General features: G+C 70.4%; 55 protein-coding genes (1 of these 55 only partly in view). 27 read left to right on the forward strand and 28 right to left on the reverse strand.

Annotated elements, in window-relative coordinates; genetic code table 11:
- Positions 1 to 342: 342 nt before the first annotated feature.
- Entirely contained in the window at positions 343 to 870 is a 528-nt protein-coding gene (locus ACVCAG_RS29150; RefSeq protein ID WP_447190644.1) for a GNAT family N-acetyltransferase, read from the reverse strand.
- Positions 871 to 1,151: 281 nt separating this feature from the next.
- Here ACVCAG_RS29150 and ACVCAG_RS29155 point away from each other — a divergent pair, with 281 nt between their 5' ends.
- Positions 1,152 to 3,413, forward strand: coding sequence for a DEAD/DEAH box helicase (locus tag ACVCAG_RS29155; RefSeq protein ID WP_447190645.1), 2,262 nt, complete (start codon positions 1,152 to 1,154; stop codon positions 3,411 to 3,413).
- Between the two features lie 231 nt (positions 3,414 to 3,644).
- Here ACVCAG_RS29155 and ACVCAG_RS29160 read toward each other — a convergent pair whose 3' ends face one another.
- The 5 genes from ACVCAG_RS29160 to ACVCAG_RS29180 form a co-directional block, all read right to left on the reverse strand.
- A complete protein-coding gene (locus ACVCAG_RS29160) occupies positions 3,645 to 4,466 on the reverse strand; it encodes an alpha/beta fold hydrolase (protein WP_440089430.1) in 822 nt (273 codons plus the stop codon).
- 333 nt (positions 4,467 to 4,799) lie between these two features.
- Entirely contained in the window at positions 4,800 to 5,372 is a 573-nt protein-coding gene (locus tag ACVCAG_RS29165) for a dihydrofolate reductase family protein (protein ID WP_440089431.1), read from the reverse strand.
- A gap of 130 nt (positions 5,373 to 5,502) precedes the next feature.
- A complete protein-coding gene (locus tag ACVCAG_RS29170; protein ID WP_447190646.1) occupies positions 5,503 to 6,642 on the reverse strand; it encodes an acyltransferase family protein in 1,140 nt (379 codons plus the stop codon).
- 174 nt (positions 6,643 to 6,816) lie between these two features.
- Entirely contained in the window at positions 6,817 to 7,857 is a 1,041-nt protein-coding gene (locus tag ACVCAG_RS29175) for a cupin domain-containing protein (protein ID WP_440089434.1), read from the reverse strand.
- 189 nt (positions 7,858 to 8,046) lie between these two features.
- A complete protein-coding gene (locus tag ACVCAG_RS29180; protein WP_447190647.1) occupies positions 8,047 to 9,072 on the reverse strand; it encodes a helix-turn-helix transcriptional regulator in 1,026 nt (341 codons plus the stop codon).
- Positions 9,073 to 9,133: 61 nt separating this feature from the next.
- Here ACVCAG_RS29180 and ACVCAG_RS29185 point away from each other — a divergent pair, with 61 nt between their 5' ends.
- Entirely contained in the window at positions 9,134 to 10,324 is a 1,191-nt protein-coding gene (locus ACVCAG_RS29185; RefSeq protein ID WP_447190648.1) for an epoxide hydrolase family protein, read from the forward strand.
- 48 nt (positions 10,325 to 10,372) lie between these two features.
- Positions 10,373 to 10,954: a putative glycolipid-binding domain-containing protein gene (locus ACVCAG_RS29190; protein ID WP_440089437.1), complete on the forward strand. Its 582-nt coding sequence runs from the start codon at positions 10,373 to 10,375 to the stop codon at positions 10,952 to 10,954.
- Between the two features lie 69 nt (positions 10,955 to 11,023).
- Here the strand turns inward: ACVCAG_RS29190 and ACVCAG_RS29195 are convergent, their stop codons facing one another.
- The 4 genes from ACVCAG_RS29195 to ACVCAG_RS29210 all read right to left on the reverse strand — a co-directional run bounded on the left by ACVCAG_RS29195 (position 11,024) and on the right by ACVCAG_RS29210 (position 14,826).
- A complete protein-coding gene (locus ACVCAG_RS29195) occupies positions 11,024 to 11,305 on the reverse strand; it encodes a hypothetical protein (protein ID WP_447190649.1) in 282 nt (93 codons plus the stop codon).
- An 85-nt stretch (positions 11,306 to 11,390) separates the two neighbouring features.
- Positions 11,391 to 11,987 (reverse strand): DUF6461 domain-containing protein, encoded by a 597-nt coding sequence (locus tag ACVCAG_RS29200; RefSeq protein ID WP_447190650.1) that lies wholly within the window; start codon positions 11,985 to 11,987, stop codon positions 11,391 to 11,393.
- Between the two features lie 199 nt (positions 11,988 to 12,186).
- Positions 12,187 to 12,777, reverse strand: coding sequence for a YdeI/OmpD-associated family protein (locus ACVCAG_RS29205; protein ID WP_440089441.1), 591 nt, complete (start codon positions 12,775 to 12,777; stop codon positions 12,187 to 12,189).
- A gap of 159 nt (positions 12,778 to 12,936) precedes the next feature.
- Positions 12,937 to 14,826: an NAD(P)-binding domain-containing protein gene (locus tag ACVCAG_RS29210; RefSeq protein WP_447190651.1), complete on the reverse strand. Its 1,890-nt coding sequence runs from the start codon at positions 14,824 to 14,826 to the stop codon at positions 12,937 to 12,939.
- 409 nt (positions 14,827 to 15,235) lie between these two features.
- Here ACVCAG_RS29210 and ACVCAG_RS29215 point away from each other — a divergent pair, with 409 nt between their 5' ends.
- Complete coding sequence (locus tag ACVCAG_RS29215) at positions 15,236 to 15,769, forward strand: pyridoxamine 5'-phosphate oxidase family protein (RefSeq protein ID WP_447190652.1); 534 nt, start codon at positions 15,236 to 15,238, stop codon at positions 15,767 to 15,769.
- Between the two features lie 106 nt (positions 15,770 to 15,875).
- On the opposite strand, the gene ACVCAG_RS29220 is transcribed toward ACVCAG_RS29215, so the two are convergent.
- Positions 15,876 to 16,778 (reverse strand): TIGR01777 family oxidoreductase, encoded by a 903-nt coding sequence (locus tag ACVCAG_RS29220; protein ID WP_440089444.1) that lies wholly within the window; start codon positions 16,776 to 16,778, stop codon positions 15,876 to 15,878.
- Between the two features lie 157 nt (positions 16,779 to 16,935).
- Between ACVCAG_RS29220 and ACVCAG_RS29225 the strand changes: the two genes are divergently transcribed.
- On the forward strand, positions 16,936 to 17,514 hold the full coding sequence (locus ACVCAG_RS29225; protein ID WP_447190653.1) for a YdeI/OmpD-associated family protein: 579 nt from the start codon (positions 16,936 to 16,938) through the stop codon (positions 17,512 to 17,514).
- Here the strand turns inward: ACVCAG_RS29225 and ACVCAG_RS29230 are convergent.
- A complete protein-coding gene (locus ACVCAG_RS29230; protein ID WP_440089447.1) occupies positions 17,479 to 17,727 on the reverse strand; it encodes an HTH domain-containing protein in 249 nt (82 codons plus the stop codon). The genes ACVCAG_RS29225 and ACVCAG_RS29230 overlap by 36 nt on opposite strands.
- A gap of 92 nt (positions 17,728 to 17,819) precedes the next feature.
- On the opposite strand from ACVCAG_RS29230, the gene ACVCAG_RS29235 reads away from it, so the two are divergent.
- The 8 genes from ACVCAG_RS29235 (at position 17,820) to ACVCAG_RS29270 (ending at position 27,856) form a co-directional block, all read left to right on the forward strand.
- Entirely contained in the window at positions 17,820 to 18,140 is a 321-nt protein-coding gene (locus ACVCAG_RS29235) for a hypothetical protein (RefSeq protein ID WP_447190654.1), read from the forward strand.
- Entirely contained in the window at positions 18,137 to 19,237 is a 1,101-nt protein-coding gene (locus tag ACVCAG_RS29240; RefSeq protein ID WP_440089450.1) for a DNA glycosylase AlkZ-like family protein, read from the forward strand. The genes ACVCAG_RS29235 and ACVCAG_RS29240 overlap by 4 nt, the downstream gene beginning before the upstream one ends.
- Before the next feature lie 171 nt (positions 19,238 to 19,408).
- Entirely contained in the window at positions 19,409 to 19,909 is a 501-nt protein-coding gene (locus tag ACVCAG_RS29245) for a DnaJ family domain-containing protein (RefSeq protein WP_447190655.1), read from the forward strand.
- A gap of 624 nt (positions 19,910 to 20,533) precedes the next feature.
- Positions 20,534 to 20,932 (forward strand): hypothetical protein, encoded by a 399-nt coding sequence (locus tag ACVCAG_RS29250; RefSeq protein ID WP_447190656.1) that lies wholly within the window; start codon positions 20,534 to 20,536, stop codon positions 20,930 to 20,932.
- A gap of 1 nt (position 20,933) precedes the next feature.
- Entirely contained in the window at positions 20,934 to 23,408 is a 2,475-nt protein-coding gene (locus ACVCAG_RS29255) for a DUF4132 domain-containing protein (RefSeq protein WP_447190657.1), read from the forward strand.
- A gap of 260 nt (positions 23,409 to 23,668) precedes the next feature.
- Positions 23,669 to 25,708: a cellulose binding domain-containing protein gene (locus ACVCAG_RS29260; protein ID WP_447190658.1), complete on the forward strand. Its 2,040-nt coding sequence runs from the start codon at positions 23,669 to 23,671 to the stop codon at positions 25,706 to 25,708.
- A 148-nt stretch (positions 25,709 to 25,856) separates the two neighbouring features.
- Positions 25,857 to 26,756 (forward strand): helix-turn-helix domain-containing protein, encoded by a 900-nt coding sequence (locus tag ACVCAG_RS29265; RefSeq protein WP_447190659.1) that lies wholly within the window; start codon positions 25,857 to 25,859, stop codon positions 26,754 to 26,756.
- Between the two features lie 119 nt (positions 26,757 to 26,875).
- Positions 26,876 to 27,856: a hypothetical protein gene (locus ACVCAG_RS29270; RefSeq protein ID WP_447190660.1), complete on the forward strand. Its 981-nt coding sequence runs from the start codon at positions 26,876 to 26,878 to the stop codon at positions 27,854 to 27,856.
- Positions 27,857 to 27,982: 126 nt separating this feature from the next.
- On the opposite strand, the gene ACVCAG_RS29275 is transcribed toward ACVCAG_RS29270, so the two are convergent.
- Together ACVCAG_RS29275 and ACVCAG_RS29280 are read right to left on the reverse strand one after the other, a co-directional pair.
- Positions 27,983 to 28,651, reverse strand: a complete 669-nt coding sequence (locus ACVCAG_RS29275) for a phosphotransferase (RefSeq protein ID WP_447190661.1) — start codon at positions 28,649 to 28,651, stop codon at positions 27,983 to 27,985.
- 167 nt (positions 28,652 to 28,818) lie between these two features.
- Positions 28,819 to 29,568 carry an SDR family NAD(P)-dependent oxidoreductase gene (locus tag ACVCAG_RS29280; protein ID WP_447190662.1) on the reverse strand — a complete coding sequence of 250 codons (750 nt, stop codon included), beginning with the start codon at positions 29,566 to 29,568 and terminating at the stop codon, positions 28,819 to 28,821.
- 130 nt (positions 29,569 to 29,698) lie between these two features.
- Here ACVCAG_RS29280 and ACVCAG_RS29285 point away from each other — a divergent pair, with 130 nt between their 5' ends.
- Positions 29,699 to 30,133 carry an Rrf2 family transcriptional regulator gene (locus tag ACVCAG_RS29285; protein WP_440089461.1) on the forward strand — a complete coding sequence of 145 codons (435 nt, stop codon included), beginning with the start codon at positions 29,699 to 29,701 and terminating at the stop codon, positions 30,131 to 30,133.
- Positions 30,134 to 30,321: 188 nt separating this feature from the next.
- On the opposite strand, the gene ACVCAG_RS29290 is transcribed toward ACVCAG_RS29285, so the two are convergent.
- The 3 genes from ACVCAG_RS29290 to ACVCAG_RS29300 are packed head-to-tail and all read right to left on the reverse strand — an operon-like array spanning position 30,322 to position 33,348.
- Positions 30,322 to 31,827, reverse strand: coding sequence for a tripartite tricarboxylate transporter permease (locus tag ACVCAG_RS29290; protein WP_447190663.1), 1,506 nt, complete (start codon positions 31,825 to 31,827; stop codon positions 30,322 to 30,324).
- 20 nt (positions 31,828 to 31,847) lie between these two features.
- Positions 31,848 to 32,309 carry a tripartite tricarboxylate transporter TctB family protein gene (locus tag ACVCAG_RS29295; protein WP_440089464.1) on the reverse strand — a complete coding sequence of 154 codons (462 nt, stop codon included), beginning with the start codon at positions 32,307 to 32,309 and terminating at the stop codon, positions 31,848 to 31,850.
- 1 nt (position 32,310) lies between these two features.
- Positions 32,311 to 33,348: a tripartite tricarboxylate transporter substrate-binding protein gene (locus ACVCAG_RS29300; protein ID WP_440089465.1), complete on the reverse strand. Its 1,038-nt coding sequence runs from the start codon at positions 33,346 to 33,348 to the stop codon at positions 32,311 to 32,313.
- Between the two features lie 174 nt (positions 33,349 to 33,522).
- On the opposite strand from ACVCAG_RS29300, the gene ACVCAG_RS29305 reads away from it, so the two are divergent.
- Both ACVCAG_RS29305 and ACVCAG_RS29310 read left to right on the forward strand, forming a co-directional pair.
- A complete protein-coding gene (locus ACVCAG_RS29305) occupies positions 33,523 to 34,206 on the forward strand; it encodes a response regulator (RefSeq protein ID WP_440089467.1) in 684 nt (227 codons plus the stop codon).
- A 6-nt stretch (positions 34,207 to 34,212) separates the two neighbouring features.
- Positions 34,213 to 35,814 (forward strand): ATP-binding protein, encoded by a 1,602-nt coding sequence (locus ACVCAG_RS29310; RefSeq protein WP_447190664.1) that lies wholly within the window; start codon positions 34,213 to 34,215, stop codon positions 35,812 to 35,814.
- Positions 35,815 to 35,946: 132 nt separating this feature from the next.
- On the opposite strand, the gene ACVCAG_RS29315 is transcribed toward ACVCAG_RS29310, so the two are convergent.
- Positions 35,947 to 36,981: a TAXI family TRAP transporter solute-binding subunit gene (locus ACVCAG_RS29315; protein WP_447190665.1), complete on the reverse strand. Its 1,035-nt coding sequence runs from the start codon at positions 36,979 to 36,981 to the stop codon at positions 35,947 to 35,949.
- On the reverse strand, positions 36,968 to 38,062 hold the full coding sequence (locus tag ACVCAG_RS29320; RefSeq protein ID WP_447190666.1) for an RDD family protein: 1,095 nt from the start codon (positions 38,060 to 38,062) through the stop codon (positions 36,968 to 36,970). The genes ACVCAG_RS29315 and ACVCAG_RS29320 overlap by 14 nt, the downstream gene beginning before the upstream one ends.
- Positions 38,063 to 38,077: 15 nt before the next feature.
- On the opposite strand from ACVCAG_RS29320, the gene ACVCAG_RS29325 reads away from it, so the two are divergent.
- Entirely contained in the window at positions 38,078 to 38,302 is a 225-nt protein-coding gene (locus ACVCAG_RS29325) for an aldehyde dehydrogenase family protein (protein WP_447190869.1), read from the forward strand.
- Between the two features lie 31 nt (positions 38,303 to 38,333).
- On the opposite strand, the gene ACVCAG_RS29330 is transcribed toward ACVCAG_RS29325, so the two are convergent.
- The gene (locus ACVCAG_RS29330; RefSeq protein WP_447190667.1) at positions 38,334 to 38,726 is read right to left on the reverse strand and encodes a VOC family protein; all 393 of its coding nucleotides are present in this window, start codon (positions 38,724 to 38,726) and stop codon (positions 38,334 to 38,336) included.
- On the opposite strand from ACVCAG_RS29330, the gene ACVCAG_RS29335 reads away from it, so the two are divergent.
- Positions 38,694 to 38,861 carry a LuxR C-terminal-related transcriptional regulator gene (locus ACVCAG_RS29335; RefSeq protein WP_440089473.1) on the forward strand — a complete coding sequence of 56 codons (168 nt, stop codon included), beginning with the start codon at positions 38,694 to 38,696 and terminating at the stop codon, positions 38,859 to 38,861. The genes ACVCAG_RS29330 and ACVCAG_RS29335 overlap by 33 nt on opposite strands.
- A 153-nt stretch (positions 38,862 to 39,014) precedes the next feature.
- Here the strand turns inward: ACVCAG_RS29335 and ACVCAG_RS29340 are convergent, their stop codons facing one another.
- Complete coding sequence (locus ACVCAG_RS29340; protein WP_447190668.1) at positions 39,015 to 39,848, reverse strand: oxidoreductase; 834 nt, start codon at positions 39,846 to 39,848, stop codon at positions 39,015 to 39,017.
- A 204-nt stretch (positions 39,849 to 40,052) separates the two neighbouring features.
- Between ACVCAG_RS29340 and ACVCAG_RS29345 the strand changes: the two genes are divergently transcribed.
- Entirely contained in the window at positions 40,053 to 40,655 is a 603-nt protein-coding gene (locus ACVCAG_RS29345; RefSeq protein ID WP_447190669.1) for a hypothetical protein, read from the forward strand.
- The gene (locus ACVCAG_RS29350; protein WP_440089477.1) at positions 40,642 to 41,508 is read left to right on the forward strand and encodes an MmyB family transcriptional regulator; all 867 of its coding nucleotides are present in this window, start codon (positions 40,642 to 40,644) and stop codon (positions 41,506 to 41,508) included. Before ACVCAG_RS29345 ends, ACVCAG_RS29350 begins: the two co-directional genes overlap by 14 nt.
- 91 nt (positions 41,509 to 41,599) lie before the next feature.
- On the opposite strand, the gene ACVCAG_RS29355 is transcribed toward ACVCAG_RS29350, so the two are convergent.
- A complete protein-coding gene (locus tag ACVCAG_RS29355; RefSeq protein WP_447190670.1) occupies positions 41,600 to 42,229 on the reverse strand; it encodes a TetR/AcrR family transcriptional regulator in 630 nt (209 codons plus the stop codon).
- A 71-nt stretch (positions 42,230 to 42,300) separates the two neighbouring features.
- On the opposite strand from ACVCAG_RS29355, the gene ACVCAG_RS29360 reads away from it, so the two are divergent.
- Positions 42,301 to 42,984 (forward strand): hemerythrin domain-containing protein, encoded by a 684-nt coding sequence (locus tag ACVCAG_RS29360; protein ID WP_447190671.1) that lies wholly within the window; start codon positions 42,301 to 42,303, stop codon positions 42,982 to 42,984.
- A 189-nt stretch (positions 42,985 to 43,173) separates the two neighbouring features.
- On the forward strand, positions 43,174 to 43,779 hold the full coding sequence (locus ACVCAG_RS29365; RefSeq protein ID WP_440089480.1) for a DsbA family protein: 606 nt from the start codon (positions 43,174 to 43,176) through the stop codon (positions 43,777 to 43,779).
- Between the two features lie 298 nt (positions 43,780 to 44,077).
- Here ACVCAG_RS29365 and ACVCAG_RS29370 read toward each other — a convergent pair whose 3' ends face one another.
- The 6 genes from ACVCAG_RS29370 to ACVCAG_RS29395 all read right to left on the reverse strand — a co-directional run bounded on the left by ACVCAG_RS29370 (position 44,078) and on the right by ACVCAG_RS29395 (position 51,369).
- Positions 44,078 to 45,064 (reverse strand): NAD-dependent epimerase/dehydratase family protein, encoded by a 987-nt coding sequence (locus ACVCAG_RS29370; protein ID WP_447190672.1) that lies wholly within the window; start codon positions 45,062 to 45,064, stop codon positions 44,078 to 44,080.
- 218 nt (positions 45,065 to 45,282) lie between these two features.
- Complete coding sequence (locus ACVCAG_RS29375) at positions 45,283 to 46,233, reverse strand: SpoIID/LytB domain-containing protein (RefSeq protein WP_447190673.1); 951 nt, start codon at positions 46,231 to 46,233, stop codon at positions 45,283 to 45,285.
- A 35-nt stretch (positions 46,234 to 46,268) separates the two neighbouring features.
- On the reverse strand, positions 46,269 to 47,171 hold the full coding sequence (locus tag ACVCAG_RS29380; RefSeq protein ID WP_447190674.1) for a peptidase inhibitor family I36 protein: 903 nt from the start codon (positions 47,169 to 47,171) through the stop codon (positions 46,269 to 46,271).
- 51 nt (positions 47,172 to 47,222) lie between these two features.
- Complete coding sequence (locus tag ACVCAG_RS29385; RefSeq protein WP_440089361.1) at positions 47,223 to 48,068, reverse strand: peptidoglycan-binding domain-containing protein; 846 nt, start codon at positions 48,066 to 48,068, stop codon at positions 47,223 to 47,225.
- A gap of 590 nt (positions 48,069 to 48,658) precedes the next feature.
- Complete coding sequence (locus ACVCAG_RS29390) at positions 48,659 to 49,885, reverse strand: cellulose binding domain-containing protein (protein WP_447190675.1); 1,227 nt, start codon at positions 49,883 to 49,885, stop codon at positions 48,659 to 48,661.
- 536 nt (positions 49,886 to 50,421) lie between these two features.
- Positions 50,422 to 51,369 carry a PaaX family transcriptional regulator gene (locus tag ACVCAG_RS29395; RefSeq protein ID WP_447190676.1) on the reverse strand — a complete coding sequence of 316 codons (948 nt, stop codon included), beginning with the start codon at positions 51,367 to 51,369 and terminating at the stop codon, positions 50,422 to 50,424.
- A 610-nt stretch (positions 51,370 to 51,979) separates the two neighbouring features.
- Here ACVCAG_RS29395 and ACVCAG_RS29400 point away from each other — a divergent pair.
- From ACVCAG_RS29400 to ACVCAG_RS29420, 5 genes are all read left to right on the forward strand, one after another.
- On the forward strand, positions 51,980 to 52,291 hold the full coding sequence (locus tag ACVCAG_RS29400; RefSeq protein ID WP_447190677.1) for a hypothetical protein: 312 nt from the start codon (positions 51,980 to 51,982) through the stop codon (positions 52,289 to 52,291).
- Positions 52,292 to 52,755: 464 nt separating this feature from the next.
- Entirely contained in the window at positions 52,756 to 53,712 is a 957-nt protein-coding gene (locus ACVCAG_RS29405; RefSeq protein WP_447190678.1) for a hypothetical protein, read from the forward strand.
- Positions 53,713 to 54,051: 339 nt separating this feature from the next.
- Complete coding sequence (locus tag ACVCAG_RS29410; protein ID WP_447190679.1) at positions 54,052 to 54,516, forward strand: hypothetical protein; 465 nt, start codon at positions 54,052 to 54,054, stop codon at positions 54,514 to 54,516.
- Between the two features lie 388 nt (positions 54,517 to 54,904).
- Complete coding sequence (locus ACVCAG_RS29415) at positions 54,905 to 55,438, forward strand: RNA polymerase sigma factor (protein WP_447190680.1); 534 nt, start codon at positions 54,905 to 54,907, stop codon at positions 55,436 to 55,438.
- 2 nt (positions 55,439 to 55,440) lie between these two features.
- Positions 55,441 to 55,587: the start of a CU044_5270 family protein gene (locus ACVCAG_RS29420; protein ID WP_447190870.1), read on the forward strand. Its footprint extends 1,014 nt past the window's final position; only the first 147 of its 1,161 coding nucleotides appear in the window; its start codon is at positions 55,441 to 55,443; its stop codon lies beyond the right edge, outside the window.

Here is a 55,587-nt window from a genome sequence, read left to right on the forward strand (position 1 = left end):
GCGACCGTGGCCGCGGCGGCGGTGCCGGTGGAGGTGTCGGCGGAGGCGGCGGGGGCCGCGGCGATGCCGGCCAGCAGAGAACCGGCCAGGGCCGCTCCGGCGAGAAGGGTGCGCGTGGTGCTCATCGTCATGCTCCTGTGCGGGTGGTGGAGGGGTCGTGCCGTTCGGACACCACGGACACTAGAAACAGTCGACGCTTCCTTCTGCGCAGGAATGCACACTCAGCTCCCAAAGTGCACTATTACGGACTCGCACCTGCGGGAGGGGCGACTCACCGTACGGCCAGGAGAGACGCCCGCGTCCCCTTCCGCGCGGCGTCCGGCCCCGCCCGAGCGGAACGTCTCACGTCTCCGCGGCGAGGTCCAGGCGCCAGTCGTTGCACCGCATGGCGTTTCCCGGCGGGTACTCGAAGTCGCACTCGGCGACGAACCGGAACCCGGCCTTCCGGCAGATCGCGTTCGACGCGGGATGGTCGACGGAGGGGTACGCGTGGATGTGGCGGTGCCTGCGCTCCGCCCTCGCCCTGGCGACAACGGCCAGGGCCGCCGCGACCGCGATGCCCCTGCCCTGGAACTCCGGCAGGACGCTCCAGCCGGTCTCGTACACGGTCTCGCCCCGCCAGGCGCGTTCCCAGTATCCGATGCTGCCGACCCGCTGGAGCCCGGGGAGCAGGACGACGCTGAACATCCGGCCGGTCTCCTTCCCCTCGATGTCGACATACCGTCTGTGCCGGTCGAGGAGTTTCTCCTCGGTCTCCGGGCCTCCCAGGTGATCGGTCATCTCCGGCGCGTTGATGCGCCGCAGCAGGTCGAGATCGGCCTCCGCCCACGGGTCGAGCCGTATCAACGGTGCGTTCCCTCGATCTGACATCCGTCTCACTCCACCTTCGGCCGCGCACGTTCAGAACACGCGGATTCTGCCAGGAGGCACCGACAGTCGGTCCCGGCGTGTGCCCGGCCGGCGGCGGGATCGCGGTGGGATCGGGGCCCCGGCCCGGCCGGGCCGTTCATCGGATTCTCCCCGGAACCCATGAACGGCTCATTAGCGGGCAAAGGGCTGTGACGCCGTGTCCGGCCTGGCCGATCGTTGACAACCGGCCGGGTGGTTGGCGACGGTGAACTACCGCGAGCCGTGACGGGAGGGACGAGAGCTTGGGCGACGTCGAGCGAGAGGATCCGGCCTCCACCCCCAGGCAGGTCAGGGCCCTCTTCCAGAGGGCGGGTCGCCTCCGGTCCCACGCGCGCACGCTGCTCGCCGATGACGCGCGGGCGCGCGCCGACGCCCAGCGGGCGCTGGCCTCCGTGCGTACGCGCCTGGCACGCGAGGAGCTGGGGTCGATTCCCCTGACGCGCCTGAAGGACGTCACCGTGGGGCGGCTTCGGATCAGGGCCCTCGAACAGGCCGGCTACCAGACGATCCTCGACATCCTGGACACCACGCCGTACGCGCTCCAACTGCTCCCCGGGGTCGGGGCGTGGAACGCGAGACAGGCGCACGCCGCCGCCGAGCAGATCGCCAAGGCGGTGGAGGAGACGGTGGCGCTGCGGATCGACGTCGACCGGCAGGACGACGAGACCACGGACCTGCTGATCGCGCTGAACCGGCTGGTGAACGCCGGCCCCGACCTGCCGCGCGCGGGCGGTGCCGCGCGGAGAATCGAGCGGAGGCTGGCCTCGCTCCTGCCCGACGCGCAACCCGCTCGCGGGTGGTTGCGGATGCTGCTCGCGGGCCGGGGAGGTCGTCGCCGTGCGCAGGAGGCCGTCGCGCGGATCGAGGACGTGATCGCGGAGGCGAACGCGTCCGACACGGCGCTGCTCTTCGGCCAGGCCTCCGTGGACCTGCTGCGCCCGCCGGTCTCCGGCATCGAGGCGTGGGTCGACTTCGAGCTCCGCGCGTCCGAGTACTACAACCTGCTCGCCGAGATCGCGGCCACGGAACCCGACCGTGTCGCCTCGGAGGGTTTCCTGCCCGACGACATCTCCGCGCGGGTCAAGGCCCAGGACCTCGACGACACCCACCGCCGGGTCTCCCTGCGCGGTTACCAGTCGTTCGGCGCCCGCTTCGCCCTCGCCCAGCGGCGGGTGATCCTGGGTGACGAGATGGGCCTGGGCAAGACCATCGAGGCCGTCGCCGCCCTCGCGCACCTCTGGGCGCGCGGCGAGAGGCACTTCCTGGTGGCCTGCCCGGCCAGCGTCCTGATCAACTGGGTGCGCGAGATCGAGGCCCGCAGCACGCTGCGGGCCTACTCCCTGCGCGGCGGCGACCGGACCGCCGCCCTGGCGGAATGGATCCGCACCGGCGGCGTCGCCGTGACCACCATCGACACCCTGCACCGACTGGAGGTCCCCGACGACGTCGCGCTCGGGATGCTCGTGGTCGACGAGGCGCACTACGTCAAGAACCCGGCCGCCCGGCGTTCCCAGGCCGTCGCCCGGTGGTGCGGCCGTACCGACCGGGTGCTCTTCATGACCGGGACCCCGATGGAGAACCGCGTCGAGGAGTTCCGCAACCTGATCGGCTACCTCAGGCCCGATCTGCTCCCGGGCATCCGGAACGGCGACACCGCGGCGCTGGCGACGGTGGCGGGGACGGGAGCCGCGAGAGGGCAGTCCTTCCGCAGGGCCGTGGCACCGGTCTACCTGCGCCGCAATCAGGAGGACGTGCTCACCGAGCTGCCCGACCTCGTGCACGTGGACGAGTGGGAGGAGTTCAGCCCGGCGGACCTCACCGCCTACCGGAAGGCCGTGGCCGACGGGAACTTCATGGCGATGCGCCGTGCCGCCTACGCCGTGCCGGAGACGTCGGCCAAGCTCCAGAGGCTGCTGGAACTCGTCGACGAGGCGGCGGGCAACGATCTCAAGGTCGTGGTCTTCTCCTACTTCCGCGACGTCATGACCGCCGTCCACGGAGCTCTCGGGGGCACCGGCGCCCCGGGATCCCCGGGTGACCCCGGCGGCCGGGTCCACGGGCCGATCTCGGGCGACCTCGGCACCGCCCGCCGCCAGCAGGTCATCGACGAGTTCACGGCGGCCCCCGGCCATGCCGTGCTGCTCAGCCAGATCCAGGCGGGTGGGATCGGCGTCAACCTGCAGGCCGCCTCGGTGGTGATCATCTGTGAGCCCCAGGTCAAGCCGACCATGGAGAGCCAGGCCGTGGCCCGCGCCCACCGCATGGGGCAGGTCCGCAAGGTCCAGGTGCACCGCATCCTGACGGCCGACAGCGTCGACCAGCGCATGCTCGACATCCTCCGCGGCAAGGTCGGGCTCTTCGACACCTACGCCCGCCGCAGCGACCTGGCCGAGTCCACCCCTGACGCGGTCGACATCTCGGAACAGACCCTGGCCCGCCAGATCGTCGAGGAGGAACAGCGACGCCTCGCGACGTCGCGGCCCTCGCGGTCCTCGCACGCCTGAGGGGATCGCGGCCCCGCCGGACACCGGGCATCGGAGCGGCCGGCCCCTGTGGCGCGGAACGGGAATCGTACGGCGCGAAAAGAGAACCATACGGCATGGAACGCGAACCGTACGGCGTGAAAAGAGAATCGTGCGCTCCCGAACGATTTCGAACCTCGAACGTTCGCGATCGTGGTGAGGCAGATGTCGCGCCTGTCCGGGGCGTCGAACCGTCCTGGGAGCCGGGCCGTCTCAAGACCTGGCGAAGGCCAGCAGGTCGGCGTTGAACTCGTCCCTGTAGGCGCCGACCAGGCCGTGCGGCCTGCCCGGGTAGACCTTCAGGGTGGCGCCCTTGACCAGTTCGGCCGACTTCGGGCCGGCGGCGACGATGGGCACGATCTGGTCGGCGTCGCCGTGCGCGATGAGGGTCGGGATGTCGAAGCGCCGGAGGTCCTCGGTGAAGTCGGTCTCGGAGAAGGCCTTGACGCAGTCGTACGCCCCCTTGAGGCCCACCTGCATGCTCCACATCCAGAAGGCGTCCCTCGCCCCCTCCGAGACCTCCGCGCCGGGCCGGTTGAAGCCGTAGAAGGGCATGCTGAGGTCCCTGTAGAACTGCGAGCGGTCGCCCTCGACCCCCGCGCGGATACCGTCGAACACCTCGATCGGCAGGCCCTCGGGATTGGCGTCGGTCTTCAGCATGAGCGGCGGGACCGCGCCCAGCAGGACGGCCTTGGCGACGCGGGAGGTGCCGTGCCGGCCGATGTAGCGGGTCACCTCGCCACCGCCGGTGGAGTGCCCGACCAGGATCACCTCGCGCAGGTCGAGGGTTTCGATCAGCCGGGCCAGGTCGTCGGCGTAGGTGTCCATGTCGTTGCCGTTCCAGGGCTGGCCGGAACGGCCGTGCCCCCGGCGGTCGTGCGCGACGGCCCGGAAACCGTTGTCCGCGACCAGCTTCAGCTGGTCGTCCCAGACGTCGGCGTTGAGCGGCCAGCCGTGGCTGAAGACGACCGGCTGCCCGCTGCCCCAGTCCTTGTAGAAGATCTCGGTACCGTCAGCGGTGGTGACGAAGGCCATGTCGGTTCCCCATCGAGGTGGTGTGCGAGCTGGACATACCTCGACGTTAGGTCAGCGGGTGGCACCCGCCATCGGCCAGATGAGCGCATCGCGCGAACTTCATGCTGCATTGACGAAACCATGGCTTCATGAGGGATTCGGTGGTTTCCGAGAGCTTTTGAGCGCGTCGCGCAGGGCCGAGCGCGAGGTGACGCCCGGCTGGGGAGGCACCCGGCAGAGCCGACCGCGGACCCGGCCGCCGTCCGAAACCGTCCCGGCGGCGTGATGACGGGCCCGCCAGGATCGCAGGCCGTCGCGCGGGCGGATCCCTCCGATCTCGGCCCCGCACGGGCCCTAAGGCTTCGCGACGCCGTAGCGCAGATGGGTGACGGTTCCGGTGACGGGTTTCCCCACCGGGATCAGTTCGGCCCGATCCTCGGCGAACAGCGGCGTGCCCTCGCCCATCAGCAGGGGAACGAGGTGGATGCTCACCTCGTCGAGCAGGCCCGCCTTCAGCGCCTGCCGAGCGACGTCCGCGCCCAGCACCAGGACGTCCCTGTCCCCCGCGGCCTCCCGCGCGCGCCGGACCGCGGCCTCCAACCCATCGAAGGCGAACGTCCCGCCGTTGTCGCCGAGGAGATCCTGCCTGGTCCTGTGGGTGACGACGAAGCTCGGGACGCCGGGCCACGGGGTGCCGCCCCACGGGCCCACGCCGAGGTCGAACGTACGCCGTCCGATGACGGTGGCCCCCACCGCCGCGTCCACCTGCCGGCGGATGCCGAGGTCGATCTCGCCGTCCGGTCCCTCCCCTGTCATCCACTCGTGCAGCCGTTCGCCGCCGTCCCCCATGCCCGCCTCCATCCTGACGTTCGGACCGGCGACGAACCCGTCCAGGGACATCGACACATCCAGCACGACCTTGCTCATCGCGAGCCTCCTCCGCTCCGTCGACGCCGCGATCGGCGCCGTCACAAAGAAGTCGGAGCCGGCCCGGCCGTCTCGACAGGAAGCTCGACGGAAAGTACGCGGCCCCCTGATCCGCGCCACCGGGCGGGTCCTAGGATCCGTCCGGCGCCGGTTCCCTCACCGAAGACCTGGCCGGCCGCCTGCCGAGACGTTGAGCGGGGGCCTCGATCAGGCGGTGGGTCAGGTAGCAGAGCGGCACCAGGGCGAGGAAGAACAGCGGGAGGTTCGGGCTGATCCGCAGCAGGAGCGGGTGCAGCAGATAGAGGGAGAAGCTGATCACCCCGAGGTGGGCGAGCCACCGGGGAAACGACCTGCGCCGCAGCGCGAACCCGGCCGCGAAGAAACCCGCGGCCAGCAGGAGCGCCGGCGCCCAGCCGGGATCGTCCTTGGCGAGGACCCCGCAGGCCAGGACCGTCAGTACGGTGGCGACGGCGGTACGCCACCGGATGGTCCCCCGCTCGGCGCGGTACACGGCCGTACCGGCGAACATCATGGCCAGGATGATCAGACCCTGCCACGCGCCGATCCGGCTGCCCAGGACCACCAGCGCCAGCCCGAGGAGACCGCCCGCCACCGCGGCGGCCGTACGCGTCCCGCCCCCCGCCCGCGCCGACACCACGATGACCGCGACCACCGCGATCCCGAGAAGCGCCGCGACCAGGTCGGCGCGGCCGCCGATGACCGGCCCCGGCAGCAGGAGGCCCAGGAGTACGGCCGACAGCGCCAGGACGATCGCGGCCGCGGCCGACCGGTGCGCCCGCCCCGTGGCGAACAGCCCGACCGCCAGCAGGTAGAACGCCATCTCGTACGAGAGCGTCCACATCACGTCGATGACGGCGGGCACGCCGAGCAGCTCCTGCAGCATCGTCACGTTCCCGAGGACGACCAGGGGCAGGGGGCGCACGCTCAGGCCCGGGTGGAGGACGAACGCCCCGGCGTACGCGAGAAGGAGCGCCAGGCCGAGCGCGGCGAACAGGAGGGGGAGCAGGCGGAAGGCGCGGCCGATCCAGAAGGCCCGCAGGTCACCGCGCCGCTCCAGGGAGGCGGGGATGATGTAGCCGCTGACCAGGAAGAACACGAAGACGCCCCAGGTGCCGACGTCGATCCTGCGGTCCACCTCCGCCCAGAGGCCCGGGATGAAGGTCCAGCCGGAGTGGTGCAGCGCGACGGCCAGCGCGGCGGGTCCGCGCAGGGCGTCCAACCAGGCCAGCCGCGAGGGGATCGGGGCCATTCGCCCGACTTTAGACGATAGGCATGGTTGCCCGGCTATCACCTGGCCTGCGACATCGCCGCGGCCCCAGGCCCGCCCGGCGCCCGGCCCGCGACCTCACCACAACCCCGGGTCCACCCGCCACCTGGCCCGCGACCTCGTCGGAACCGGGAAAGGACCAGCCGGGCGACGTCCTCAGCGCACCGGGTCGCGAGGGTTGGCGCGGGCGACGAAGAGCGGGTCGACCGGCGTGAAGGGGAACCGGGGGAGGTCGCGCTCGGGCATGCCGAAGCTCGCGGCGAGAACCTCGCGGGAGAACGCCGACGCGCTCGCCCGGTAGCCGATGTCGGCGGGCATGGCCTGGTCGAAGAAGATGAGGAAGTGGATGTCGTCCTCGCCGAGGACCTCGATGTGGTGCGGGAAGGCGCGTGGCACGAAGTACACGTCACCGGGGCCGAGCACGTACTCGTCGAGGGTGCCGTCGGGGTCCAGGACACGCATGCGGGCGTGCCCCTTCTCCACGTATCCCATCTCGGCGGTGACGGGATGCCAGTGCGGTTCGCGCATCCCGCTCTCCTTGATGCGCAGGGAGTACATGGAGATGTCCTCCAGGGCGGCCCAGTACTGGCTACGGGCGAGGCGGGCGCTGCCGTAGGCGTAGGACAGCGGCGGGTGCTGGCCCTCGAGGTCGAACAGGTGGGCGTTGGGCAGGCCGGCCGTGGCCGGGATGTCGGCGGCACCGGTACAGCGGACGATCTGCTGGGCCGGAGACCGGTCGAGGGCGGCGAACGCCGAGGCGGGCAGGTCGTAGGTGTTGCCGAGCACCGCGTCGGTCATGGCGTTGAAACTGTCGTGCAGCGAGAAGTGCCGAGGACGTTCGTCGCGCAGCGCGAGAACGAACTCGGCACGGTCGTCGCCGACGTTCTCGATGTGGTAGATCGCGCCTGACTCGACGTGGTACATCTGACCCGCGGCGACGATGAACGAGGAGAAGGCGTCGGCGTTCCCCAGGATCGACACCAGCGCCGTGCCGGAAAGGCAGTAGCCGATCTGGTTGGCGTTGACGTTCCACTGCGGCTCGCGGATCGCACCGGGTTCCAGGGTGACGTGCTTGATCGAGAGCCCGCTGAGGATGGGCATCGCGCCGGCGTCGACCAGGGTGACCGATCCGAGCTCGCTCTCGAACGCGGGGGACGCGGTCGCCAGGGATGTGACGTGGCGTGAGGTGCTGGTCATGACGTCCCCTTCGTTGTCGCGACCCCCGTGGTCGCGGTCGAAGAACGTACGCCGCCCTCGAACTCCAGCCTGGGTCACATGGTCACGTCCACACTGATGGTGTACGCCTGTTTCTGCAGGTTAAGCAGCAGGTACCCGCTGTGTCGGGTCCTGCTGCGGCGTGTCGCCGACATCACTCACATGTGACTTTTACATGTGGCGGCTGACGTCGGGCGGCTCGCTGCCGGGCACGCCGCACGGCGACGTGCCGCGAGATGTCTCCGCCGGAACCGCCCGCCGATAGCGGTCGGCCAGCACGCGGATCCGCGCGACGAGTTCGGGCGGCTCGGTGACCTGGAAGTCGGCATCGAGCATGCCGAGGTATCCGGCCAGCATCTGCGGTGTGTCCGAGCCGACCTCGGCCACGCAGGCGTCCTCGCCCAGAGGTTCCACCGGAACGCCGGGCGGCAGCCGGGCGCGCACGTGCTCGGCCGGTGCGCGCACCGTCACCCGCGCCCGGTAGCGCCAGGGCGCGGTGGCCAGGCCGGCGGCGACGTGGCCGACGAGGTCACCGCCGGGATCCTCGCGCGGGGCGAACCGCGGGCCGTTCGGGGTCCGCAACCGCATCCGGTCCACCCGGAACGTGCGCCAGTCGGACCTCGCGACGTCCCACCCGACCAGGTACCAACGGCCTCGGCTGTGCGCGAGCCGGTGCGGCTCGACCTCGCGGCGGCCGGCCGACCCGTCGTGGCCGGTGTAGTCGAACCGGAGCCGCTCGTGGTCGCGGGAGGCCGCCGCGATCGCGGTGAGCGTGGCGGCGTCCACGCTGGGGCCGGCGTGCGGAAGCGGGACGAGGTACGCGCGCAGGCCGTTGACACGACGGCGGAGCCGCGACGGCAGCACCTGTTCGAGCTTGGTCAGGGCACGCAGCGCCGCCTCCTCGATGCCGGTGACCGCGCCCTGTGTGGCGCCCACGCGCAGCCCGACGGCGACGGCGACCGCCTCTTCGTCGTCGAGCAGCAGCGGCGGCAACGTCGCCCCGGCCCCGAGCCGGTAACCGCCGGTGACGCCCCTGATCCCGTGCACCGGATAGCCGAGGTCGCGCAGGCGCTCCACGTCGTTGCGCACGGTGCGTGTGGTGACGTCGAGGCGCTCGGCCAGCTCCGGCCCGGTCCAGTCGCGCGGCGCCTGCAACAGGGAGAGCAACCGCAGTAGTCGTTGTGCCGTGTCCAGCATGTTTCAAGTCTGCCCGAATACAGGAACGGAGCTTTCCTGTATCGCTCCTACGTTTCTCGCCATGGACAACAACACCGGCATCCGCCCGTTCCGCGTCGACATCCCGCAGGCCGAGCTGGACGACCTGCGCGATCGCCTCACCCGCGCCCGCTGGCCCCGGCAGATCTCCGGAACCGGCTGGGAGCGCGGCGTTCCCGTCGATTACCTCAGGGAACTGGCCGACTATTGGACGAACGGCTTCGACTGGCGCGAGCAGGAGAAGACGCTGAACGAGCACCCGCAGTTCGTGACGACGATCGACGGCCAGGACATCCACTTCCTGCACGTCCGCTCGCCCGAGCCGGACGCGCTGCCGCTGATCCTGTGCCACGGCTGGCCGGGCTCGTTCGTGGACTTCCTGGACGTGATCGGGCCGCTGACCGATCCCCGCGCGCACGGCGGTGACCCGGCGGACGCCTTCCACGTCGTGATCCCTTCGCTGCCCGGCTTCGGGTTCTCCAACCCGGTGCGGGAACCGGGCTGGGGCAACCTGTTCCGGGTGGCCGCCGCGTTCGGGGAGCTGATGAGCCGGCTCGGCTACCAGCGGTTCGCCGCGCAGGGCGGGGACGTCGGCGGCGGCGTGACCACGCTACTGCCCATGGCCGCCCCCGGCCGTGTGGTCGCCACCCACCTCAACGGTCCGTCGCCGTACCCGTTCGGCCCGCCCATCGAACTGGACGGCCTGTCCGACGCGGACCGGGCGCGCGCCGAGCGATTCAACGCCGCCCGCCAGGACGGCCTCGGCTATCTGCACCTGCAGTCCACCCGGCCGCAGACCCTCGCCTACTCGCTGACCGACTCGCCGATCGGACAGTTGGCGTGGATCGCGGAGAAGTTCAAGGAGTGGACCGACCCGGCCGCCGGACTGCCCGAGCACGCGGTGGACCGCGACCGGCTGCTCACCAATGTGAGCCTGTACTGGTTCACCGGCTCCGGCGCGTCCTCGGCCGACATCCTCTACGAAGGTATGCGCGCCTACCGCGAGATCGCCGCCGCGCAGTCCGGCGACGACCAGGGCGGGTGGCCGTCCGCGCCGGCGCCGCCGCAGGGGATCGCGGTGTTCGCGGCGGACATGACGATCCGCGCACTCGCCGACCCGGCGAACACCGTCGGCCACTGGTCGGAGTTCGACCGAGGTGGCCACTTCCCGGCGATGGAGACCCCCGACCTGCTCGTCGGCGACCTGCGTGAGTTCTTCCGCGTCGCACGGTGATCCCGGCGGCGGGCCCATCGTCCGGCGGGAAGCGGGAAGAATCGCGTCATGACCTTCACGACACCGCCAAGGACCGCCGCCTGGCGACATCTCGACGCGCGGGACGGTTTCGAGGTGGCGTACTTCCAGCCTTCGGACGACGGCCTTCGCATCGAGGGATGCACGACGGCGGTCGAGGAGGGCGAGACCTGGATCGTCGGCTATGCCATCGAGCTTGACGCCTCCTGGACCACGCGAAGCGCACGGATCACGGGACGTTCGGCCTCGGGATCCCGGCACACCGTGCTGGAGGCCGACGGCGCGGGCCGCTGGCGCGTCGACGGCACACCGGCTCCCCACCTGGACGGCTGCCTGGACGTCGACCTGGAGTCCTCGGCGATGACCAACGCCTTCCCCGTGCATCGGATGGGACTCCGTGTCGGCGACCGGTCGGCCGCCCCCGCCGCCTACGTACGCGCCACCGATCTCGCCGTCGAACGGCTCGAACAGGACTACGTCCGCGTCGCCGACGAGGACTCCCGGCCGCGCTACGACTACAGCGCCCCGGTCTTCGACTTCGCGTGCCGCCTGGTCTACGACGAGTCCGGCCTCGTGCTCGACTACCCCGAGATCGCCGTACGCGCCGCATGAGGGCTTCTCGCACGAACCGAAGTGGCGCGGCGGCCCGGGAGGGTGACGCTCTCGTGCCGCCGCGCCGTTTCAGCCGCCGGGCGGGTGACCGGCGCTCAGGCTGAGTGCGATCTGCGCTTGGCGGACCAACACCGTGACCAGCCGTTCGGGTGAGGCACGGATGAGCATGCGTCTGATGCCCGCCTTCACCTCCTGATCGGTGAGCGGTCGACGCCGGAGGGCGGTCCAGCGGCGCAGAAGAGGGTCGTGGACGATGTGCCATTCGGGAAAGGTCTGCTCAAGCGCGGCGCGCCGGCGCTCCTCGGGTGCGCTCACGATGACGGCGACCCGGGCAGCTCTCATGGCGATCATCCCGGCACGCTCCGGTACGGATGAGATGAGCGACGAAGGACGTCCGCTGCGGCCGGCCCGCGGGATCACGGAGGATGGGTCCCGCTCACCCCGCCTCGGGGATGGATCCGCACAGGTAGGTGGAACCCTCCAGCAGTTCCGGTGTCAGCCTGATTCCGGTGAGATGCTCGACCAGGAGGAACGCCGGCCCCTCGGAAGGGTAGGTGTGCCCGTCCTCGGGGACGATCCGCCGTATGACCTCCACGATCTCGTCCGGCACTTCTTCCGGTACCTCTTCCGAGTACCCTTCGTCGGCGATGAAGCAGAACCGGATCTCTCCGTCATCAATCCAGTAGAAGCACTCGACGCCTTCGACGTCGCGGAAGTGGGAGACAAGGCGGGTCCCCGCCGACAACGACGTGATGATTTTCTCATCGATGCCGAGCCCGCCGTTGGGTTCGACGACGAACACCCAGTCGCCGATGGCCGTGACGCCGAGGAACACGGTGTCATAGCTCTTCCTGTAGCGAGTCTCGACCAGTTCATCAAGCGTCATGGGCGTGAAATCCTCCGGCCGGCCACCGAACCGGGACACCAGTTGCCCGGGTGTCAGGCCCCGGATGTAGGTGAAGCAGTAGGCCTCGGCCAGCTCGGGGAAGCGCTCGTAGGAGAACCAGGCGTAGTCGTCGGGGGTCGCGATCATTTCGTCATGCTCGCAGCACCGGCCGACAAGATGAGTCCGTTCCGACCTGGTGACGCGGGCCGCGTGCCTGTCATGGATCGCCGGACGTGGTGCCGGAACGGGGAAGCCTCTGGCAGGAGGGGTGCCGACCAGGATCAGCCGTCACGCCAAAGGCTCGCGTGCTGTTCGTGCCGTGCCGCCGTTGAAGGAGGAAGAGGCGTCAGGGCTTTCTCCGGGGGCCGTGGGGCGGCTCCCCGGCCTCCAGGCGTTCGATGTAGCCGGCGATCCTGCGCGCCCGCGTCTCGGGCTTCTTCGCCTTCTGGATGGTGAGCAGGATCTGGTAGCCGCTGCTCTTGCTGAGGGCGGCGAAGGCTGCCGCCGCGACGGGAGAGGCGTCGAGCGCCGCCCGCAGGTCAGGGGGGACCTCCGCGGTGCTCGGCGGGGCGTAGGCCGCGTCCCAGCGGCCGTCGGCCTTGGCCAGCTCGATCTGTTCGAGCCCGGCCGGCCGCATCCGGCCGTTGGCGATGAGCTTCTCGACCTTGGCGCAATTGATCTTCGACCATGAGCTGCGGGCCCTGCGCGGCGAGAAGCGCTGGGCCCACCAGCCGTCCGGCGCGTTTCCCGAGAAGGCCTTGCCGTCGATCCAGCCGTAGCACAGGGCGACGTCCAGGGCCTGGGACCTGGTGACCGAGGGCACCTCCGTCCCCTTCTTCGGCAGGGCGACCCAGACCTCGCCGGCGGTCCGGTGGTTCGCCTCCAGCCAGGTGTCGAACTCGTCGACCGAGGTGAAGTGCAGATTCTCGTCCGTCATCGAATACCTCCAGCGTGGAGACCTCCGGCCCCGGCCGTGGGGATGTCGACGTCTTACCGCCGGGGCCGCTCATCCGAGGTCACGTGTCGCGTTTCGCCCGTTCGTCCGTACAGCACCGATGACCGTCCGGTACGTCACCGATGATCATCACGGTTCCCTTCACACCTCCAGAGACGCGTGCTGCGGCACCTTCCCCTCCTCGTCCGCGGTAGGCCGGGCAATCTGTTCGGCGGCGGCCTTGACGCGCTCCAAGGTCTTGTGGATGCCGTCGCGCAGCTCCTCGGTGTGCCCCTCGTGGCCGCCGAGCGCCAGGTTGGCGAAGGACGCGGTGCGCTTGCGCTGCCCGGCGCTCTGCCCGGAGACGTCCCACCGCTCGGTGAGAAGGGTGCCCCCGCCCTCCTGCTCCAGCCGGTAGCTCCAGCGCACGCCGTTGGTCCTGGTGCGGAACGCGAAGGACTTGCCCGGCTCCGCCCGCTCGACCTCGTTGGTGGTGACCCACACGACCCAGCCACGGCGGTTGACCCCGACGAAGCGCGCCCCGACCCCGCGCCTGCCACCGATCCAGATGCATCGACGGCATTCGGGACTCCACTGCCCCATCCGCGTCACGTCGCTGACGAGCTCCCACACCACGTGGGGATCGGCGTCGATCCAGACCGAGACCTCCTCCGGCCGGTAGCCGTCGGGGTGCCGGTCCGCGGCGGCCTTGGCCTCGGCCTTGGACGTCGCCAGCGCGAGCCGGGCTCCGTCGCGCCGCGCACGGTCCAGCTCGGCCAGGTAGGGGTAGTGGTCCACCTGCATGGTGTGGCGCTTGGAGGCCACGTAGCGTTTGGAAAGCTTCGCCTTGTAGCGGGCGATCTCCCGGTGCATCTGCTCCGGCGAGGGCAGCGCGGCACTGCCGTCCAGCAGGTCGGCCACCCAGTGGGACTGGGCCTCGGACAGCACCGTGGTCGCCCCCAGCGGCTGGAAGAGCCCGACGAAGTACAGGCCGGGGTGGTTGGGATCGACCACGCGGTGGAACAGGGAGACGTCGTTGTCGGTGGGTGCGATCACGGTCTCGTCCAGGAACGGGAAACTGATCTTGTAGCCGGTGCTGTAGATGACCGCGTCGATGGCCTCGCTGCTGCCGTCGGTGAAGTGCACCGTGTCACCGTCGAAGCGGGCGATGTTCGGCTTGACGGTGATGTCGCCGTGGCCGAGGCGGGCCAGCAGGGACTCGGAGACGGTCGGGTGGGCGTTGAACAGCTTGTGGCCCGGCTCCGGCAGCCCGTAGTCGGTGACCTTGCCGACCGTCAGGCGCAGCAGGCCCGCCATGACCCACCGCTGCGCCTCCCGCGGCAGCACCCTGGTCAGAAAAGGGCTGATGAGGTCGTCGCTGGGCTTGCCGAACATGAACTTGGGAAAGACGTATCCCCCGCGGCGCACGGCCATGAACGTGCGGTCGGAGACGGTGGAGGTCTCCACCGCGATGTCGGACGCCGAGTTGCCGAGGCCGAGCACGAGCACCCGCTTGCCGGCGTACTCGTCGGGGACCTTGTAGTAGTGCGAGTGGGTCTGGGTGCCGGTGAAGGTGTCCACTCCGGGGAAGGGCGGCTCCGGGTAGCGGGGGACCGAGTGGTGTCCGTTGGCCACCACCACCGCCCGGTAGCGACGGCTGGTCTCGACTCCGGTGTCGCGGTGGCGCACGGTCACGTTCCAGCCCCCGCCGTCGGCGGGCTCCACGTGGGTGACCTCCGTACGGAAGACGATCGCGTCACGAAATCCGAAGTGGTCGACGAAGTCGTCGAAATACCGTGCCATCTGGAAGTGGGTGGGGTAGGCCGGATAGTCGTCAGGCATGGGATAACTGCGGTATTCCGTCAGATGCCGAGAAGTGTTGATGTGCAGCGACCGGTAACCCGAGGACAGGCCGTTGTCGTTGAGATAACGCCAGTTTCCACCGACGTGGGAGCCGGCCTCATAACAGTCGAAGGCGATACCGCGCTCGTGCAGGACCTGGCAGGCGGCAATCCCCGACGAGCCCGCTCCGATAATGCAGACGTCCTCCATAATTACTTCCTCCTCGTGATCGGTTTCCCGACGCCGGTGGACCGGAAGGTGCGGTGGCGTGCCTCGGACCTTCCGTTTCCCCTTCTTTCCATCCGACTACGTTTACCTGCCATCAAGTTATGCCGGTAACACCTTTAAGGACAACGAGCACGCCATAAGGATTACTTATTGAGCCGGGCGATAATTTCTTATTGAATCCGCAGAAACCCCCGCTCGTCCCGGGTGGCGAATCCGGATCACCACCGGGATTGATCGGTACGAAAGACACCCCTTATTGCGACGTCATTGCCCGCCCGTCGTCACGGTCGTAGCCTCGTGATCGGAACATCATTTCCCGTCACCGCGGTCATGGTTTCGCGAGATCGAGATCGTCCCTGTCCGCCCCCCGCACGGCAGAAAGGAAGAACCGATGTCCACCACTCACCCCGAGGCCGAACTGGAAGTGCGTTACAGCGAACCGGGAGTGGAGCCCACCTCGTGGCGGGAGACCCTGGACATGCTGGAGACGGCCGAGCTGTTCTGGCTGACGACCGTCCGCGCCGACGGCCGCCCCCACGTGACACCGGTGGTCGCGGTGTGGCACGACGACGCCGTGTACTTCACCACCGCCTCGATCGAGCAGAAGATGCGCAACCTGGAGCACAGCGGGAAGGTCGCGGTGACGACGGGGAACAACCTCTGGACCAAGGGACTCGACGTCGTCGTCGAGGGCACGGCCACCGAGATCACCGCCCCCGAGGCCCTGCCGGCGATCGTCGGCGCGTTCGACGCGAAGTACGGCGCCCACAACAGCTGGAGCCTGGAGCTCGTCGACGGCGTCGCCCAGGTCGCGGGCCACCCCGCGGTCGTGTTCCGCATCGAGCCGGCCAAGGTGTTCGCGTTCGGTAAGGAGCCGCCCGCGCAGACCCGCTACCGCTTCGCCGGGACCTCGTCCTCGTCCTAGCCGCGCTCGCCGGGCGCCGGCACGCGAGCCGCCCGGCGACGGTGTCCACGTCCTGGCGGCGGTCTCCGGGCGCCGGCGCGTGATCCGCCCGGCGACGGTGTCCCCGTCACCGGTCCGGCGTCGATGGGCGCAGGACGTCGGCGAGCGCGGTGTCGAAGTCAACGTGCCGGAACGTGAACCCCGCGTCGCACAGCACCCGGGGAACCACGCGCAGGCTGATGAGCGCCAGCTCGTCGGCCGCCTCGCCGAGCACGGCCCTGACCACCGCCTTCGGCACGGGCAGGAGCACGGGCCGGCGGAGTGCCCGGCCGAGCGCCTTGGTGAACTCGCCGTTGGTCACGGGGTCCGGCGCGCACAGGTTGACCGGCCCCGAGATATCCGGATTATCCAGGAGGAACCGGATGGCGGCGATCTCGTCCAGCATGCTGATCCACGCCACGTACTGCCTGCCGTCGCCGAGCCGCCCGCCCAGTCCCCACTGGACCGGCGGTCTGAGCAGGCTGAGCAGGCCACCGTCGGGCGACAGCACGAGACCGGTGCGCAGCAGCACGACCCGGCTGCCCGCGTCACGCGCCACCACGGTCGCGGCCTCCCAGTCGACGACCATCTCGGCGAGGAAGCCGGAGCCCTCGCCCGATGTCTCGTCGGCGGCGACGTCGCCGGTGTTCCCGTAGAAGCTCAGGCTGGACGCGTTGAGCAGGGTGGGGATGCCGTGCTTGGCGACGGCTTCGGCCAGCGTCCTGGCCGGCTCGATGCGGCTGGCACGGATGCGCCGCTTACGCGTCGCGTTCCACCGGCCCTGGAACGACGAGCCGCACAGGTTTATCACGGCGTCGACCCCGTCGAGCGCGTCCCGCGCGATCGTGCCGGAGGCGGGATCCCACTCGTGCTCGTCCTCCGCCTCCGGTTCGCGCCGGACGAGCCTGCGCACCTCGTGACCCGCCTCGCGGAGCTCGGAGACCACTGTTCTGCCGATAAGACCGGTCGATCCCGCGACGACGATCAGCATGTGATTCACGTTACTTCGCTCGCGTCGTCCCGCGTCAAGCCGACGAGAGGTTTTCCCGGCGGGAAAGATCGGGAATCGCCTGGCCGGCTCGCCACCGGTTCGAGGGCCCGGCATCCGACGATCTCCACCGGCGCGACGGGCGGATAGCCTGATCCGTATGGATGAGCGCGACGGAGTGGAGATCATCGCCTTCGTGGACGCCGAGGCGTTCGAGAGCTGGCTCGCCGAGAACCACACGCGCCACGAGGGCTTGTGGATCAAACTGGCCAAGAAGAAGTCCGGCATCCCGACGGTCACCTCCGACGAGCTGGTCGACGTCGGGCTGTGCTACGGCTGGATCTCCGGCCAGCGGCTTCCTCTCGACGAGCAGTACTACCTGCAGAAATACGTGCCGCGCCGGCCCAGGAGCCTGTGGTCGCAGGTGAACGTCGACAAGGTCGCGATGCTGACCGCCGCCGGGCGGATGCGCGAACCCGGGCTGGCCGAGGTGCGCAAGGCGCAGGAGGACGGGCGCTGGGGGGTGGCCTACGAGTCGCAGAAGACGGCGACGGTGCCCCCCGATCTCGCGGCGGCGCTCGACGCGAACCCGAAGGCGGGGAAGGCGTTCGAGGCGCTCGACAAGACCGGGCGTTACCTGGTGATGCTGCCGTTGCTCCAGGCGCTCACGCCGGAGAACAGGAAGGCCCGGCTCGACAAAGTCCTAGAAATGCTGTCCGAGAGCGAAAAATCGGGATAAGGGTCGAGTGGTTCGACGGTGCCCCACTGATCGGCCGCCTGCCGTACCCCGGGTCGCGCTGACCGGGTAGCCGAGCTCGCGCGGCCGGCCGACGTCGCGGCGGAGGGTCCGTCCGGACACTTCGAGCCGGTCGGCCGATTCCGCGCCGGGCCAGTGGCGATGGGTATGCAGCAGCGAGGGCAGCCTGAGGGTCCGTGAGCCGGTGTTCGCCATACCGACATCCTCGCCCGAATTCCGGTCAGAAAGTGACCGGAAGCCTCCTTAGAGTCGGTCTCGAAGGCCGTACCGACGCAAGGAACCTAAAAATGATCACTGTGGTGTTCGTCTCCGGCGCGGCGGGCGGAGTCGGCTCGCTGTCCAGCCGGCTCGGCGACGCGGCGAAGCGCTTCCCCGAGCCCGATCACGTCGCGGCCCGGGCCCGAGGCGTCGAGCTGACGCCGTTCTCCCGCCACCACACCCCCGGCAAGATCGCCGCCTGGTGGGAACACTTCGGCGCCTGGCCGGGCGAGGGCCGCTTCGTCTACCCGCAGACGGTCGTCAAGGGCGGGATCGAGGACGTGCCGCAGGCGTTCCCGTCCCTGCTCCAGGGGTCCTACCGGGACGATGTCTCGGTGCGGCTGTCGTGACGACCCTCTCGGACAGGGCCCTGAACCGGGCCCTGCTGGGCCGCCAGTTCCTGCTGGCCCGCACCGATCACACCCCGCTGGAGGTGATCGGGCGCCTGGTCGCGCTGCAGGCGCAGGAGCCCAACTGGCCCTACGTCGGGCTGTGGAGCAGGATCCGCGACTTCACCCACTCCCAGCTCGCCACGCTGCTGCAGGACCGGAAGGTGGTCCGTTCCGGCCTGCTCCGCAGCACCCAGCACCTCGCCGCGGCCGACGACTTCCGCCGGCTGCGGCCGCTGCTGCAGCCCGTGCTCGACCGCACCGCCCGCTCGGCGTACTTCGCCCGCAACAGCGCGGGCCTGGACACCGCCTCCCTGGTCTCCACCGGGCTCGAACTGCTGGCGGGCGGAACGACACCGCGAAAGGAGCTGGCCCGGCGGCTGGCCGAACGCCACCCGGGCCGCGACGGGCGCGTCCTCGCCGGAGAGGTCGAACTCAGGGCCCCCCTCGTCCACAGCCCGGCCACCGGCGCATGGGGCTCCTGGGGCACCCGGCCGGCCGTCTCCGTCACGCCCGCCGAGACCTGGCTCGGCCGGCCCATGGCCCCCGCGACCGCCAAGGACCTGATCCGCCGCTACCTGGCGGCGTTCGGCCCGGCCGGGACCATGGACGTACAGGCCTGGTCCGGGCTGACCCGCCTCGGTGAGATCGTCTCCGACATGCGCGCCGAACTGCGCCACTACCGCGGTCCCGACGGCAGGGAACTGATCGACCTGGCCGACGCGGAACTGCCCGATCCCGACACGCCCGCGCCCGTACGGCTGCTGCCCGCCTTCGACAACGTCCTGCTCGGCCACGCCGACCGGACCCGCGTCATCAGCCACGAGGACAGAAAGCGCGTGATGCCCGGCCATGCACAGGTACGGCCCACCTTCCTCGTGGACGGCCACGTGCACGGAAGCTGGTCCCTCGAAGGCGGCACCCTGCGCCTGGCTCCGTTCCGCCCGCTGTCCGCGACCGATCGGGCGGCCTTGGAGCAGGAGGCGGAGCACCTGCTGCCGTTCGTGGGAGGCGAGAAGGTGTCCTGCGGCAGCCCGATCGCGATCGGGCCGTTCTGAGCGTCCGCCCCGGGTGCCTGCTCCGCTGCCGGGGCGCTCCCGCGCCCGTCCACGCGACCTCCGGGTCGGCCCGGGTGACCTTGGTCGCCGCCTGGACCTGTCCGTCCCCTCGCCGCGCCCTCCTCGTTACCCTCGAAGGTGATGCCGTCCGCGGTATGAGAGGTGAGATTCGTGACGGAACGCAAGCCACCGGGAGTCAGTTTCGAGACGTGGATCGACAGGCAGATTCGTGAGGCCACCGAGCGCGGGGAGTTCGACAACCTGCCGGGCGCGGGCAAGCCCCTCCCCGGCGAGGGGAAGCCGCAGGACGAGATGTGGTGGATCAAGCAGAAGATGCTCGAGGAGAACCTGGCCTTCCCGCTGCCGGGAACGCTCGCGCTGCGCAAGGAGGCCGAGGAGTCCCGGGCGGCGGCGGTGGGAGCGCGTACGGAGGCCGAGGCTCGCGGGATCATCGACGGCATGAACGACAGGATCCGCGAGAGCTACGGAAAGCCTCTGTCCGGCCCGCCGCTCTTCCAGCCGCTCATCGACGTGGAGGAGGTCGTCGCCGGATGGCGGGCCCGCCATCCGGCCGAGGAGAAACCCGTCCCCGCCCCCGAACCGCCACGTGAACGGCGCTCGTTCCTCTCGTTCCTCTCGTTCCTCCGCCGGAACCGGAAAAGGCACGGCTGATCGCCATCGGCCCGGCACGCTCCGGACCTTGCCCGAGTCGATCCTTCGCCGGCCGGAAAGGCCGGAAAGGCTCTGGAGGGAGAGATCCGCGGCCGAATCGGGTTCTCCACGGAACGCGCGACCACCTCGGTTCGTCGTTCTCTTGAAGACGCGGTTTCGAGAGCACCGCGCGTTCGAGAGCGTTACGGTTTTCGAGAGCACCTCGTCCCGAACGGCGGCGAGGCTTCCCGTGTCGTCGTTGGGGTGAGGCCGTGTCGATCGGCAGACCACCGGGGCGATGGTTCTTCGCCGCCGTCGGGGTCGCGGCGTTGTCCGGCTCGATCTGGTCGACTGGCCCTTCGCCTTGACGAGGTGCTTCATCTGGATGCCCGAGGGCCGGCCGCGGCCCGAGGACCACGAGTACGGCCTCAGACACCTCACCGGCCCCTGGTGGGGTTGCCGGGGCTGGGACGGCTGGTGACCGGTCCTCCCGAACCGGACCGCGCGATCTTCGCTCGCTGAGCGGACAAGTAGCCATTCTCCGGCGCGATCACCGGCCGTGAGACCGGTCACGGGATGAGATCTGTCGGTTCTAGCTGATATCGATTGCCCTGCACTGTTTCCACCGATCCATGGAGCTGCGGGATGGCGACGGTTACCTTTCGCGACGAGACGGCAATGGGGAAACCGCTGCACGAGTTCGCTCTTCCCGATCTTCCGGAGAGCATCTCGGCGCGTGAGCTCGTACGGTTGCGTGTCCGCGAGGAGGTCGCCCGGTTCAACGCCGATCCCTCCGCCCGGTTCGACGGCCTGGTCCGTCCCGTGGACGCCGAGGTGGAGCTGAACGGCTACCGGACGGGCGCCGGTGCCAGGCGGCGCGTCGGCTGGGAGAGGCAGGCGGACATCGCCGAACGGGCCTTCCAGCGCAACGGGTTCGTGCTGCTGGTCGGGGAGCGGCAGATCGACGACCTGTCCGAGACGATCGACCTGACCGCCGATCCGGTGGTGTCGTTCATCAAGCTCGTCCCGCTGGTCGGCGGCTGACATGATCGGAATCGACGACACCGATCGCGCCTACATCCACCTGACCGGATACCTGGACGAGGAGACCGGGGAGAGGTACCGCCGCTTCGAAGCGCTCTTCGCGCAGGGCCTGCAGCCCGGTCCGGACGTCGACTGGCGGGAGTACGGGCACTGGGCGCAACTGAAGCTGAGCCTGGGACGGGACGGAGGCCACGATCACGACGAGCGCGTCCTGCGGTTGATCCGTACGGTGGCCGAACGCGACATCGACTGGACCCCCGGAGACGCGCGCCTTCTCGTGCACAGGGCCCAGGAGATGGTCAACGGGGGCCACACCCGCTACGAGGAGATCTTCCGGATTCCGTTCGCGGCGGCACGCCGTTTCGGCTTCCAGGAGCGTCGCGAGATCATCGGATGGCTGCGGGTGCCGCCCCTGCGTCCTCCGTTCCGGATGGCGGTGTGGGACGCACGGGCCGGGCAGGTGCGAGAGGCGCTGTCCGAGCAGCTCGACGAGCTGCTGGTCGAACCGGCCGAGCACGGCCCCACCGGCGTGGTGCGGAACATCATCTGGGAGGGTGACCCCTTCGCCCGGCTGCTGGCCGAGGAGTACGGCCCGCGCCTGGCGGACCCCGCGGTCCTGCCGCTGCTGCACCACTGGAACACCGCCCGGTCCACCAGACCGAGCGCGAAGTGGCTCAGGACCGCCAAGGCGCTGCTCACCCCCGGCACGGTCGACCTGGTCCGGGAGATCCTCACCCGGCTGGCGGCCCACCGGGAGCGGAAGATCACCCGGAGCAGCGATGATCACGAGTGGAGGGAGACCGTCTTCCTGCACGAGCGCACCATCCTGCCGATGCGCGGCGTGATCTGGACGTGCGAGATGATCGAGGAACGGTGGGTGACCTCGCTCCTCGGTGACGTCGCGCTGAACTGCGGCACCGGGAGCAACGGGATGGGCTCCACCTGCCGCAGCGAGAGGCTCACCAACACCGCCGTCGGCGCGCTGGCCCGCCGCGGCGGGATGGCGGCGATCGTGCCGCTGGCCCGCGTCCAGGCCAAGGTCCGCGCCAGATCCGTGCTGAAGAATGTGGCGCGCACCCTGGACGAGGTGGCCGCGCAGGCGGGGCTGACCCGCGAACAGCTGATGGACCGCACCGTGCCGGCCTTCGGCCTCGGCCCGGACGGGGTCAGGGAGGAGAGGATCGGCGACTACCTCGTACGGCTGTGTGCCGACGGCCCCGCGCTGCGGTTCGTCAATCCCTCGGGCAGGACCGTCAAGTCGGCCCCGCAGGCCATCCGCAAGGACCCGGCGCTGGCCGAGCTCAGGATCACCCTGAAGGAGCTCAGGCAGGCGCTCGCGGCCGAGCGGTTCCGGCTGGAGCAGGCGCTGATCAAGGAACGCGGGTGGAGCTGGCAGGAGGTGACCGAGTTCTTCCTCGACCACCCGGTCACCGGCCGGTACGCCCGCGCCCTGGTCTGGCAGGTCTCGCCGGACTCGGCTGGGCTGCCGGTCAGGACCGAGGCGGGCTGGGAGCTGTCCGACCCGCAGGGACACCGCGTCCGGCCGGATCCCGACACCCCGGTCGGGCTCTGGCATCCGATCCACGCGACCGCCGATGAGGTGCGGACCTGGCGCGACCACCTGCTGGAGCACATGATCCGCCAGCCGTACAAGCAGGTGTTCCGCGAGGTCTATCTGCTGACCCCGGCCGAGGAACGCGCCCGCACCCATTCGGCCCGCTTCTCCGGGCACGTGCTCCGCTACGGCCAGGCCAAGACACTGCTGAACCAGCGCGGCTGGACGGGCCTGTCCATCGGCCACTGGGACTACGAGTGCGGCGGCGACCAGGGCGAGGCTGTCAGGGAGCTGTCCGGCTGGCGGGCCCGCTGGGGCATGCACGTGGTCGGCGACCCGGCCGCCGACGGGTGGGACACCGCCTCCTTCTGCGCCACCGAGGAGATCACCTTCCACCGGGCCGGGCCGGGAGAGCTCTCCGGCCACGACTCGGCAAGCGACCGGGTCGCGCTGGTCGAGGTGCCACCGCTGGTGCTGTCGGAGGTGCTGCGCGACGCCGACCTGGCCGTGGGGGTCGCCTCCCTGGGCCTCGACCAGCGGGCGGTGGCCGGGCACGAGGACTACTGGCGCTCCTCCGGGTTCGGTGAGCTCACCGAGACCGCCAGGACTCGGCGCGACGCGCTGGCCCGGCTGCTGCCCCGGCTGAGAATCACCGATCGCGCGGAGCTGACCGACCGGTTCCTGCGCGTACGCGGCGACCTGCGGACCTACAAGATCCACCTGGGGTCGGGCAACATCCTCATGGAGCCCAACGACGCCTACCTGTGTGTCGTCCCCGGGCACGACCGCGACGCCGCGTCCGTCTTCCTGCCCTTCGAGGAGGAAAGCGGCATGCTCTCGGTCATCCTGTCCAAGGCCTTCCTGCTCGCCGCCGACACCGCCATCACCGACCCGTCGATCACCCGGCAGCTCGGCGGCTGAACGCGCCACGGCGGCCTCCCCGCGTGCTCGCCGCCGCACGTCGCCCCCCGACGGGGCCGGCCGGCGACGTGGTGCATCCATGACAAAAGGCCGGAGGGAATGCGGGTTCACCTCGGCGGGGTACCCCCGGTCGGCCGACCGGCCGGCGTGAAAGTTTCACCGCCGGTTGACGGATACGAGGCGACCGCTGACGATCATGTTGCCTCCGGGTCAGGGAGGGGGTGTCGAGTGAACGCCACTATCCGTTGCGAGGTACACCGATGCCGAGAACTCCGTTACGGGCAGCGTCCGCCCTTCTGCTGACGCTGGCCGTCCTCACCGTCCCCACGGCGCACGCCGACGAGGTCGCGCCGGTCGCGGTGACCGTCAACGCCCGCGCCGCGCTCGCCACCGCCCCCGAGACCGGTATCGGTACCAACCACGCGATCTGGGACAGCCGTCTGGGCACCGACGAGACCGCCGACCTGCTCAAGGACGCGGGCATGAAGGTGCTGCGCTACCCCGGCGGCTCGTACTCCGACATCTACCACTGGGCCGACCACACCGCCCCCGGCGGCTACGTCGCTCCCGACACCGACTTCGACACCTTCATGCGCGGCGTGCGGCGCACCGGCGCGCAGCCGATGGTGACCGCCAACTACGGCACCGGTACGGCGGCGGAGGCCGCGGCCTGGGTGCGGCACGCCAACGTCGTCAAGGGCTACGGCGTCAAGTACTGGGAGATCGGCAACGAGAACTACGGCAACGGCCACTACGGTGCCGCCTGGGAGGCCGACGACCACGCCGACAAAAGCCCTGCCGAGTACGCGCGCCATGTCGTGGCCTACTCCGACGCGATGAAGGCCGTCGACCCGACCATCAAGATCGGCGCGGTGCTGACCACGCCCGCCAACTGGCCCGACGGGATAGTCGCCGAGGGCGACGCCGGGACCTGGAACGACGTCGTCCTGTCGACCGCCGGGTCGAAGATCGATTTCGTGATCCTGCACTGGTACCCCGGTGCCTTCGACAGGACCGCGCACGTTCCCGACATGATCCACCTCACCCGCCGGCAGATCGCGGAGCACGTGGGAACCGGTTCCGAACGGATCGGCATCGCGATGACCGAGTTCAACACCGGGTCGAACACCGGCGGCACGACGACCCAGCCCGGCGCGCTGGCCGCCGCCGACGCCTACGCGACGCTGCTGGCCAACGGGGTCTTCACGGTCGACTGGTGGAACGTCCACAACGGCATCGGCAGCGTCACGCAGGTCGAGGGACACACCGACTACGGCGACTTCGGCCTGCTGTCGAGCGGGACGTGCACCTCCGACGGCAGCGTCTGCGAACCGTCGGCGAACACGCCCTTCGCGCCGTACTACGCGCTCCAGATGGTGAGCAGGTTCGCCCGCCCCGGCGACCGGTTCATCCGGGCCGCGACCGACCAGGAGAAGGTCGTCGCGCACGCCGTGCGCCGCCCCGACGGCGATCTGGCCGTCCTGCTGATCAACACCTCGTCCGACACCTCCTACCCCGTCACGATCGGCTACTCGGGCTTCAGCCCGGCGTCCGGGGCTCCCACCGTGCTGACCCACACCAACGGCGCCACGAGCATCGCCACGTCGACCGCGGGCAGCGCGACCGGCCAGACGCTGCCGCCGCTCTCGCTGACCACGGTCATCCTGCGTCCCGCCTCCGCCCCGGCCGGCCTGCCGGGCGCGCCGGGGCAGCCGACGGCCTCGGACGTGACGGACGAGGCCGCCACCGTCTCCTGGCCCGCCGCCTCCGCCGGCGCGCGCCCGATCGTGAAGTACGAGGTCCACCGCCAGAACGGGGCCGTCAGCGAGCAGCTCGGCGAGACCACCGGCACCTCGTTGAGCGTGGGCAACCTGAAACCGGGCACGCGCCACACGGTCAACGTGATCGCCCGGGACAGCGGCGGCGGCGTCTCGTCGCCCTCCGCGCCGCTGACGTTCACGACCGGCACGCCCGCCTCCAGCTCGTGCTCGGTACGCCTGACCAACCAGTCCGACTGGGCCAGCGGCTACGTCGGCGCCATCGACATCACCAACCACGGCGCGCCGATCGACGGCTGGACCCTGAACTTCAGCTGGCCGAGGACGTGGCAGAGCCTGGGCAGCGGCTGGGGCGCCGTCTGGACGCAGAACGGGCGGGACGTCAGGGTCGTCAACGACTCCGGCAACGGCTCGCTGCCCACGGGCGCGTCGGCCACGATCGGCTTCGTCGGCAACTACAGCGGCCCGAACACGCTGCCCGCGGTCTTCACCCTCAACGGGACCGTCTGCACGACCAGGTGACGGTTACGGCCGACGAACCGGGCGACGGCCCACGGACCGTCGCCCGGCGCGCAGGTCCCGGAGACCGGGGTTCGGGGAGCCGGACCCCGCGGATCCCTACCCCGGCGGGGTGAGGCGCGGTTCGCCCGCGGTACGCATACTTGGCTCCATGACCGAGCACGGGCACCTCGCCGACTTCCTCCAGGCACGCCGTGGCCTGCTGCGACCCGAAGACGTCGGGTTGCGGACCTACGGCGAGCGACGCAGGGTGCCCGGGCTGCGGCGGGAGGAGCTCGCGATGCTCGCGGGCATCAGCGCGCCCTATTACACCCGCCTGGAGCAGGGCCAGTCACGCAACGCCTCGCGCGAGGTGCTCGACGCCATAGCGAACGCCCTGCGCTTGGACGAGCCCGAGCGTGCCCATCTGCACGCCCTGGCCGGCGCGCCGAGACGCGGCCGGCCCGCGAGCCGGCCGCGTCCCGAACGCGTCACCCCGGCGACCAGCGCCTTGCTGGCGGCCTTCGAGAACACGCCCGCCATCGTGGTCGGCCGCCGCAGCGACGTCCTGGCCTGGAACCGTCAGGGTCACGGCCTGTTCGCCGGCCATCTCGACCCGGACGGCCCCGGCGTCCCGGAGCGACGGCCGAACATGGCCAGGCTGGTGTTCCTGGACGCGCACACCCGCGACCTGTACACCGACTGGCCCGCCAAGGCCAGGGCCGTGGTGGGCAACCTGCGCCTCACGGCCGGGCGGCACCCGGACGATCCGCTGCTGGCCGGGCTGATCGGCGAGCTGACCATGCGCAGTCCGGAGTTCGCCTCGATGTGGGCCGATCACCGGGTCCTGGCCTGCGATGTCGCCGACTACGAGATGCGCCACCCCCTGGTCGGGACGCTGACGGTCACCCAGCAGACGCTGCAGAGCCCGCGGGGGAACGGCCCGGCCCTGGTGGTGGCCACGGCCGATCCCGGCTCCCCCTCCGCGACGGCCCTGACCCTGCTCTCCCACGTCACCGCGCCGCGGGAGGCGACCCGGCCGCGCCACGACGCCGGAACCCGCACCACCTGACCCGAGGGGATCGCGACCTCTCCTCGACACCCCCGACGCCCCCACGGCACTCCCCCGACACCCCTCACCCCACGGCGCCGAACCGCGGCTGCCGCATGCCGGAAAACAGTGAAGGAATCATGCCCAAGCGAAGCATCAAGATCACTATGTCGGCCGCCCTGCTGGCCGCCGCCGCCCTGACGCCGACCGCGCCGACCGCGATGGCCAGCGCGACGGCCGCCGGGGGACCGCTGACAGATGTGCGGATCGCCACCCACTTCGACCTGTCCGCGGGCCAGATGCCGGAGAACATCTCCCTGCTGCCCGACGGCACGGCGAACGTCACCTTCGCCGCCGGCCGCCAGGTGGCCCAGGTCACGCCCCAGGGCAGGACGCGCGTCCTGGCGACGCTGCCCGCGCCCGCCGACGGCGGGGTCGACACGCCGGTCCTCGGTTTCCCCCTGGCCACCGGTATCGCCCACACCTCGGACGGCACCGTGTACATGCTGTACGCGACGGGCACGGCCGATCTGACGGGGCTGTGGCGGCTGCGCCCGGGGAAGGCCCCGCGGCGCATCGCCGCGCTGCCCGCGAACGGCCTGCCCAACGGGCTGGCACTGGACGGGCGCGGCGAACGGCTCTACATCACCGACTCGGTGCTCGGCACCGTGTGGACCGTCCCCGTCACCGGCGGCGCACCCGTCGCGTGGTCCACGGCTCCCGAACTCGCCCCGGCCGGTTTCCTCGGAGCCAACGGCGCGAAGGTACACCGGGGCGCGCTGTGGGTGACCAACCTCGACCGGGGCACCCTTCTGCGCATCCCGATCCGCTCCGGAAACCGCGCGGGAGCACCGCAGGTCAGGGCGTCGGGCATGGTCGGTATCGACGATTTCGCCTTCACCGGACGCGGTGACGAGATCCTCGCCGCCCTCAACGCCCCCAACAAGGTCGTACGCATCCGGTCCGACGGCACCGGCACCACCGTGCTGGACGCCGCCGACGGCCTGCAGAACCCCACCTCCGTCGCGCTGCGCGGCGACGACGTGTACGTGCTCAGCGCCGCCTACACCACGGCCACCGACCCCAACCTGCTGCGCGCGCGCCTGCGCGACCACCCGTAGGTGAGGAGCGCCGGGACCGGCCGGGACCGATGGAGGCCGATGCGCTCATCCTCGGTGCCGGCCTTCTCGGTCCGATCCTGGACGCGGCGATGATCGGAGGGTGTCGTCGACGCGACCGTCGCGGGTTCACGCGCCGGGCCGGGACGCGGGATGCAGGGAGCCCACCAGCGCCACGGCCTCGCCGAGGAGTCGTTTCTCGGCCTGGCTCAGCGTCGGGTTGGCGGCCCGGATGGCCAGAGCCCTTTCGAGGTCGATCGCATGGTCGACCTCGCTGAGCAGGGAGGCCAGGACCGTGCGGGCCATGGACGCCTCGGCCAGCGGACCCACCACGACCTCCGCCAGGATGAGGGCGGACATCCCCCAGTCCAGCGCGGGCGGGCCGTCCTCGGCGTTGGCCCAGTCGATCACCACCGGCCCCTCGGGCGTGAGCATCACGTTCTCCGGATGCAGGTCGAGGTGGAGGACGCGATCCGCCGGGTCGGCCGAGACCCGCGCCGGGAAAGCGTGCAGACGACGCAGCAACCCCGCCAGGACCGTGCCGGCCTCCTCCAGAGTGATCGCGCCCTGCGTGAGCGCCTCGACCATGGTCGGGCCGGACAGCCGCTCCATGATCAGATCCCCGCCCACGGCCGGTCCGACCCGCGGCGCCGGATATCCCCGGCCGGAGACGTAGGACATCACGGCCACCTCGGTGGACGCGTCACCGCCGTCCCGGTATCGGCGCAGCACCCACGCGTCGTCGATCGCGAACACATCCGCGGTACGGCCGGAGCCGAGCATAGGACCGATGCGCATACCAAGAGCGTCGCGTACGACCGCCCGAACGGCAACCGCCTCTCCGCTCCGCCGTGCCGCCTCGATCACGTTCCGGTTGCCCTCACTCCACGATTCGGCGGTCAGCCCGGATGCCGACACTCACAGGGTCACGCGGGCCCCTCCGAGGTAGGCGGCAGGGGTCCGGTTCAGGCGTTGTAGCCGCCGTGGGCGTCCAGCACCGCGCCCGTGACGTACGAGGCGGCGGGGCTCGCCAGGAAGGCGATCGCCTCGGCGATCTCCTCGGGACGGCCCATGCGCTGCAGGGACAGCGAGCTGACCAGGGCCTTGAGAGTCTCGGGGTCCGGCGGTTCCATCCCGCCGTCCATCAGTCCGGCCTCCACGACGTTGGCCGTGATGCCCCGGTGCCCGAGGTCCCGCGCGACGCCCATGGTGTACCTCTCGACCCCCGACTTGGTCGCCGAGTAGTCGGCGAGGCCCGGGAGGCCGACCCGGGAGCCCAGCCCGGAACTCACCGTGATGATGCGGCCGTCCGCGCGCAGCACCCGGGAGGCGGCCCGGATGACGGCGATCACGCCGAGGTAGTTGGTGGCGTGCATCCGGTCCAGCGCGGCGGTGTCGGCCTCCGGGTCGTCCACCCTGCGGCCCACCGAGACCGCCGCGTTGTTGACGAGGATGTCCAGGCCGCCGAAGGACGCGACCACCTCGTCGATCAGCGCCGGAGCCCCGCTCGTGTCCGCCTGGTCGGACTTGATGGCGACGGCCTTCGCTCCCTTGGCGCGTACCTCCTCGACGACGGCCCGCGCCCGCTCGTCGGAGCTGACGTAGGTGAACGCGACGTCGGCGCCCTGCTCGGCCAGCAGCCGTACGGTCGCGGCTCCCAGCCCGCGGGAACCTCCGGTGACCAGGGCGACCTTGCCCGTGAGCGGCTTGTTCATTCTTCTCACCTCACTGATCGATCCGTCCGAACTGTCGTAACACTAATGGTTACGACGGAGTGGTCGCAACATTTGTTGTTACGACTGGGCGGTCGTACCATACGGTGTCGCGGCCGAGAGATGAGGGTTCATGAGCGCCAACAGCAAGTTGACCATCGCCGCCCACGCGCTGGCCTGGATCAGCCTCTACCAGCGCCAGGGCCACGAGGTCGCCACGTCCGAGCAGATCGCGAGCAGCGCGAACACCAATCCCGTGGTGATCAGGCGGCTGCTCGGCGAGCTGCGCAGGGCGGGGCTCGTGGAGTCCCGGCGGGGCGTGGGCGCGGGCTGGTCGCTGGCGCGCGAGCTGGAGTCGATGACCCTGCTCGACGTGTACGAGGCGGTGGAACCCGGCCCGCTGTTCGCGATGCACCGCGCCACCCCGGACCAGGGGTGCGTGGTGGGTTACGGCATCCAGCCGGCGATGCAGGGCATCTACGAGGGCATCGAGGAGACCCTGAGGCGCGAGCTGGCCCGTGTCACGCTGGAGGACGTCCTCCGGGACGTCCTCGCGGCACCTCGCTAGCCCCGTACCTCACGGACGGCCGGTTCCGGGGAGTCCTCGGTGTGCCGGCACCCGATCGGGGACGGCCGCGTCGAGTGACCGCACCGGGTTCGGCGAAGGCCCCGGTCCGGCGAGGAGAGCCGGGCCGGAGCCTTCGCCGAACGTGCGCCGCCGGGGACTCGGCCCCCGGGCCCGCGGACCGGGAGCCCTCACTCCTCCTCGGTGAACACGACCTCGCGGCGCCTGCGGATCGCCGGGAGGACGGCGACGACGAGCGCCGCCACGGCCAGGGCGAGGAGCACCGCGGAGATCGGCCGGGTCAGGAAGACCGACGCGTCGCCACGGGAGATGATGAGCGCCCGCCGCATGTTCTCCTCGAGCAGGGGGCCGAGGACGAAGCCGAGCAGCAGCGGCGCCGGCTCGCAGCCGCACTTGATCAGGACGTAGCCCAGGACCCCGAAGAACACGATCGCGTAGACGTCGTACGCGTTGAACTCCAGGGAGTACGTGCCGATCGCGGCGAACAGGATGATCATCGGGAACAGCACCTGGTACGGGATGCGCAGCATGCGCACCCAGAGGCCGATCAGCGGCAGGTTCAGCAGCACGAGCAGCACGTTGCCGATCCACATCGACGCGATCAGTCCCCAGAACAGCGCCGGTTCGTCGACGATGACGTTCGGGCCGGGGGTGATGCCGTGGACGATGAACGCGCCGACCATCAGCGCCATCACCGGGTGGGCGGGCAGCCCCAGGGTGAGCAGCGGGATGAACGACGTCTGCGCGGCGGCGTTGTTCGCCGACTCGGGGCCGGCGACGCCCTCGATCGCGCCGCGCCCGAACTCCTGCCGCCGCTTCGAGATCCGCTTCTCGACGGCGTACGAGGTGAACGAGGCCAGCACGTGGCCACCGCCGGGCAGGACGCCGAGCGCGGCGCCGAGACCGGTACCCCGCAGGATCGGGCCGACGATCCGGCGCCGGTCCTCACGGGTCGGCCAGAGGTTCCTCACCTTGCCGACGATCGCCGCGCGGGTCTGCTCGTTCTCCAGGTTGCGCAGGATCTCGGCCAGCCCGAACATGCCGACGGCGACCGACACGAAGTCGATGCCGCCGTACAGCTCGCGCTGGCCGAACACGAACCGGGGCGTGCCGGTGTAGAGGTCCTGGCCGACCGTGCCGAACAGGACGCCGAGCGCGATCATCGCCAGCGCCTTGAGCGCCGTGCCGCGCGCCAGCGCGATCGACACGATCAGGCCGAGCAGCACCAGCGAGAAGTACTCGGCCGGGCCGAACCGCAGCGCGACGCGGGCCAGCGGCGGGGCCGCGACGGCCAGCACGACGGTGGCCACCGTACCCGCGACGAAGGACCCGATCGCGGCGGCGGCCAGGGCCGGGCCGGCCCGGCCCTGGCGGGCCATCTCGTGCCCGTCCAGCGCGGTGACCGCCGCCGACGACTCACCGGGCAGGTTGATCAGGATGGCGGTCGTCGAGCCGCCGTACTGCGCGCCGTAGTAGATGCCGGCCAGCATGATCAGCGCCGTCACCGGCTCGAAGCTGAAGGTGATCGGCAGCAGCATCGCCACCGTCGCCGTCGGCCCGATGCCGGGCAGCACGCCGACCGCCGTCCCGAGCAGCACCCCCACGAAGCAGTAGAGGACGTTCTGGACCATGAGGGCGGTCGAGAAACCCAGCGCGAGGTTGTCGAGAAGTTCCATGCCTCAATCCGGATGCCGCGTCAGAACCCCAGCCACGGGCCCAATAGCGGGATCCGCAACTGAAGTCCGACGACGAAGATGAGCGTGCCGGCCACGGTGAGCCCGGCGGCCACGGCGACGGCCGTGAGCAGCCGTACGCGCGTGCTGGCCAGCGCGGTGAGCAGGGCGGTCACCGCCGACGTCGGTACGAACCCGAGGCCCCGGACGGTGAGTCCGAAGAACAGGACCGCGAGCACGATGAGGGCGACCGCGCGCCAGGGGATCGGCCCGAACTCGATCACCTCGCCCGCGACGAGCCCCTTGACGACGATCGCCAGGCCCAGGGCGGCCACGATCGCGCCGACCAGCAGCGGGAAGGCGCCGGGGCCCATCCGCAGCGGGGTGCCCAGCTCGTAGCCGAGCGCCCCCACCACGAACGCGCCACCGATCAGGACGAAGACTCCCCCGGCGAGGACGTCCGGGAGGGACCGGCGGCGCTCCACCTCAGGAGGCCTTGACGCCGGCGTCGGCGATGACCTTCGCCCAGGTGCCGAGCTGCTCCTCGAGCTTGGCCCGGTGCGCCTGCGGGGTCGCGTCCTCGGCCGCGACCGGCGCGGTGCCGAGCTTGGCCATCTGGTCGACGACCCCCTTGTCGGCGAGTGCCACCTTCAGCGCCTCGGACAGCTTCTGGACGACGTCCTGCGGCGTGCCCTTCGGGACGTAGAGACCGTGCCACACGCTGACCTGGAGCTGGGGCAGCCCGGCCTCGGTCGTGGTGGGCAGGTCGGGCAGGCTCTTCACCCGCTCCGGCGTGGTGACCGCGTACGCCTTCACCTCGCCCGCGGAGATCTGGCCGCTGGTGTTGGTCGTCTGGTCGCACATGAAGTCGACCTGGCCGCCGACGAGGTCGGTCAGCGCGGGGCCGGTGCCCTCGTACGGGACCTCCTGGAGCTTGACCCCGGCGGCGGACTGGAACAGCAGGCCGCACAGGTGGGACGCGGCGCCGATGCCGGCGTTGGCCAGCGTGACCTTGCCGGCGTTCGCCTTCACGTACGTCACGAGGTCCTGGAGCGTCGCGGGCGCGAAGTCCTTGCGGGCGACGACCGTCATCGGCACCTCGGTGACGAGCCCGACCATCTCGAAGTTCTCCAGCGGCTTGTAGCCCAGGTCCTTGTACAGGGCGGGCGCCGTCGACATGCCGATGTGGTGCATGAGCACGGTGTAGCCGTCCGGATCGGCCCGCGCGACCTCGCCGGCGCCGACCGTGCCGCCCGCGCCCTCGGCGTTCTGGACGACGACCTTGGCGCCGAGCTTGGCGGCCATCGGCTCGGCGATCATGCGGGTGACGGTGTCCGTGGGGCCGCCCGCGCTGAACGGCACGACGAACGTGATGTTCTTGTCCGGGTAGCCCCCGGCGCCGCTCGCGCCGGTGGCGCCCGCGCCGGGGGCGCCCCCGTTTCCGGAACAGGCCGCGACGAGCGAGACGACGCCGATCGTGGCGATCATCCGCGCGACGGCCCGGTATCTGCTGGTCGTTCTCATATCGCGGCCTCCTCCTCAGCGCACGCGCGTTTGTCGGTAAGTGCGCGGCCTCAGTCTCGGCTGGCGGGGACGCGGATGGTGTCAGAGAAATCCCAAGAATGCGCCGGATGCCAGAGAAATTCCAAGAAGCGGAGGGCTGACCAAGTGCCGATCCGGGCCGTACAATCCGCCGGTATGCGGATCACCATCATCGAGGATGACGACCGCGTGGCGCGGGCTCTGGTGACCGTCCTGGCCCAGGCGGGCTTCGAGGTCCACCGCGTCGCCACCGCCTCGGAGGCCGTGCGCGCCGCCCCGTCCGATGTGGTCCTCGTCGACCTGGGTCTGCCCGACGGCGACGGACTCGACGTGATCCGCAAGTTGCGTGACCGCCCGGAGACCGCCGTCATCGCCGTGACGGCGCGATCGGAGGAGCACGAGCGGGTCCGTGGCCTGCGCGCCGGCGCGGACGACTACATCGTGAAGCCGTTCGGCATCCCGGAGTTGCTGGCCCGGATCGACGCCGTCCTGCGGCGCACCCGGGTGGCTCGTGCCCTGAGCCACCCGGACGAGCCGCTCGTCCTCGGCCCGATGCGGATCGGCGTCGGCACCCGCGAGGTCACCGTCGACGGCGCGCTCGTGACGCTGACCCGCAAGGAGTTCGAGCTGCTCCTGCTGCTGGCCAGGCGGGCGCCGAACGTGGTGAGCCGCGACGTCATCCTCGACCAGATCTGGGGAGCGACCTGGGAGTCCTCGAGCCGCACCCTGGACACCCACATCGCGGCGTTGCGGCACAAGCTCGGGCCTGTCGTGCTCATCCGCACGATCCACGGAGTCGGCTATCGGCTCCTGGCCGACCAGCCGGAGCTGATCGGCTGACGCGCCGTGCACCGTCGCCTGCTCGCCGTCCTGGTGCCTCTCGCGGTGCTGCTCGTCGCGGCGCTCGGGGTGCCGCTCAGCATCACCGTGGCGGAGCGGGAGATGCAGGAGACCTACGTCGACCGGCTCAACGACGTCGGCCGGTTCGCGTCGCTGGCCGAGACCGCGCTGTCGACCGGGCGGACCGAGGCGCTCCACCAGGAGCTGACGCACTACCACAGGCTGTACGGCATCCCGGTCGCGGTGATCGACATGTCGGGCACGGTGCTGCTTGGACCGGCCGGCGCGTACCGGGAGGCGGCGCGGGCCGAGCCGGCGCTGCCCCGGATCGTGACCGCGGCGCTGGCCGGGGCGAGGTCCGAACCGTCCTGGGAGTGGGCGCCGTGGGACGACTCCGCGCTCGTGGTCGCGGAGCCGGTGGGCCGCGACAGCGAGGTCGTCGGCACCGTCGTGACGATCTCCGACCTGTCGAGGACGCGCCATCGCATCCTCGTGCGATGGGCCCAGCTCGCCGGGCTCGGGCTGCTGCCGTTGATCGCGCTGGTGGCCGTCGCCTGGCCGGTGTCGGCGTGGGTGCTGCGGCCGGTGCGGGAGCTGGACGCGGCGAGCTCCCGGATCTCGCGGGGCGACCTCACCATCCGGGCGGACGCCGAGGCCGGCCCGGTCGAGCTGCGGCGGCTCGCGGAGTCGTTCAACACCATGATGGACGCGGTCGAGAACGCCGTGCAGCGGCAGCGGGCGTTCGTGTCCGACGCGTCGCACCAGTTGCGCAACCCGCTGACCAGCCTCCGGCTCGCCGTGGAGAGCCTGGAACCGCATCTGCGCGCGTCCGGCGACGGGCGGCAGGTCTACGACGTCGCCGTCGACGAGCTGAAGGCGATGCAGCGGATGCTGAACTCGCTGCAGGCCAGTGCGCGGATGGAGAGCATACGGACGGCGTCGCCGGTGGATCTCGACGCGGTGCTGGCGACCCGGGTGGACCGGTGGCAGGCGTTGACGGCGACGGCGGGGCAGACACTGGCGGTCGACGTGCCGCCGGGGCTGCGGTTGCTGGAGCCGCCGGGCGGGCTGGGCAGCATCCTGGACGAGCTGATCAGCAACGCGTTACGGCTGTCGGACGCGCGGGTGGTGGAGGTGACCGCCCGGGTCGTCCCCGGTCGCGCGGGCACCGGCCGGGTCGCCCCCGGTGGCGCGGGGGCCGCCCGGGACGCCCGCGATGGCGCGGGGACCGCCCGGGACGCCCGCGATGGCGCGGGGACCGCCCGGGACGCCCGCGATGGCGCGGGCGCCGGACCCGGCGACGCCTCCGCGGCCGGAGACGTGGTCACGATCGCCGTCCGTGACGACGGCCAGGGAATCGACGCGTCCGAGCGAGCCCAGGCGCTACGGCGGTTCTGGCGGTCGCCGCGGCACCAGAACGTGCCCGGCACCGGCCTGGGACTGGCGATCTGCGCCGACCTGGTCGGGGCGGCCGGGGGCGAGCTGCGGCTGGAGGAGGGCCTGCCGCGCCCGGACGGGTCCGGGCGCGGATTCGCCGCGGTGGTCGCGTTGCCGGTCGTTCCGCGGGTGGCGTCGCCGGCCGGCGACCCGGCTCCGTCACAGGTCTGAGAACCTGCGCCCGTCGCATGTCCGAGGCCCCGGGCCCCGTCGCAGGCCCGTCACTGTCGCAGGCCCGTCACTTGTCGCAGGCCCGTCACCGTCGCAGATCTGTCGCCGTCACCGGCCTGTCGCCGTCCCGGGTCAGCGCTTGCGGTCGCGGAACCAGGCCGCCGCGCCCGGATGGAGCGGGATCGACGCGGTGGAGATCCCGGTCCGCACGTTGATCTGCCACGTTTCCGGAACGGCCTCGGGAACGGCCTCGGCGTCGCGACTGGCGGAGATGATCGTGCCGGTGTGCGTGAAGATCGTGTCGGTGATGGCGTGGACCAGGTCGTCGGGCAGGTCGTTGCGCACGAGAAGCACGTTCGGCACGGCGACGGTACGGGTGGCCGGGACGCCGGCGTAGGCGGTCGCGGGGATCATGGCCGGAGTGTAGGGACCGGGGAACGCCGTGAAGAGCGCGTCCGCCTGCGCGTCCAGCGGGATCAGCCGGATCGGGTGCCGCTGCGCCAGCTCCGTGACGGCGGGGGTCGGGACGCCGGTCAGGGAGAACATCGCGTCGATCTCGCCGTCGCGCAGTGCCGCCGCCGATTCGGCCTGGCTGAGGTACCGGCCGTCGGCGTTCACCCGGCCGAGCTCCAGGACCCGCAGCGACGTGAACTCGGTGCCCGAGTCGCGGGCGCCGAGGGACACGCGCCTGCCCTCCAGGTCCCGGAACCCGTCGATCGCCGAACCGGCCATGACCACGAGATGCAGGTGACTGTCATAGAGCCGGCATATCGCCGAGAGTCCCTCGGGCGCGCTGCCGTCGGTCGTGATCAGCGCGTCCAGGCTCGTCAGCCCGAGGTGAACCTCGCCGGTCCGCAGCATCCGGATGTTGTCGGTGGACGCCCCGCTCGGCACGGTGACCAGGGTGGCACCCGGCACCTGCTCGGAGACGTGTTCGGCCAGCGCACCGCCGATGCGCCGGTACACCGCCCCCGCCGGCCCGGTGGCCAGTCGCAGGTGGACCTTGCCGGCCTCTGGCTGCCGGGAGCAACCGGCGAGCAGTCCCCCGGCGGCCATGAGCACCGCCCGCCGGCTGAGCCGTGGCCCCCGGTCCAGCGCCGTGCCGGGACGGTACGGACGGCGACCACCGGTCGCCGACGACATCGGCGTCTCGTCAACACACCGCATCCGCGCCACCCTCCGGCAAGACCTCGTCGGCGTCAACCCCGCCCAATCCGCCCACCGCCGTCTTCGGGACCCGGTCGCGTACCACCGCGGCACCCAGCCAGCGATCATGAAGAACCCGGCCTTCGGGATCGAGGAGCATCCACAACCCGTCCGCGAGGAGACACCACAGCCCGACCTCGGGAACGAAGGCGAGGAGGGGGAAGGCCAGCGTGCGGAGCGCGGTCCTGCCCGTGCCCAGCCGTCCGCCCGTCCGCGCGGCGACGACCCGGACACCCAGCAGCCGCTTGCCGAGCGTCCGCCCCCACAGGGCGTGCTGCACCCAGAAGTAGAGGAAAAGCCCGCCCAGGACGGCCAGTTCCGCCGGCCTCACGTTGCTCCGGAACACGTACGCGTCGGCCCGCTCCAGAAGCCCGGCTCCCATATGGACCTTGAAGCCCCTGTCGATCAGGGGCCAGGCCGCCCCCACGACAGCGCTGAGGGCCGTGACAACGATCAAATAGTCGGCCAGGGCCGCCGCAGGCCGGCGCCACACCGTCCCGGCCGGTGACCCGCCCGGCTCGTCCGCGGTGACGGACCGCGTCGCCCGCGGCGCGGCGAACACCAGCGTCGCGGCCACCAGGAGACACAGCTGGGTGATCCCCCATCCGCCGGCCACCCCTGCGAACCAGCCGGCGCTGAACAGAGGGGTCTCGTCGCAGCCGTTCCGATCGCTGTGTAACGAGGCGAGCGGTTCGATGAGCGCGACCAGGACGAGGAGCCCCGCCACCCGCCGGCCTGTCACCCCGGGATCCCTGCGGCCGAGACACGCGAGAAGGCCGAGAAGGACCACGAGGGCCGGAAACGCCCAGTTCTCCGTGATCTCCATGACCGCTTCGAGATCACGGCGCAGCGGGGCAAGCGGTGACAGCGTCGTTCCACTGTTGTACTGGCACACCAACCCGTAGATGTCCCCGGGGGCCCCGGTGGGCTCCTCACGATCGAGTCGCTCGCGCCACGACTCCCAGGTCGGCAAGGCGGCGACGGCCGCGGCCGCCACCCATGCCGACAGCGCTGACCGCGACAAACGGGAGAACTGCGGCACAATGGTCCTTTCGGCCTGGGAGCGACACCCTACGACGCCCCGGCACGCGACACGGACCCGGACGCCGCCCTCGCCGTGGCCGAGCGGCTCCAGGCCGGCACCGTTTGGGTGAACGAGATCATGCACCTGTCGCCGCTCGTGCCCTTCGGCGGCCTCAAGCAGTCCGGCATCGGGGTCGAGAGCGGCCAGGCCGGCCTGCTCGAGTTCACCGGGCGGCAGACCGTCACGGTCAAGCGGTGACCACGATCGTCCTGCCGGCCACCCGGCGCGATCAGTGCGCGTGATCGTCGCCGATGCGTTCGGAGATCTCGAACATGTTCCCCCACGGGTCACGGAAGAAGGCGAGGCGTGCGCTGATGTCGTCGATCTCGAACGGCGGGTTGACGATGTCCACGCCGCGCCGGCGGAGCTCGGCGAGGGTGTCGTCGACGCTGTCCACGGAGAGACAGACGTGGTTGTAGCCGTTCAACGACAGGCTGGCGTCGACGTCGCCGAACCTGGGCTGGGCCGCCGCACCGGGGCCGCCGAGGATCTCCAGGCGGAAGTCGTCCTGGGCGGGCGGCGCGGGAACGGCCGGCCTCCGGCGTTGACGGCGCGGGAGCGGGAGATCGCGGAACTGGCGGCGGCGGGGTTGACGAACAAGGAGATCGGTAAGCGGTTGCACCTGTCGCATCGGACGGTGGGTTCGCATCTGTACCAGCTGTTCCCGAAGCTGGGCCTGCGTGGCCGCGCCGGCCTTCGCGACGCCCTGCTGGCACTGACCGAACCGGCGGCGGACCGGCTGTCCTCCGGTTCCTGAGCATCCGCGGCGCCTCGGGGGCGGGCCTCGGATGAGGAGCGTCCGAGGCGTCCCGGCGGAGGTGGACCTCCACGGGGAGCGTCCGAGGCGCCCCGAAGGTGGGCGCCACGAGGGACCTCCCGCCGGACCGGCGGGAGGTCCCTTCCGTACGGCTCAGGCGACGTGGTCGGTCGAGCGGGCCAGTTCCCGCCAGGTCTCGAGCTCCGCGCCGACGGCCGCGAGCTTGGCGCGGATGTCGGCCAGTGTCGAGGAGCCCAGCGGGATCCGGGCCGGCATCTCGTCGAGATCCGCGACGGCCAGGATCGCGGCCGCGGCTTTCACCGGGTCGCCCTCCTGCAGCCCGTGGTTCTCTCCCGCCCAGACGCGCGACGCCCCGCCGGTGACGGCATAGTCATCGATGATCCGCTCCACGTGCTGCAACGACGTCGAGCCGAGGAAATCGGTGCGCAACGGGCCGGGTTGCACCGAGGTCACCTGGATGCCGAGCGGGGCGAGCTCCAGGCCCAGCGCCTCCGTGAGGCCCTCGACCGCGAACTTCGTCGCGCTGTAGACACCCCAGCCGGCCCACGCGACCACGCCGCCGGTCGAGCTCACGTTGAGGATCCTGCCGCGACCGGCCGCGCGCATCACCGGCACGACCGCCCGGATGACCGTCAACAGGCCGAAGACGTTGATGTCGAAGACGCCGCGCGCCTCGGCGTCACTGGTCTCCTCGACCGCGCCGACCAGCCCGCGCCCGGCGTTGTTCACCAGGACGTCGATGCCGCCGAACCGGGACACCGCCGCTTTGACGGCCGCGTCCGCCTGTCCCTGATCGGTGACGTCCAGCGGCACCACCAGCAGGTTGTCCGGACGGCCGGGCAGTGCTTTCTCGATCGCCCGAGGATCCCGCGCGGTCGCCGCGACCGAGTCGCCGCGCTCCAGCGCGGCCTTCACGATCTCCAGACCCAACCCACGCGACGCACCGGTGACGAACCAAACAGACACGATGTTCTCCCTTGCCGGATGTTGCTGACGCATCCCATTAGGGCCCCGCCGGGAGGCGAAACGAAGAGGCTGGCTGGTACCCGTTGTCCTGGCTCCGACAGAGCCACGGAGCCGGCCGGATGCCGGTCGAATGACTGCCGACTCGGCCTCTCCCGGTCGCTGGGGTCGGCGCCACTGACACGTCTCTCCCCTGATGAGGAAGCCATGACTCCGGTTCCGGTGCTCTGCCGGCTCTATCTCGTCCGATTCGGCTTCGCCCTGGTCTGGGCCGGCCTTCTCGCGCTCACCCTGCCCGATCTCGACGTCGCCGCGGGCGTCCTGCTCGTCGTGTACCCCGCGGTCGATGTCGCCGCCGCGATCGTCGACGCACGCGTCGCGTCCGCCACTCGCGTCCGCTTCGCCGTGTTCGGCACCATCGCGGCCGGCTCCCTGGCCGCCGTGGGGCTGGCGCTGGCGTCCCCGTCCGGCGTTCCCGCGGCGCTGAGGGTGTGGGGAGCATGGGCCGTCGTCGCCGGGCTGCTCCAGCTCGTCGTCGCGGTGCTGCGACGCGGCGTCGGCGGCCAGGTGGCGATGATCCTCAGCGGCGGCGGCTCCGTCATCGCCGGCACCGCCTTCATCCTCATCGCCTCGACCGAGGATCCGACGCTGTCGGTCCTCGCCGGCTACGCCGTCGTCGGGGGCACGTTCTTCCTGGTCTCCGCGCTGCGCCTGCGCGCGGAGGCCGGGCTGCCTGGCTCCGGCAGTACCACCCGGAGCCCGCTCCCCGACGGCCTGGCCAGCCATACTGGTTCGCATGGCGACCGGTAACGAACTGCGCGATTTCCTCACCTCGCGACGCGCGGCGCTCTCCCCCGAGGACATGGGACTGCCCAGCCCCACCACGGCCCGCCGGGTCAAAGGGCTGCGCCGTGAGGAGGTCGCGATCCTCGCCGGGGTCAGCGTCGACTACTACGTCAAACTCGAGCAGGGCCGTGTCGGCAACGTCTCCGAGCAGGTGATCGACGCGGTCGGGCGGGCGCTGCGGCTCGACGAGGTCGAGGGCAGGTATCTTCGATCACTGCTGCACCCGGGCATCGAGCACGCCGCTCGCCGCGGGCCCGCCGCGGCCAAGGCACGGCCCGCCCTGCTGTCCATGATCCACGCCATCGACGTGCCGGCCGTCGTCCACGGCCCGCACCTCGAGGTGCTCGGCGTCAACCACGCCGGCAAGGCGCTGCTGGACGACTTCGCCGCGATGCCGGTCGCGGAACGCAACACCGCCCGATGGATGTTCCTGAACCCGCGCGCCCGCGTCGTCTACCGCGACTGGGCGGAGATCGCCGCCGACATCGTCGCCGTCCTGCGGGCCGGCGCGGTGCCCGGCACCGACAACGAGACCCTGTCAAGAATCGTCGGCGAGCTCAGCACCCGGTCCGAGGAGTTCGCGAGCATGTGGGCCGACTACCGGCTCTCCGAACACCAGCACGGCGTCAAGCGGTTCTTCCACGAGGCCGTCGGCGACATGCGGCTCAACTATCAAACGCTGCACCTGCCGGACAGCCACGGACAGACCATCGTCATCTACACCGCCGACACGGGATCACCGTCCGAGGAGAAACTCCGGCTCCTGGCCAGCTGGACCGCCGAGGCGCGCTCGGAACCCGCGCGAAGGACCGCATGAGATGAGGCGCGGCCGGTCCTGAGGCGGGCCGTGCGGCCGGGTCGCCGTACCGTCGCCCAGGACGATGCCGGGTGTTCGCGGGCGGGCCCCGTCACGTCGCCCCCCTGTCGGCCGCCGGGACCAGCAGAGCGGCAGCGGCCTGCTCCGCCAGCCAGGCGGCGCCGTCGGCCCAGTCCCAGCCGAGCTCGCGGACCGTTTTCCACCCGCCCCGGCCGAAGTAGAACCAGAGAACCTGCTCGGTCCTGACCCGGTCGGTGCGAACGGCTCCGAGCGTCACCAGGTGTTCGGCGATGCGGGCCAGCCGGCTCCGGTAGCGCTGGACGGCGCGCTCGGCCACGGCCGCCACCGCGGGGTCGGCGGTGGCGTTGTCGAACAGCAGGTTCAGGACGCTCTCGTGGCGCCGTGTCATGTCGCCCGTGCCCTCGGCCGTCCGGCGCAGGATGTCACGGCCGTCGGCCGAGCCGAGTGCGGCGTTCAGGGTGGCCTGGATCCGCTCGTCGCCGGCGCTCTCCGCGACCAGTGCCTCCATCAGCGCCGCCTTGCCGCCCACACTCGTGTACACGGTGTTCAGGGCGACTCCCGCTCGTTCGGCGATCCCGGCCACCGTGGCTCTCGCGTACCCCTGCTCGGCGAAGAGCTGCTGCGCGGCTCGCAAGATCGCGGCGCGGGTCTCCCGAGCCGCGACGGCCCGGACCGTCGAGGTGTACGCACGCTTTGCCATGAAATCACTATGACAGCAGAACATTGATAGTAATGAACATACATTCATAGTATATCGATTACTATGAATGTATGTTGATCGACCCGAACTCCCCTGTGGACAAGCCCGAGACCCAGCAGATGAAGGTCATCCACCGCGCGATGCGCCGCGAGTTCGCGCAGCTCCCCGAGCTGATCGCCGCCGTGCCCGCCGGCGACGTCGCCCGCGCGCGCCTGCTCGGCGCCCATCTCGACCTGGTGCTCGTCATGCTGCACGAACACCACGAGGCCGAGGACGAGCTGCTCTGGCCGATCCTCATCGAACGCGTCCCGCTCGAGAAGGGCCTGATCGAGGTCATGCGGCGGCAGCACGACGTGATCGCCCGAGCCGTCGGCGTTGTCGAGGCCGAGCTGCCGAGCTGGACCGCGGAGGCGAGCCCCACGGCCCGCGACCGCGTCGCCGGCGCCCTGCGCGACCTCGGCCCGGCTCTCACCGAGCACCTCGAACTGGAGGAGAGCGCGGTGCTCCCGCTCATCCACGAGCACCTCACCGTGCCGGAGTGGCTGGCGCCGCAGGAGCACGCGATGGAGCACGGCCCGAAGAGCCTCACCGGCAAGCTGACCATGGCCGGTATGGTCCTGGAGGACGCGACACCGCGCGAGCGGACCTGGTTCCTCAGCGAGATGCCCGCTCCTGCCCGGTTTCTGTGGCGCGTGATGGGTGCCCGGCGGTATGAGGCCCACGTGCGCGCGGTGCGCGCCGGAGCGCCGGGCTAGGCACGGATCGGTCACCGACCGACGAGGTTTCCACGGTTCGGCCCCCGCTGGGGTGGCTCACGTCGCCGGACCAGTCATTCGACCTACATCCCCGTAGGCCCTCGCCGCTCTACTGGTCGCCAATGATGTCGATACGACGCGGATGAGGCGAACATCTGCCGACCGGCCACGACATGTTGTAGGACGTTCATGAAACTTGAGATATACGCCGATGTGCTGTGCCCGTGGTGCTACATCGGTAAAAGACGCCTGGCGGCCGCTTTGGCGCAGCACGCCGACCGCGACAGCCTCGAAATCGTCTGGCGCGCCTACGAGCTCGCTCCGGAGGCGGGCCGGACCCCCGGCCCGACCGCCGCTGAGGCCATGGCCGGCTGGTTCGGCGAGCAGGCCCCCGCCCGCATCGCCCAGATCCAGTCGCTGGGCGCCGCGGAAGGCCTGGAGCTGAACCTGCAGCTGGCCCGCCCGGTGAGCACCTTCGACGCGCACCGGCTGAGCAAGCTGGCCGCCGACCACGACCGCGCCGACCAGATGATGGAGCTCCTGCTGCACGCGTACCACACCGAGGGACTCAACGTGGCCGACCCGCAGGTCCTGCAGCGCCTGGGCGGCGAGGCCGGGCTGGACGGCGATGAGACGCGCGCGGCCCTGGCCGGTGACGACTACGCCGAACAGGTGCGCGCCGACCGACGTCGCGCGGCCGAGCACGGTGTCACCGGCGTTCCCAGCCTGGTGATCGACGGCCGGCCACCGGTCTCCGGAATTCAGCCCATCGCCGACCTGCTGCGGCTGCTCTAGCAGGGAAGCGCTCTGGCCCGATGTTCTCGATGTAGCCCGCCGAGGCGCCGCCGCTGGCGCCCGGATGGTCGGCCCGTCGTCGGTCGCGGGCAGAGCCGAGGCCTGCGCCGAGAGGAGCGCATCCATACCGGCGAGCACCGCGACCACGCCCAACAGTGCGATGCCCGGTCTGGGACGGAGGGCCGCCCGGCCGGCCGCCGGCTCTGTTCGCGCTGACAGCAGCGTGCGACGCGGACTCACGCGACGGTCATTGTCGATCGTTCACATCGGAGAAACCTGCTCGGGGAGGGTCGAACCGTCAGCCGAGGACCTCGAGCAACTCGCGCTCGCGCTGGACGCTGAGGCCGGCGCGTCTTGCCCGGTCCAGACCCTGCTCGCGTTCCCAGAGCAGCGTGTCGGCCAGCAGTTCCGCCCTGGGCCGATGACGGAGCCCCGCGGCGCGCGCCGCGGACCCGTTCCGGGCCGAGAATCCTTCCCAGCCCGGCTCGACCAGCCACATCGGCAGCGACTCGGCCCCCATGTACTCGGCCACGCCGTTCGCGAGGAGCCATGTCGAGTCGGCGGTGACCACCGGGCCGGTGTGCCCGCCGACAACGCGGGACAGCTCGATCCACTCCCCGAAGGGAACGAGCGGACCGACGGCGTCGTACGTGCCAGTGCTTCCCGCCTCCGCGGCGGCGAGCAGCCAGGCGGCGAGGTCTCGCACGTCGACCGCCTGTGTCGGTCTCGCCGGTGCGTCGGGAACCAGCATCGGCCCCTGCGGATCGCGTGCGGCACGGGCCACCCAGTAGCCGGAGCGTCCGCTGTGATCACCCGGGCCACCGATCAGACCGGCGCGTGCGATGAGAAGGCGGTCGCCCACCACGGACGCCGACGCCTGCTCGCAGGCGACCTTCGCCTCGCCGTACAGCGCGCGGTCGACCTCGCTTCGGTCGGTCGGAGCGAGCAGGGCCGCGGACTCGTCCGCGCCCGGCACGGCGTGGGAGGCGTAGGCACTGACGGATGAGACATAGACCCAGTGCCTGGCCCTGCCGCCCAGTACGTCGAGCGCCTCACGAACGAAGCCCGGCTGCCACGACACCTCGATGACCGCATCCCATTCGCGGTCGAGCAATGGTTCGTACCCCGAAGGATCACGCCGGTCGGCGGCCACCAGCCTCGCTCCCTCCGCGACTGCTCCGCTTTCGCCGCGAGCGAGACACGTCACCCGATGACCGAGCTCAATCGCCTGCCGCGACACTTCCCGGCCCACCCAGGCTGTTCCACCCAGAATCAAGATCTCCATCCCGACACCCAAGCACCGTGATCGCCGAACACCCGGGCGGGTTCACTCACAGCGGACCCGATGCGCTGACAGCGGACCCGACATCGGCGACATGCATCGTCGGCTGACGGCGATGATGTCCATGGTGACGCCGCGACGGGTCCGACCCACCGCTGACGCCTGTTCCCCGCCGTGCGTCGCACGGCGGGGAACCAGGGGCGGAGGACGGCCTGCGGGGGTCAGGAGGTGAGAGCGATCCCCCGGTAGTAGTGCCTGAGGATCCTGGAGGAGCTCCAGCCCGCCTTGGCCTTGTCGCGGGAGCCGGTCTGCGACATCCAGTCGCCGGTGACCCAGTGGCCGCACGCCGTGGTCGTGGAGCAGTACTGGGCCCGGAAGATACTCCCGTTGCGCGTCATCCGGGTGCCCCACGTCGCGTCCACCGCGGCGTTCGTCGCCGCCGTCGCGGAGCCGGGCCTGTACACCTGGCTGTTCGTGTTGTCGGAGACGTCGTAGCACTGGCCGCTCGGCGTCTTGCTCGCCGACCTCAGCGCCCAGTACCAGCCGAAGTTCTTGACGGCGATCGCCCCGGCCCTGAGGGACTCCTTGGGCCAGTACGACGGCCACTCGTTGGGCAGGACGTTCTTGATGTAGGTCTTGAACTCCACCCGGTCCACGCGATTGAGGGATTTCCGGTAGACGAGGATCGTCGTGGGCAGCCTGCTGTGCGTGCCGTCGGTCTTGCACCCGGTCGGCGATGTGGAGCCGCCCATGAACTGGTGCGAGGCGTTCTGGTTCTTGAGGGTGGGGCTCAGGTTGCCCCTGGCGCCCGCCTTGAAGTCCTGGTAGGTGCCGGTGTGGCCGGTGTTGAAGTAGACGCGGACGGTCTTGCCACTGCGGTTCCAGACGGAGGCGGCGGCGTTCTTGATGCACTTGCCCTTACCGGCGCCGGCTCCCTTGAAGTCGTAGCAGGAGGGCTGCGTGGTGGCGTAGTCACCGACCGATCCGGTGAAGTCGGAGACCGACCCCTGGTTGTTGCTGTTGAAGTAGTAGCAGAACTCACCGCTCTCGCACACGCCGTTACGACCCGCCGCCGAAGCGGGCGCCGCGGAGGCGAGCACCGCCCCGCCGAGCGCCATCGCGGCGGCCGCCGCGGTGAGCCGCGAGATCAGCCGAACAGTTCGTGAAGGCACAGTTGTCTTCCTCGCTTCTCAGAGGTCTCGGCGCGTTATCGGATGCTGTAGCCCTGGGAGTTCCAGAACGAGGTCGGGTTCGGGTTCTCCAGGTGCGGGTCGCCGACGCTCTTGGCCGCACGCGTGTGCCGTCCGGGGCGCATCTCCACGTGGGTGTGTGCGGATGAACTGCTCGACACCCCGCGCCACGCCTCGTCGGCGATGACCTGGTTGCGGCTGACCTGCTGGCCCACGCGCAGCGAGGACCGCGGAGCGGAGTGCAGATAGATCACCGTCTTGTTCAGCGAGGCGTTGTAGACGGCGATCGTGGAGAGTCCCGCCCTGCCGTTGTATCCGCGTACGACGTTGATGACCTGGCCGCCCACCAGGGCGTGAACGTCCGCGCCCACGCCGCGGACGATGTCGATGCCCTCGTGCCGGCCGGCGGTGGAGGTGTAGCCGTCGAAGCCGCAGCTGATCCTGCCGCTGGCCGTGTACAGCGAGAACGACATGTTGCTGCGCGATGACGACGGCGGCGGCGTGGAGCCCAGGAACTGGTGCGAGGCGTTCTGGTTCTTGAGGGTGGGGCTCAGGTTGCCCCTGGCGCCCGCCTTGAAGTCCTGGTAGGTGCCGGTGTGGCCGGTGTTGAAGTAGACGCGGACGGTCTTGCCACTGCGGTTCCAGACGGAGGCGGCGGCGTTCTTGATGCACTTGCCCTTACCGGCGCCGGCTCCCTTGAAGTCGTAGCAGGAGGGCTGCGTGGTGGCGTAGTCACCGACCGATCCGGTGAAGTCGGAGACCGACCCCTGGTTGTTGCTGTTGAAGTAGTAGCAGAACTCACCGCTCTCGCACACGCCGTTACGACCCGCCGCCGAAGCGGGCGCCGCGGTGACGAATGCCGTCCCGCCGAGCGCCATCATGGCGGTCGCCGCGGCGAGGATCCTGGTGAAAGTTCTCATGCTGTTCTCCTTGTGTCTGCTTCTGCCTGCGGAGCCTGGGGTTCGGACGAGTCAGCGACGCCGGTACTCCTCCCAGGTGCGGATGGCCACCTTCGGGCCGTCGTCCGGGCCACGGCCGGCGAGCCCGTTCAGGCCGAGGTAGTAGTCACCGACCTGGCGCTGGGCCTGGCCGGAGAGTCCGGTGTCGCTGATGGCGACGGCGTGGACGTGCCACGGCCAGTCGGCTTGATCGGGGCTACGCACCCATGCCGCGAAACCGACACGTCGCAACGCGCGGACGACCGCGGTGCGGGTGGCGGAACTCATCCCCTTGACCGAGATGTCGACGACGCCGCCGCCGTCGTGGGTGCCCGCGGACGTGGGGTCGCCACCGGGGTTGTACGAACCCTGATCCAGCGTGAAGTCGCGGCCGAGCAGCCGCTTCGCCTCGGCCAGCATGCTTCGCGTGCGGGTGTTGACGACGAAACCGTCGGTGGACACCCGCGTGCCCGGGTCGATGACGTGGGTGACCCGGAAGCGGCCGGCTCCGAGCCTGGTGAGCGACGCCTTGCCCGGCAGGCCGTTGGCGGCGAGACCGGTGAAGCCGAGCGACTTCTGGTACTTCGCGAAGGCGGTGACCGTGGTGGTGCCGAAGTAGCCGTCCACCCACTTCGCGTCGAGCAGGCGCCGGTCGCGCAGCGCCCGCTCGACGAGGAGCACGCCGGCCTTGGCGCCCGGGGTCAGCGTCTCGTCAGGCCGCCGCGGGTCGATCTGGGCCGCCTTGACGGTGGCTTCCATGTTCACGCTCGGAAGGGCCCCGGCGTCGGCCGCCTGCGCCGCCGACATCCCGGACACTCCGGTCAGCGAAGCGAGCAGGGCGGCCGCCACGAGGGCAGCGGCGCGTGGAGGCAGCTTCATCGTTACTCCTGGTCTCAGGCGCTGGGGGCGATCCCTGTGCGGCCGAATCCAAGGTTTCGGTTTGCTCGCGTGTCCACAAGAAGATCTTGTTGTCAGCCTGTTCGACAGGCTTCCCGTACAGGCGTGCGCGCCATCTGACAGGTGATTCGACGGCGAATGAGACGCACAGCCCGCGACCGCGCAGGTTCTGGCCGGCGCGAGAACCTGCCTGAGCTTCGCGACGGTGTGATGGAACGTGACAGGACCGGTCGTACGTGATCCGCGTCGAGGACCCGGAGACCGCTGAGGGCAAGCCCGGGCGGGTGAGCGGCTTCGCCACGGAAGACGAGGCGAAAGCGGCCCGCGACGAGGCGCGCGTCAGCGCTCAGCGTGGTGAGTACGTCAACTCACGATCGAGGGATCGGCGGGCGCGATGCCCGCGTTCCCTTCGCCTGCTCCGGCCTTGGGCCGGGCCGTGCTGTTCTGTGCTGCACCATCATCAGTGGCTTGTAAGGATGCACCCGATGAACTTCCCGCAGGTGCTCGGACACGGCTGCTCTCGCGGTGGGTCGGCTTGGCCCCCGGCGGGTCCTGCCCAGGGCGGGCCGGGATCAGCCGGCGGTGCAGGTGACGGTGGCTCCGGTGCCGGTTCCGTTGCCCTGGAACCCGAAGTTGGTGCTCTGTCCGGCCGCCAGCCGCCCGTTGTAGCTCTGGTTGGCGACGGTCACGGTGCCGCTGGTGCCGGAGCTGACGCCGTTCCACAGGGAGGTGATCGTGGCTCCGCCGGGCAGGGTGAGGGCGACCCTCCAGCCGTTGATCGCGGCGCCGCCCGCGGTGACGTTGACGGCGGCGACGAACCCGCCGGCCCATTGGTCCTGCACCGAGTAGGTCGCCGAGCAGCCCTGGGTGCCGGGGCTGGGTGTCGGGGACGGGGACGGGGACGGGGACGGGGACGGGCTGACGGTGGGTGACGGGGAGGGGGAGGGGGTGCCGCTGTCGAGCGTGAGGTTCTTCTGCTGGATCTGCCACTGGGTGCCGCACAGGCCGCAGTTGGGGCCGACGAAGTTGGCACCGGCCGTCGTGTCGCCCTTCAGCCGCCACTTGAGGTACAGCACCGCCACGCGGCCGAACTCGCCGCCGTTGGGCTGGCCGTAGGTGCCGCCGTGCCCGACGTTCAGATTGCCCATGAACGCGGGCAGCCCCGCGGGCAACTTGCCCCAGTCGTCGATGGCGTTCGGGTAGGCGATGTCACTGGGCCCGCCGATGAAGTAGGCGATCGGCTTCGTCAGCCGCCTGAGCTGGTAGTCGTCGGAGTCGTTCAACAACCCGCTGCTGAAAATGGTGGTCGTGGTGATACGTGGGTCGTTGGAGACGGCGTAGGCCTCCAGTCCCCCGCAGGAGAAGCCCCCTGCGGCGATCCTGCCGGTGTCGAGCCTGCCGTAGTACTTGCCGCCCTGGCGGCTGTTCTCCGCGACCGCCCAGTCGATGGACTGGGTGAGCATCTGGGACGTCGTCGAGCCGGAGCCGTTCGGGCTGCCGCTGGCGATGGCCAGGAATCCGTGCGAGGCGATCTCGCGGAGGAAGTTCAGCTGCGACGTCCCGTTGGCGGAGCAGCCTCCGTTACCCCATACGAAAACGGGAAGTTTCTCGGACGGGAGGGTTTCTGGCCGGTAGATGGTGTGATTGGGCAGGCCGGTCGAGGTCTCGTAACCAGCCGGATAGGGACCCGAGTTGAGGGCCGCCGCGGCGCTCGGCGTCATGGTGAGCGCCGCTGTTCCGGCACCGACCGTGGCGACCACGGCCGCCACTACCGCGCTGATGATCGAGCGTTTTCTCATTTCGCCCTCCAAGGGTGTCAAGACAGCGCTCTACGTCCGATGTGGCATGCGCGGCGCACGCCGGCAGAGCCCGACAGCGGCACTACCACTCCCACCGCGGCCAGGCCGGCCGGCGCCGACCGAATCTGAAGATCGGTGTGGCGGACCATCGACGACAAGTCGCGCTCGTGTCGGGCGGAACGAGCCGACGAGAGCAACGTGCAGTTACTATCACTGCGGTGATAAAAAGTGTCAAGCAAGCGCACTCGGTCGGTTGAGCGGTACGCGCGCGAACCGGAAACGCCCCTGAGGCATTCGGCCCCGGGCGTGAGCCGGCCGATCACGCGAACCCTCGGGACGGCGCCACCAGTCCCCTGCCCGGCGATGGGAGGACGCGCCGGCGCAGGCTGCTCCAGCGCAGGTCACAACACCTGACCGGCCTGACGCTCCGGCGGGATCCCGGCGGCCGGCGGCCGGTCGAGAAGCCGGTGCGCCGCAGCCGTCGCGAAACGCGCCCTGGCGACCGGGCAGTCGTCCGAGTGAATGAAAGTTTCTTTTCAGCCGTCCCCGCCGGCCGGGGCCGATACGGAGTTCTCCGATGCCTCGAAGTGGGTGATCCAGGAGGCGGCGTCCGGCCAGTACGGTGTCGCGACCCGGATGAGCCGCGCCTCGGCGAGCGAGCCGAGAGCGGAATGGATCTCCAGCATCAGGTCCCTGGCAGCCTTGCGGGGCCACGGTGCCGGCAGGAGGTGCTCGGGGAGGTTCGGGTCGATGTCAGGGAACTTCCGCCAGGAATCCATGACGGAGGTCCGGGCCACCAGCGCCCGGGTCGCGTCGACCTCCCCGTTGCGGACGGCCACCCGCAGGTCCGAGTACCGCGCGATGAAAGCCTCGTAGGCCGAGGCGAGGCCGGCCAGATCGTAGGCGGCGGCCGGACCGTGCGGGCCGGTCTCCTCGTCGAAACGGGCGTGCATCACCGACCATCGGCTGCCGTCGACGGCGTTCAGGATGTCGTGCAGCGCCTGAGCCACCGGACCGGAGTCGGATCCGGGCCGGATCCACACGCTGTCGTACAGCCGCGCGAAACCCAGCGACCCCAGAGCCCTGCGGACCGCGTGCCGTGGGGCCTGGCCGGACTGGGGGATCGAGAAGGAGACGGTCACCCAGTCGCCGGTCCACCGCGGCGGGCGTGCGCCGAAGCTCAGAAAGTGATCCATCCGGGAGCGGTGCCTGGCGATCGCCTGAGGCGTGAGGTGGTACACGGGCGGCCGCCCGGGTCCCCGCACGGCGATCAGGCCACGCTTGGTCAGCCGGGACAACGCGGCCCGCGCGCTGGACTCGCTGATGCCGAACTCCCTGAGCATCGCGACCACCGCCACCGACGGAAGGTCGGCATCCGAGGAGTCGAGGTACTCGCCGAGCAAGGTCGTCAGCAGGTGCTGCGGGTTGGGACCGGCCTGTGCCCGCGGGGCTCCGACGTCGTCCGAAGACACATGGACACTCACGTCATCAGCTTGCCTCACGACCACACCCTTGCCGAACGGCTCCGGGCCCGTGCCGTCGCCCTGGAGTTCCTCCCGGCGAACTCGAGGCCCCTTTCGTGATCAGCCCCAGTGCGGCGGGACGCAAGGAGGCCGTCCGTCCCGGCATAGCGGCGTCGGCCCGTGCGCGCGATACGAAGCGTCGGGGTAGCCCAGCGTCTGCCGCGGCGCATTCGACGGCCCGGTGATCAGCCCACGACGTGGCACCCCATGGCGCCTGACCTGGTGGCTGGTGATCGCCGTGGTTGTTTTTGGTGATGCGGTCCCTGCGCCGGCAGATCGGCCGCGCTGCTCGGTGAGCCGGGGCGAGAAACGAACCCCGGATCGTCGATCGCCACCGACCGCGGCGGACATCGGCCACCCGTGGCGATCACAGGGCTGTGTGAAAGCGGCGGCGCGGCCGAAGGCCGGCGGACTCACGCCCTGGTCGGGCGGTGGATACAGGCCGGGGGCGTGTGACCGTGTAAGAGGGTGTCGCTGTACGTCCCCTCCGTGGACGCAACCGGGACAGGTTCACTTCATCGGTTGCCCACCTTCCGGTAGAGCCAGGCGCCTACGTCGGTCAGTCCGCTGGGTGCGGCTCGACATGGTGATTCAGGTAGGGGTACCGGCCGGCGCCATGATCGACGACGGTGCTGCATCGGTACCGGATATCGTCGTCGCCCGGCTCGGCCACGCCGGCCCGTCCACCATGCTTCGCGTTCACGCCCACGTGGTTCGAACGGCGGAAGCCTCCGTGGCCGACGTCTTCGCGGATGCCGGTGGCGAGCAGGAGGAACGCCCTGTTGGCGAGGGTGTTGGCAAGAAGGCCCCTGATGGCGTAATGCCTGTTCAGGGGGCTTCTTGCATATGTGCGTCCGGAGGACTCGAAACCCCGACCGTATGATCCGCGGGGAAAGGCAGATGCCTCGTCAGCGGCGTCTCGCCCTGCTCAGATGGTGGTTACGGGCCGGTGGAGGGTGATCCTGCAAGGAGGTGCCGCCGTATCGACCGCTGTACGGCCCTCCCTCATGAGCTGTGACGTGATCTCTCGCTCAGCGCTCATCACACGCGGGAACTCCCTCGTCCGGGCCCCTCCGTGGCAAGTGTTCCGCGCCACGTTCAGGACCGGGCCGCCCGCTCCGGCGTTCGGACCGCGCACAGCTCCTCATGCCGACGCCGGCGGTCGGCCCGTACCGCCGCGGAAAGCGACCTCCCGTTCAGCCGACGGCCATCCGCTACCCTCGCTCAAATTGATCGTTTCCGGGAGAGGACGCCGTGACGCAAGAGCCCGGATCAGAAGCGCGATCACCAATGGCGGCGGTGCTGCGCTTCGGTGCGGTTCTGGCGGTGTCAGGGCCGGTGATCCTGATGACGTTCGGAGCCGGCAGGCAGAGCGTCGGCTGGTTCTGTTCCGCGACGGATTCCGCCCCCTACCCGGCGGGGGGTCCTTACGCGCTGGTGAGCGTGCCGGGAGAGTTGCTGTTCTGGGGTGTTCTCCTGCTGCCGGTCGTCGTGGCGGGTCTTCTCCTGCGCGGGTCACGTCGGGCCACGCTCACGGCGGTCGCCGCGGTCGGCGCTGTGCTCGCGTTCGGACTCTTCATCGCGTTTCTCCTGCCGGGCCTCGACCCGTGCACCGGGCAGGAGCGTATGGCCGTACCGCCCTGGCCCTTGATCGTCTGCTATTCGGTGGTCGCGGGGGCGCTGCTCCTGGCGGCCCGGTCACCACTGCACCGCAGACCGCCGCCCCCAAGATGGCACGAGACCATCCTGTGGACGGGAGCCGTCGGCGCCGCGGCATGGGCGGCGGCATTCCACCGCTTCCCGGTCACGTTCGGCAGTTTTCTCACGGTTGTCTACACCGACGCCGAGGCTCCGGAGTCGTTCTGGAACGACCTCGCATGGTGGTCCGGTTGTGCCGACATGATCGGCCTGCCGGTCGTTCTCGTCGCGTTGGCGGCAACCGCGAGAGCGGCGGCCTCCGCCCGATGGGAGCGACCGGCCGGCACCGCGGTCGCGGCGGTTCTCCTCCTCTTCCCGCTCCTCGACGTCGTGGAGTACGTCCGCTGGTACGGCGAGGACATCCAGATACCTCTCGTCGATTCGGTGCGGTGGCATCTGCTTCTCGCGGCCGTCCTCGTCGCGTCGGCCGTCTGGAGCCCCCGGCAGCGGATCTCCTGGGCCGGAACCGTTCGCCTGGCGCGGCACATGATCCGCGGACAATCGAAGGACGTGATTCCCGGACGGGCGAAGAACGTCGCCGTCGCGGTCGTGATCGCGGCCACCGCCGTCTGGCTGGTCGTCTCGTCTTTCACCCCGACACGGTAGGAGGAGCACAACGAGACAGATTTCACACGACACGGAGCAACATCTACGCCGGAGCACTCAGTCACGAGTGAACGACGCTACCCAGGTCGGCGAGTTCGCGGCCTGGTTGGACAGTAGAAGCGGACTGATGGGATGTGATCGGGTAAGGCGGTGTCGCCGTACAAGCTGCCGTACATCGTTCAGCGTGACCGATCAACGGCGGCGGCTCGTATGCCGATCTTTCTTCGCCGGCGGAGGCGATGGACACAGATACCGTTGATCGGCTACGCATGCTGATGCGCGCTCTCACAGCGCGCAGATCTTGATCCCCGTCTGCCCGTCACCATCGGTGACCTGCATGTGGCGGCGACGATCGACGTCAGGCGGGCCTGGCCTCGTCCAACCGCGACAATCGTCGTCGACCGGACCACAGCCGAACAGTGGCCACAGGACGCGCCGGCCGGCCTGGTCGCCCACCAACTCGGCTACATCGCACCGGGACACATCAGTTTCGAGGTGTACGTCTTGGGAGCCGCTCGGCACATCTTGCCGGTAGCCGCCGCGGTGATAGCCATGTGGGGACTGATCGAGTTCACGATGCTGCCGGTGCTGCTCCCTGTCGGCGCCGGCCTGCTGTTGGCCTACCAGGCCGTACTGTGGATCTTGCGTCGCCGGGTGTACGCGTCCGATCGGTTCGCGGTCGACCTGGTGGGCGCCGCTCCGGCGCGGGCCATTCTGCGTCTGCTACGTGGAGGCGGCATTAGCAAGATCAGACTTATCGCCCAGCGATTTCCACGAAAGATCCCGTGGCGGCGGTTCTACTGATTTTTCGCGAACTCCACTCGCGTACCGTAGGTCGCGCGACCATGGCTGATCGCCGTATGGCGTCTGAGGAACAGGCCGTGGTGCCGGCCATGCCGGCGCAGGACTTCCCCGGAAGTGAGGATGTCACGCCGTTCGAAATGCGATCACACTGGTGAAGAGGCGCGGTTAGAGGCGTCTCGCGGCGTGGAGATCATGAGCGGATGACCGTGTCGACTGTCTGCTCTGTCGTTCGTCGCCATACACGCCTACTTTGCGGCTGGTGGCACGGACCTGAGTCGAAGGCCCTGACGGCGTCCTCAGAAGATCACCGAGAACTTGTCGGCGACCGGTAATGCTTCCGATATTCCGGACATGGACGGGTGACCGATGATCCATGTGAGGAGGCCGGATGGGATTCGATCCCCACGGCCGGTTCGTGCAGATATACGAACATGCCTATCGCCCCATACTCGGGTACGTCCTGCGCCGGTGCCAGGATCCCGACGACGCAGCCGACGTGGTGGCCGAGACGTTCGCCATCGCGTGGCGGCGGATCAACGAGATCCCGCCGGGGGACGAGGCCAGGCTCTGGCTGTACGGCGTGGCCCGCAAGGCTCTCGCCAACCACCGCCGCGGCGAACGGCGGCATGAGCGGCGCACCGCCGCGCTGCGCGAGCAGATCACCGCTTCTCCGGCGCTGGCCGGGCCGCCACCGGCCGAGTACACGCAGCTCGGCCGGGTCTTCAAAAGTCTGAACGACGATGACAGGGAGCTGCTGTCGCTGGTCGCCTGGGAGAAGCTCGACACCGAGCAGGTGGCCCGCACACTCGGTATCACCCGCAACGCCGTACGTGTCCGGCTGCACCGCGCACGCAAGCGGTTCGCGCGCGCCCTGGACGGCGCGGGGATCGACCTTCCGCTCTTCGAGAGGACCGCACTGTGAACATGGATGATCTCGCCAGGGTGCGCGACGACGACCTGAGCGGCGAGCCGGCCGGGCAGGCGTCTGGAGCGGGGGCCCAGGCGCTGCTGGCCTCGATCATGTCGGAGCCGCCGGGGCAGGGCCACAGGCCACGCGCCACGTGGCTGCGC

The organism is Streptosporangium sp. G12 (genome assembly GCF_052983175.1).

What these genes read in the sequence shown, in the direction of transcription:
- ACVCAG_RS29150 (WP_447190644.1), bottom strand. Translation starts at nt 870, where the DNA reads ATGTCAGATCGAGGGAACGCACCGTTGATACGGCTCGACCCGTGGGCG.
- ACVCAG_RS29160 (WP_440089430.1), bottom strand. Translation starts at nt 4,466, where the DNA reads ATGGCCTTCGTCACCACCGCTGACGGTACCGAGATCTTCTACAAGGAC.
- ACVCAG_RS29165 (WP_440089431.1), bottom strand. Translation starts at nt 5,372, where the DNA reads ATGAGCAAGGTCGTGCTGGATGTGTCGATGTCCCTGGACGGGTTCGTC.
- ACVCAG_RS29170 (WP_447190646.1), bottom strand. Translation starts at nt 6,642, where the DNA reads ATGGCCCCGATCCCCTCGCGGCTGGCCTGGTTGGACGCCCTGCGCGGA.
- ACVCAG_RS29175 (WP_440089434.1), bottom strand. Translation starts at nt 7,857, where the DNA reads ATGACCAGCACCTCACGCCACGTCACATCCCTGGCGACCGCGTCCCCC.
- ACVCAG_RS29180 (WP_447190647.1), bottom strand. Translation starts at nt 9,072, where the DNA reads ATGCTGGACACGGCACAACGACTACTGCGGTTGCTCTCCCTGTTGCAG.
- ACVCAG_RS29185 (WP_447190648.1), top strand. Translation starts at nt 9,134, where the DNA reads ATGGACAACAACACCGGCATCCGCCCGTTCCGCGTCGACATCCCGCAG.
- ACVCAG_RS29190 (WP_440089437.1), top strand. Translation starts at nt 10,373, where the DNA reads ATGACCTTCACGACACCGCCAAGGACCGCCGCCTGGCGACATCTCGAC.
- ACVCAG_RS29195 (WP_447190649.1), bottom strand. Translation starts at nt 11,305, where the DNA reads ATGATCGCCATGAGAGCTGCCCGGGTCGCCGTCATCGTGAGCGCACCC.
- ACVCAG_RS29200 (WP_447190650.1), bottom strand. Translation starts at nt 11,987, where the DNA reads ATGATCGCGACCCCCGACGACTACGCCTGGTTCTCCTACGAGCGCTTC.
- ACVCAG_RS29205 (WP_440089441.1), bottom strand. Translation starts at nt 12,777, where the DNA reads ATGACGGACGAGAATCTGCACTTCACCTCGGTCGACGAGTTCGACACC.
- ACVCAG_RS29210 (WP_447190651.1), bottom strand. Translation starts at nt 14,826, where the DNA reads ATGGAGGACGTCTGCATTATCGGAGCGGGCTCGTCGGGGATTGCCGCC.
- ACVCAG_RS29215 (WP_447190652.1), top strand. Translation starts at nt 15,236, where the DNA reads ATGTCCACCACTCACCCCGAGGCCGAACTGGAAGTGCGTTACAGCGAA.
- ACVCAG_RS29220 (WP_440089444.1), bottom strand. Translation starts at nt 16,778, where the DNA reads ATGCTGATCGTCGTCGCGGGATCGACCGGTCTTATCGGCAGAACAGTG.
- ACVCAG_RS29225 (WP_447190653.1), top strand. Translation starts at nt 16,936, where the DNA reads ATGGATGAGCGCGACGGAGTGGAGATCATCGCCTTCGTGGACGCCGAG.
- ACVCAG_RS29230 (WP_440089447.1), bottom strand. Translation starts at nt 17,727, where the DNA reads ATGGCGAACACCGGCTCACGGACCCTCAGGCTGCCCTCGCTGCTGCAT.
- ACVCAG_RS29235 (WP_447190654.1), top strand. Translation starts at nt 17,820, where the DNA reads ATGATCACTGTGGTGTTCGTCTCCGGCGCGGCGGGCGGAGTCGGCTCG.
- ACVCAG_RS29250 (WP_447190656.1), top strand. Translation starts at nt 20,534, where the DNA reads ATGGCGACGGTTACCTTTCGCGACGAGACGGCAATGGGGAAACCGCTG.
- ACVCAG_RS29255 (WP_447190657.1), top strand. Translation starts at nt 20,934, where the DNA reads ATGATCGGAATCGACGACACCGATCGCGCCTACATCCACCTGACCGGA.
- ACVCAG_RS29260 (WP_447190658.1), top strand. Translation starts at nt 23,669, where the DNA reads ATGCCGAGAACTCCGTTACGGGCAGCGTCCGCCCTTCTGCTGACGCTG.
- ACVCAG_RS29265 (WP_447190659.1), top strand. Translation starts at nt 25,857, where the DNA reads ATGACCGAGCACGGGCACCTCGCCGACTTCCTCCAGGCACGCCGTGGC.
- ACVCAG_RS29270 (WP_447190660.1), top strand. Translation starts at nt 26,876, where the DNA reads ATGCCCAAGCGAAGCATCAAGATCACTATGTCGGCCGCCCTGCTGGCC.
- ACVCAG_RS29275 (WP_447190661.1), bottom strand. Translation starts at nt 28,651, where the DNA reads ATGCGCATCGGTCCTATGCTCGGCTCCGGCCGTACCGCGGATGTGTTC.
- ACVCAG_RS29280 (WP_447190662.1), bottom strand. Translation starts at nt 29,568, where the DNA reads ATGAACAAGCCGCTCACGGGCAAGGTCGCCCTGGTCACCGGAGGTTCC.
- ACVCAG_RS29285 (WP_440089461.1), top strand. Translation starts at nt 29,699, where the DNA reads ATGAGCGCCAACAGCAAGTTGACCATCGCCGCCCACGCGCTGGCCTGG.
- ACVCAG_RS29290 (WP_447190663.1), bottom strand. Translation starts at nt 31,827, where the DNA reads ATGGAACTTCTCGACAACCTCGCGCTGGGTTTCTCGACCGCCCTCATG.
- ACVCAG_RS29300 (WP_440089465.1), bottom strand. Translation starts at nt 33,348, where the DNA reads ATGAGAACGACCAGCAGATACCGGGCCGTCGCGCGGATGATCGCCACG.
- ACVCAG_RS29305 (WP_440089467.1), top strand. Translation starts at nt 33,523, where the DNA reads ATGCGGATCACCATCATCGAGGATGACGACCGCGTGGCGCGGGCTCTG.
- ACVCAG_RS29315 (WP_447190665.1), bottom strand. Translation starts at nt 36,981, where the DNA reads ATGCGGTGTGTTGACGAGACGCCGATGTCGTCGGCGACCGGTGGTCGC.
- ACVCAG_RS29345 (WP_447190669.1), top strand. Translation starts at nt 40,053, where the DNA reads ATGACTCCGGTTCCGGTGCTCTGCCGGCTCTATCTCGTCCGATTCGGC.
- ACVCAG_RS29350 (WP_440089477.1), top strand. Translation starts at nt 40,642, where the DNA reads ATGGCGACCGGTAACGAACTGCGCGATTTCCTCACCTCGCGACGCGCG.
- ACVCAG_RS29355 (WP_447190670.1), bottom strand. Translation starts at nt 42,229, where the DNA reads ATGGCAAAGCGTGCGTACACCTCGACGGTCCGGGCCGTCGCGGCTCGG.
- ACVCAG_RS29360 (WP_447190671.1), top strand. Translation starts at nt 42,301, where the DNA reads ATGTTGATCGACCCGAACTCCCCTGTGGACAAGCCCGAGACCCAGCAG.
- ACVCAG_RS29365 (WP_440089480.1), top strand. Translation starts at nt 43,174, where the DNA reads ATGAAACTTGAGATATACGCCGATGTGCTGTGCCCGTGGTGCTACATC.
- ACVCAG_RS29370 (WP_447190672.1), bottom strand. Translation starts at nt 45,064, where the DNA reads ATGGAGATCTTGATTCTGGGTGGAACAGCCTGGGTGGGCCGGGAAGTG.
- ACVCAG_RS29380 (WP_447190674.1), bottom strand. Translation starts at nt 47,171, where the DNA reads ATGAGAACTTTCACCAGGATCCTCGCCGCGGCGACCGCCATGATGGCG.
- ACVCAG_RS29385 (WP_440089361.1), bottom strand. Translation starts at nt 48,068, where the DNA reads ATGAAGCTGCCTCCACGCGCCGCTGCCCTCGTGGCGGCCGCCCTGCTC.
- ACVCAG_RS29390 (WP_447190675.1), bottom strand. Translation starts at nt 49,885, where the DNA reads ATGAGAAAACGCTCGATCATCAGCGCGGTAGTGGCGGCCGTGGTCGCC.
- ACVCAG_RS29405 (WP_447190678.1), top strand. Translation starts at nt 52,756, where the DNA reads ATGACGTTCGGAGCCGGCAGGCAGAGCGTCGGCTGGTTCTGTTCCGCG.
- ACVCAG_RS29415 (WP_447190680.1), top strand. Translation starts at nt 54,905, where the DNA reads ATGGGATTCGATCCCCACGGCCGGTTCGTGCAGATATACGAACATGCC.